Genomic DNA, 57267 nt, shown 5'->3' on the forward strand with positions numbered 1-57267 from the left:
AGCTCCCCGTTAAAACGATACCGGAGCGATTGGCGACAATTTGGTTGTCAACAATCAAAGGAGCCGATTGAGCTTGCAGAGAAATACCGAAACCGGTATTTTGAAAAACATTGCGCCGCAACACGCCTTTAGCACTTCCAGCCATAATTACCCCAGCGGCTGAGTTTTCCACAAATATGTTGTCTAAAATCCCAGGATTAGCAGTACCTGTGGCAAAAACACCTTCGCGCTTACAAAGCGTAAAAGTGCAGTTAGCCACAGTAGGAGAAGTTGACTCCATCCAGACTCCGGTACCGCGAATATCTAGATTGGTGACAGTTACTCCCCGCAATTCCGCATCAGTTGCTAGCAGTAGAGTGATATTTTGACTCGCAGCGGTGGGACTGACAAATTTGCCACTTCCTTGAATTAGAGTACCGCTTCCTTTGTTGGATTCATTACCGATAACTTTGACTCCAGAGGGAATGTCTAAGGGAAATTGTTCGCCGCTGGCTGCGCTGTAAGTTCCCGCTGTTAGCTGAATAACTGTTCCTGATGCAGCGCGACTGATTGCGCGGGCGATCGTTTTGAATGGGGCTGATTGGCTGCCGGCTGCGGAATCGCTGCCTGTTTGGGGGTTAACGTAAAGTGTTGCCATGTTTTTGCTGTATGGATAATTTGCGATCGACTTTTAGGCAATTTTCATTCTGTACGAATTTGACTGCGGATATATATTTAGCTTTGATTGGGAAGACAGCCATAGGGGATGACAACCCCTGGGGGATTGCCCCTACAAAATACTTGATTTCTCGTTACCAGAAATAGCAGGTACCCGACTTCTTGAAGAAGTCGAGTACCTGGGTATTAGGCTTTTTCATTCGGATCGAGTCGAGATTCCCTGCCCAAAAACCTTTACCGCTTCAGCCAAATCAGTTTCGCCCATCAAAATGCAGCGTTTTAGCAAATCAATATCCAGGGTTTCCAATCCTGACAATTCACTCTGAATTACTTCTTCATATCCATCTTCGCGGAGGTGATACAACCGCAAAGTACCATCCTCCCAAAACCAGATTTCTGGCACACCCAAAGCCCGATATTTTGGCAACTTGCTCAATCCACCGCTAGTATAAACTACCTCGATAGACAAATCGGGAATCAACTTAGGTAGCCCCAAACAAAACGATTTATCAGCTTGGGTTGAAACTTCTCCCGTTTTCTCCTGCGTCATTGAACCAGAAGGGTAAAACCTAAGGCCTTGCGCCAGCAAAAAAGTTGTCACCAAGTAACCAATAATTTCCGAAAAATTTTCGTGTTGGAATCCCGGCATTATAATTTCGATCGCACCTGCAAAAAAAGACAATTTTACCCCAGGGGAATCTTCGGAGCCCTTCTGGATTAACTTGAATTGCTCCCAGGTGCCATTGAGCACCACTCGCCCATCGAGAATTTCGCGATCGAGAACTTGTGTCATTGAACCGCACCATTATCTCCATATGGGAATTATAACTGATATCATCTCCGTTCTCAAGAACAGGCTTTCCGGCCTGTTCCACAAATAATTAGTTTTCTTGTGGGGTAGGCCCCTGAGCCCGCCCGCTTCAACTCAAGAGGTTAATTTGGCAATGCAAGATGTTTGCAAAACTACTAAAAGTTGATTCTCAAAAACCGCACAACTCGTCATTGTTTGTGCTAAAATAGGAACTTTCCCTTGTTTGAGAGAAAGTATAGCTTCCGGTGTAGAATCAAAGTCTTCGATCCAGCCGTAATCCTCTACATACTTAAGAGTTAAGGCATTGCGATCGAGCATCCAAAAATCAATCCCATACTTGTTAATGAAGCTTAGCAATACGGGTTTATCAGCCGTATATTGAGCGCGAATTAAATCGCTTGCTCGCTGCTGAAATCCGCTGTAGTAGCCTTTCTGATACGGCACTGCATATTCCTTTCCCACCAAAACCGAACGCTGGCTAAACGTTGGCAGATTATCGGCTTCTGGGGCGATCGAAGCAATCACAATATCTTGAGGTTGTTGCTGAAAAAATTTGTACAAAGCGGGCATTTTACCTTCTACATACCCGACTGTGGGAAATTTTTCCACTAAGCATGGATAAAGCACAACTGCGATCGCAATTATCACCATTGTAATTAGTGCAACTAGATTTTTTAACTTAAATTTTGTTTCGGTTGTTGATGCCCAGTTACCGACGCCATCGATAATTAACGTCAGGGCGATCGCACTTATAAACACAACAATAAACCTCAAGCTATACGCAGTATAGCGTCCAGGCTGATAAAGCTTAAAAATGGTAGCGTGAGCGGCAAAAAACATCGCCAAGGATGCTAAAAATAGCTGAAGCAACAGCCAGATTTTGCTATTAATCCGACTCGCTAACGGAAAAGCCGATCGCCTCCACAGCAACAGCAGCGGCAAAAACAGCCCCACACAGTGAGTTACAGGCGTAAACAGCGACTTGGGAAACATCCCGCTACCCCTACCAGTCAGCCAATAATCTACCGGATTTGGACGAAAAAAAGCATTTCTGCCGTCGGCTGCAAATACGCCCATTTGCTTTGCTTCTGCTGCGGTATAAGTCGGGCCAAATTCCGATTTATCCAAGGCATAGGGCAGCATTACTAGAAAGATTAGTCCCAAACCGGTACTGCAAAATAGGTAATTTGTGCGATCGCCCGACAAGCGCAAACGGCCGTTTTTCCAGGCTACCAGCCGCAAAACTAACACGCCAGCAGCAACCAAGGCGTAGGGAGGGTAGAATAATCCAATTAGGGCGATCGCCCCCAAACAGGGCAGCAACGAACTCCGCGACAAATAATATAAAAAACCGAGAAATATCGGATAGATAAAAGCTCTGGGCGTTGTGGAAGCCAAATCATCCGTCATCCACATATGCTGATTTAACAGCAAAGATGCGATAAATCCAGTCAGCGGCACTGGCAGCATTTCCAAGCAAAGCCCAAAACAGTAATAGGTGGAGATTAAGCCGAGAAATAGCGGCAATATTTTGTGAAAAAATAGCGGGTGAATGCCGATTGTTGCTGCTAATTTGTAGAGGGCGCTGTATCCTGCGGGGGCGACAGATTGAAAATAGTTAGCAATGAAATCGTTGGGGAACAATTGTCGATCGACAAACCGCATCATCCAGAAAACGTGCTGTCTCGCATCGTCTTGCACCATATACTCGGCGCTGAAAGCTTGAGCAATTCCTAAAACACCATAAACTGCGGCAAATGTCAAGCTCAGCATCAACCAGAATATTGTGCGCGATCGGGATTTTTCATCCACAGTCGCCGTCAGAAACTTGTGTAAGCGGGCAATTAATACCATTTGAGATTTGAGATTGGGAAAGAATGTGAAGGACGCACAACACGAACCAGTTTACCTTGCAAAGATTATGCTACTGTAATCGAAATGTGAATTCGGTTAACGAGTGCTTCCCAATCGCGATCGTTTTTACAGTAGCCACGGTTTCAACCGCCGAGTCTTATGGTGGCATATTGCCTCAGTAATGGTGCCCGTTGCGTAAATCCTATTAATTAACCGAATTACTGCGGCTGAATCCCGTTGAGAAACTCCGTTCTTGCCTCAATTATTGAAGGCATCAAAACGCACCGTACCAGCAATTCTAAATCCAACTCCGGCAAAAACTCACTTCTTAAAACTTGCTCGTAATCATCGTCGCGCAGCCGATAGATAGCCAACTGATTATTTGCCCAAAACCAAACTTCTGGGATGCGAAGTCGCAGATATTTAGTTAGTTTATTTGTGCTACCGCTAGAAATCGTTACTTCCACGGCTAAATCGGGATGCTCTTTCCTTGAACCTATATAATAAGACTCATCAGGTTCAAATGATACATCTTTTGCCTGGTTTCTGCGAGTTGCACTCCCTACAGGAATGAAATTAATCCCTTTCTCAAAAAAGTAAAGTCCTATAAATATAGCCAGAACACTTTTTATCTGTTCGTGGTCTTCGCCTAGCGTCATAAACTGCACACACCCATCTAAATAAGTTATTCGCAAGCCTGGGGCATTTTCTATTAAGGTTTGTAGCGCCTCAAATTGCTCCCAAGTATAATAACCGGGTAAGGTAAAGCGTTCTTCTTTAACAATTGTTATTGGTTCTGAAACTTGTACGACCATGGGCGCAATGCTCCGAATAAAAATCAGTAGCCCTGCCTTAGTATAACCTAAATAGGGACTATTCATCAAAGTTAATTTGACGGTCAAATATTACTGCGATGATTCTGGGCGATCGCATATTGCCTCAGTACAGGTGAAATTGTGTAAAAATTTGCTTGTTGTTCAATCAAACAACGCCGGGATAAAGATTGCAGCGCATTTACCAAATCTGATGGGGGAATTCGGCTATTTTCTAGCAATTGGGTGAGGTTTATTGTATCGCTTGCTTTCGCCAACCAGGAGAGGACTTGTTTTTCTAGTTCGGATAGGCGATCGCACTTCTGCTGTAAAACATCTTTCAAATCTTCGGGTAACAATATAGTATCATCTGGTAATAACTCTGTGACGCATCCGCCCAACTCTTGAATCAGAGTCGCGACGCTTTTTAACCAGAGGAGATTGCCTTGGTAGCGCTGAATCAATGCTGAGTAGTTGTCGATGTCTGCTAATCCATAATCTCTGAGGATTTCCCGTGCGGCGTAGAGGTAAGACAATTGAGCTGGGAGGCATTGTTGATATGGGAAAAATTGAAGTAGGAAAGTGTAAAATATATGATGATGGTAATTTCAGATAGCCTGATTGTTGTTGTGCGCTGGGGCTGCGAGCCAGCGCCCTTCTTATTTTTTCAAACCAGAGCGATCGCCCTTTCCGACATATTCCCTTAACCCTCGCGTCACCCCAACCTCTTTTTCCACCGACAATCCGACGATCGATTTCCACCATCTCAAAGGGCACTGATTGCAGACTCTTAGCGTGAAGCGTAGCTATCCCGTAGGGATCTCGCCACAGCGAAAAAGGGATCTCGCCCTATGCGCTACAATAAACGTAAAGCTCATGATTAGTCTTTCAAAAATTAACATGATAAACATAGACTTACCGCCATCTGATCCATTCACAAACCTCAAAGTGACGCTCCTGCTAGAAGCACTGACATCCGGGCAAGTTGTGGCATCTGTCAGAGAGTTTCCAGACTGTCGAGTGAAAGCAGAAACACGAGAAATGGCGATCGCCCAAATTCAAGCTACCTTTTTAGAACGGCTCAAAAATATAGAAGCGATTTCCTGGAACGTGCCAATTCAGGGTTCAGAACCAACCTGGATGAAGTTTGCAGGTGTCTTTAAAGACGATTCCGATTTTGCGGCAATTATGGAATCAATTCGCGCCGAACGAACCTCAGATGATGACTCGGAAGTCGATCCTTCCTATTACTTGTAGAGGCGGCTTAAAGTGTGTCGATATATTCTGGATACCGATTGCGTTTCGCTGATTCTTTACAATCATCCCCAAGTCACCGCTAACGTCGCAAAGCATCAAGTTTCTGTCACGATTGTCACGGTTCAAGAACTCTTTAATGGCTGGATTGGCAGGATTAACGATCCGTCGATGCTGCATAACCTACCTACACTCTATTCAAAACTTTGGACAACTGTAAAATATCTCCAAACTATTGAGGTACTGGATTTTACAGCAGAAGCTGATAGTTGTCTCAAGAAACTGTTAAAAGATCATCCGCCTCTGCGGAAAAATCGCCTGCAAAAAGATATGCGGATTGCAGCCATTGCGTTGTCCGTCGGTGCTACCGTTGTCACCCGCAACCAACGAGACTTTGCTCAAGTTCCCGGATTGTCAATCGAAGATTGGACGCTTTAGTGCGTAGCCGATCGCCCTTTCCGACATTTTCGCTTAACCCTCGTGTCACCCCAACCTCTTTTTCCACCGACAATCCGATCGATTTCCACCATTTCACAGGGCGCTGATTGCACACAGGGGCGTGAAGCGCAGCTATCCCGTAGGGATCTCGCCACAGCAAAAAAGTGCGAGATCCCTGCTAATTTTTTCCCACAAGTGCGATCGTCCTTCTAAATTCTTTTTAAACAAGGGCGATCGCACGCTACCTAATTGAGAGCCAACAAACCGGACATATTCAGCACTTTCTCCGACCAAATTTTTGTTTCTTGGGCCACCATCATTCGTTGCTCCGCATCCTCCCAAATCCTTGCCCAACAATACTGCCAGCAAGCTAACTGAACTTGTAGCTCAACTAACTCAGCGGCTATTTCTACCTCTGCATCGAGAGCCGTCCACTCAATAAATATCTTACTTTCTTGCAGCAAACCTTCAACCAGTTCGCCATTAGCTGAATTTTGACATCGAGATTTAATTCGTGCCAAATTAGATGCTAAATTTCCTAAACGAATCGGTAGTTCGTCTCGTAAATAGCGTTCTTTTAAAGCATTCCAATCTCTCATAATCCTCCTAATAACTGCTGAACGATTTGAGCAACCCGTTCTCGAATAACCGGGTCTTGAATTTCCATTGAGCGATTGTTCTGACGCGGACGAATATTGATTAGAGATTCATAACCTACTTCTTGCGTCAGCGGATACCAGTCAGCTCCCCAAATATCTACCTGCTTGCTCCCGTTTTCCAGCAACAAAGCTTCGCAATCGGCGTGAAGTTCTCCACCACCTGTCAGAATTCGGCGTTCGATATCCACTGCCAGTTTAATATAACTGCCAAGGATTTCTAGCATTTCTTCAATTTGCTCTTGAGTCGCACACTGTTGAATCAGATAAATCATCCCTGAATAAGCTTGAGATTTAATATGATTCTTCAATATTATACAGGTTAGCTAGTGTGTCAATACTTTATCCCATAGCTTGCTCTGACGGGCGTAAGCGAAGCCGACCTTTGGCATCGCCCTTTCCGACATATTCGCTTAACCCTCGCGTCACCCCAACCTCTTTTTCCACCGACAATCCGATCGATTTCCACCATTTCAAAGGGCGCTGATTGCACAGAGGGCGTGAAGCGCAGTTATCCCGTAGGGATCTCGCCACAGCAAAAAAAGGGCGATTATTCTGAGAACGCGAGTTTAGAGGCTAAACTAGATGTATATAATCTTAAATAAACGATATGCCTCTCAGCGAACTTTTACCTACCGTCAACCAACTATCCCATCAAGATAAACTTCGACTTATTCACTTTCTCCTGCTTGCAGTTGCCAAGGAAGAAGGATGCAGCTTAGAACCTAATGAAGATAGTAATTCAAAAAATGTACTCCTGAATCAACTAGCATCAACCAGCGCAGTTGTATGGTCTCCACAGGCAGATAGTGCAGGAGTTAAAGCATTATCAGAACTTCTAGTTGCCACCCAGGAATCAGCCAATGCTTAATCGTCAAAGATTTGCATTTACAGAACGAATTGATAGCCTTGGCCGTTCGAGCATTCTGCCATATTTGCCCATCACACTCTCCAATGGCAGCAACTCTGTAGAAGTGATGGCATTATTGGATACGGGTGCGAGTGTCAACGTCTTGCCCTATGAGATTGGTCTACAACTAGGGGCAATATGGGAACAGCAAACCGTTCCTATTCAGTTGAGCGGGAATTTGGCTAGCAGCGAGGCCAGGGGATTGGTTCTTTCGGGTACAGTTGCTCAATTTTCGCCGATCTTACTTGCATTTGCCTGGAGTCGATCGACAGATGCGCCGGTAATCCTTGGACACCTCAACTTTTTTGCGGAGTTTAATGTCTGCTTTTTTCGTCATGAGTTAGCTTTTGAGGTTTACCCAATACAGAAATGAAGAGAGGCTGCACAGTCATTGCAATGCGATTTTATGCTTGTGCAAACTGGGATGAGGTAAATTAGTGCGTTGGCGAAGCCGACCTTTGGCATCGCCCTTTCCTACATATTCGCTTAACCCTCGCGTCACCCCAACCTCTTTTTCCACCGACAATCCGATCGATTTCCACCATCTCAAAGGGCACTGATTGCAGACTCTTAGCGTGAAGCGTAGCTATCCCGTAGGGCGATCGCCCTTTCTGACATATATTGCTTAATTTGACACTAATGCTCTAGTCCTTAACCCTGACTTAAGAGGACTGAAGTCCTCACTACGAACCAGGTTTGTAGTAAGGACTTCAGTCCTTTCAAATGTTAAGCTGGAAATTACAGAAATAGAACTGCAATACCGATCGCGATCGCACCAATCCCCATCACAAAAGACCAGAAACGGTGATAGCTGCTAACCGTCGTACCGCTATCGCTTTCAAGCTGAATCAAATCCATCCAAGGCGCCACACCCCGGCGGAACCAACCCAAAGCACTAACATCCATACCAATCAAACTTTTAACCCGTTTCATCCCAAACAGAAAATTACCAATCGGCCCAAAACGAGAAGCATAATGTAGATACATCATTCCCGTTCTGTCTTGCAATTTCAAATCAGAACCAAACGCATAACCCGCATCACCGCGACCAATTAATTCGCCTTGTAGTTTCGCAGGTTGACCGCGTAAAGGACTAGCATAAGGGTCAGACATTAAAGTTAAAACATCCAACTCTTCTGCTTGTGCGTAATTCGGGAACATCACCAAAGCTTTGATTAAAATTCCCACGCCCAAACCGATTAAAGCACAAGCAACCATCATCATCGGATTCGCAGCCGAGAGGGAAATGCCGATCGCAAAACCCACCGCCAAGCCCAGAGTTTCCGCACTGTACAGCAGCAAATCAAAAAAGAAATTTCCGTACAATTTCCGCTTGCTCAAATTGTGGCCTTCGCCCACAATCCGACCCATATCAAACTCAATATCCAAGCCTAATTGTTCCGCATAGGTGCTCAACGCGCGAACTCGCTTACCAGTCAGCGGGTGAGTCGAATTCAACTCCATCCACCAACCCCACGGATTGAACATATCCCACAGAAAAACTCGTCCAATTTTTTCCGGTTTCGACGAAATCCGGTAAGCAGTACCGCTAGATACCGCAGCTTTTGCATCGTAAATGCCTAAAGCGCGAGTTCCTTCTAACAAGCGGCTGGGTTCCGTTGCTCTTTCTCCTTCTTCCAAAATACCGTAAGCAATTTTTACCAAAGCGCGCGATAAAGCGTTGGGGTTTCCGGTAGTTTCGGCGGCAAAATGGTCTGCAAAATATTCTCGTGTCCGCGACAGATACAGCAGCAAATAAGTGCCGGCGATGTAAAAAAAATAAGCCACAGCAGCGACGCTACCTGCCGCACTTCTAGCTTTATCGCCAGCGCTTCGACCGAGGCTTTGAGCTGTAGTGTAAATTAAATAAGTAATCTGCACTAAAGTCGAAGCTAAAGTCATTACTGCAAAGTCCCAATGGACGATGTGACCTAGTTCGTGGGCGTAAACAGTAGCAATTTCATCGTCGTCTAAATAGGTGAAAAGACCTTGACTGACGACTAAGCGAGCGCTGTTAGGAAAAGAACCGTAGGTAAAAGCAGTAGGGTTTTGGTCGTCGATAATTCCTAAACGCGGCTGCTTGAGCTTTTTCTGTTTGCAAACCTTCTGAATAACTTTCGCAGTTTCTGGACTCAGGCTGTCAATTTCTGCTAGGGAAACCCAGCGAGTATTGTAAAGCCAATTTTGGGTTAAGTCCATCAAGTAAGGCGATAGGAAAAAAGCTGCGATGTTAAAAATCAGAGTGATCGGAAGTGCGATCGCCAATCCGGTAACTGGATCGGGGCCGTTGAGAATGAAAACTGAGGCCAAGGACAACACGAACACCATACCAAATAGCATGATGATAGTGGCGCCGGAAGCTAAAACGAGGTTTCCGCCAGTTTTCTGGATCAGTTTAATCCCGGCTTTGGGCGATCGCCCAGCCTTGCGTAAAGGAGCTTGAGATGACATAATATTCTCCTAAGGTTATTGACAAAAGGTAATTACCGTGGGAATTTATCTATACTTCACTGTTTTAACCTGTCACTACGGAGCGCGCTAAGGAGTCTCAACAAAAATATATAATTTCCTGTAAATTGTTAAGATGGAAAACCGCCCGCCCAATTTATTTCCCAAAATCTAATTCCCATTTCAAAACTCAACAATCAAAACTATTTATAGCGGTCATCAGAAAGATGAGGTACGTTGTTGGGCTTGGGCCCTTCTTGGTTTAATTGGTTATATAAGCTGTCAGTTATACCTCATCTTTTTGAGAAAGGCTATATTTCAAAGTTACAAAAAAGAATTGGTTTCAAGCCGGAACCCTTGTATCGAGAAATTAAAATCAGACAATTCGAGGTCGCCCTCAAGCTGTCAACTGTCAACTGTCAACTGTCAACTGTCAACTGTCAACTGTCAACTGTCAACTGTCAACTGTCAACTGTCAACTGAATGAACGCCATGTCGATTATTGAAATTGCCCAAAAAACGCGCCAAGCTGCTAGGAAATTGGCAGTTTTGTCCGCTGATGCCAAAAATCAAGCGATTGAAGCTATTGCTAAAGCTTTAGAAGCTGCTGCGCCGGATGTTTTGGCGGCGAATGCTGCTGATTGCAAGGCGGCTGAGGTTGATGGCATTGCGAAACCGCTGTACGATCGCCTGAAGTTGGACGAGAGCAAGTTGCAAAGTGCGATCGCGGGTGTGCGCGACGTTGCCAAGCTCCCAGAGGCGATCGGTGCCGTCCAAATTCACCGCGAATTAGACACAGGATTAATTCTGAAGCGCATCACCTGTCCTTTAGGGGTTTTAGGGATTATTTTTGAAGCGCGTCCAGAAGCTTTAATTCAGATAGTATCCTTGGCAATCAAATCCGGCAACGGCGTAATTCTCAAAGGCGGCAAAGAAGCAGTCCGTTCCTGCGAAATCTTGACAAAAGTAATTCGCCAAGCATTAGCAGAAACCGCAGTCAATCCCGAAGTAGTCCAGTTATTAACCACGCGGGAAGAAACAATCGAACTGCTAAAAATGGATGAATATATAGATTTAATTATTCCCAGAGGTTCCAACTCTTTTGTCCAGTTTGTGCAGGATAATACCCGAATTCCTGTGTTGGGACACGCCGACGGAATTTGTCATTTGTATGCAGACAAAGCTGCGGATATCAACAAAGCAGTAGAGATTGCCGTCGATGCCAAAACGCAATATCCCGCCGCGTGTAATGCCATTGAAACTATGTTAGTTCACAGTGCGATCGCGCCCAAATTCCTGCCCATAGTTGCCGAAGCATTGCAGCAAAAAAAAGTCGAACTGCGGGGAGACGAACCAACTCGCGCCATCTTGGATATTGCCGCAGCTACAGAAACAGATTGGTCAACAGAATACAGCGATTTGATTTTGTCAATCAAAATCGTAGATTCTGTGGAAGAGGCAATTAATCACATCAACACTTACGGTTCGAGACACACAGATGTGATTGTCACCGAAGATAGCGAAGCCGCCGAAACATTTTTAAATGGAGTAGATGCGGCCGGAGTTTATCATAATTGTTCGACTCGATTTGCCGATGGTTTCCGCTACGGTTTCGGTGCAGAAGTGGGGATTAGTACGCAGCAAATGCCACCTCGCGGGCCTGTTGGTTTAGAAGGATTGGTGACGTATAAGTATCGAGTGGTTGGAGATGGTCATATTGCGGCTAGTTATGTGGGGAATGAGGCTAAGGAATTCACTCATCGGGATTTGTAAAAAGTCAATAATCGCGCAGAGTTATCATTAAGAACAGCACAGGATGTGAGAGGGAATTTAGAGTTTGAAATCGCGGCTATATGGTAAAATCACCTGTGCTGTGCTAGGAGTGAAAGTCTAATTGCATTATGGCGAATTTACCAGATGAAACCTTAACAACAATCTCTAACTTGTTGCCTCGCTTGTTTCAAGTGATTAACCTAGCGACGGAAACGGAGTCTAGCTTGTTTGAGCAATATGGCGAGACAGATGAGACGATTGATGAGCTAGAGCAAGTCAGAAATGCAGAGGAAAGGTTAAGAACTTTGTACAATCGCATTTATGGGTTAGTGTTGCAGATAGCTGAGTCTCAACCAGCAGCTAATTCTGCTACACTAAATTTACTGTATCAGTCAATCGAACAGGCAGTCGCTACAGCCTATGCTGTAGAGGCAACAGCTCAAGAAACAAAAAGAAATTGGAACTTATTATGAATAATGAAAAAAAAATTCCTGATGCAGAGACGAGAGCAAAATCAATAGCTCGCTGGCGCGAAGTGAATTTAATGTTGGAAGATTTGAATATGAAGTTGGCGCAGGCTCAGGCTCTAGCAGAAGTCGATTTACAAAATAGCCCGCTTTACGTGCGTCGCCGGGAAAGAGTCAGAAAGCAGTTAGAAGCTTTGAAAGAGCATAAGTTAGCAGAAAAAGCAGGTGAATAAGCGCGATCGCAGTTGGGATGATTTTAAGAGTAGGCTGTTAGACACCCGACTTTAAAAAAAGTCGGGTATCTAGTATTTTTGTGAAGCCGTTTCTTACTTCTTAGTTATACTTTAAGTCAAACTTCTCTGATCGTCTATTCCTATGACTCTCATAGAAGATATAGATGATTTAATTAATTGATTTAATCAAATCACAAACCTCTACACCATCAAAGTGCGATCGCCCTCACAGCCAACCAAACTTAGCTACAATAAGCTATACCGTCCCCCGCGACTCCCCAAATCGAACAATCCGCCCTGGTTTATGTCCAACCCTTCCCCCCTAGCCCCAGGTTCCACCCTCGAAAAACGCTACCGCATCATCCGCGAATTAGGCCGCGGCGGCTTCGGGCGGACTTACCTCGCAGAAGATACCAACCGCTACGGCGAACAATGCGTGCTCAAAGAGTTTTCTCCGGTGGTTCACAGCCCGAAAGCGGCCGAATTGTTCGATCGCGAATCGAGTATCCTTTATAGCCTTCAACACCCCCAAATCCCGCGTTTCCGAGAACTTCTACGAACCGATATCGGTGGGAATCCATCTTTATTTTTAGTGCAAGATTATATCAAAGGTCAAACCTACGAAGAAATACTGATATCGCGCCAGCAACAAGGTAAAAATTTTAGCGAAGCCGAAGTTACTCAAATACTATTTCAGCTTTTACCAGTTTTAGAATACATCCACTCGAAAAATTTAATTCACCGCGATATCTCGCCGGACAATATTATTCAGCATGATGCTGACAAACTACCGTTTTTAATTGATTTTGGTTCTGTCAAACAAATCGCAGCGAGTGCTCTATTTCAGTCTAAGGGACAATCGGATACGGCGATCGGCAAACAGGGATATTCGCCGATCGAACAAATGCGACAGGGTAAAGTGTCTCCGGCTAGCGATTTGTATGCTTTGGCTGTCACCGCTTTAGTCTTGCTGACAGGGAAAAAGCCTCAGAAATTGTACGATGTTAATCAAAAAACTTGGGATTGGCGGGATCGCGTCAGTGTCAGTCAAAACTTAGGGATGGTATTGGATCGGATGTTAGCAGATCGATCGGGCGATCGCTACCAATCTGCAAAAGAAGTCCGTGAAGCACTCAAAGACCCAAAATTATCCCAAATTGGCAGTATAATCTCCCAAATGGTCACAATGAATTTTGTCGGCCGCCCCTTCAAAAACGCCACTCAAACTCCTACCAGCAATCATACTCCTGTCAACCAAAACCCTCAAATTGTTAAAAACACCAATATTTTAAAATTAATTCCTTGGAAAACTGTCGCTAGTTTAAGCGTGGTTTTATTGCCGGGAGTGTTAGCTTTTGGTGCCGTCAAATCTGGTTTTACCCTACCCAAACTGCCTGAATTACCCAAGTTTCCGGAACTTCCACAATTTCCCACAAATACGTCTTTAGATGCAGAAATAGCTAGGCAAGAAAAAATTGGAAAGCGTCGCAAAAATCTCAACATTGACCCAGATATATTCTATCAAAAAGTAGATGAATTATTTTACAATAAATATCCCGAATTACAAGGTCGTACATTGACAGACAAGCCCGAAGATGCAGAAATTAGGCAGAAATGGTGTGAAGTTGCTGAGGATTTTCTGGATAATTTGGAGAAGGGAGGGCAGTTGTAAAATTTAAGATAGAATAAGAGTTATTTAACCACAGAGGGCGCAGAGGGCGCAGAGGGGAGAAAGAAAGAGATACAAGAGAAGGAGAACGGGTGCATCTCATTTTTGCAAATATCTTCGCCCTTTCCAAATTGAAATGCACCCAGGATAACTTTATCTGGTTTAATACAATTTGGTATAGGCAACTTACTTTTAGTTTATTTCACAATGGATTGTATTCAACTTACAGGAATTCGCTGCTACGGCTACACGGGCTACCTACCGGAAGAGCAGGTTTTGGGGCAGTGGTTTGAAGTGGATGTCACTCTCTGGCTAGATTTGTCGAAAGCTGGAAAAAGTGATGATATTGAACATACTCTGGATTACCGCAGTGCCATTACCCTGATTCAAGAGTTAGTCAAAAACTCCAAGTTTTTATTGATCGAACGGTTAGCAGATACGATCGCCCAAGCGCTTTTACAACTACCGTTGGTTGATAAAGTTAAGTTACAACTTTCAAAACCTGCCGCCCCGATTCCTGATTTTGGAGGCAAAATCACTCTAGAAATTACTAGAAGTCATTAGTGATTAGTCATATCATTTCCGGTCAATTACCATAACAAAAACAGTTGGTAGTACCCACGCAAGTCCGCTCCATTTTGCGGACTTTCGTGGCCACGCGCGATCGAATCTAATTGCGGTTAATGGATCGGACACGATATCATTGATTATTGGTTATTGGTATATCTTCTCAAATAACCAATAATCCGACTATTTCCAGCATTCATCGCCCTTTAATTCGAGTATTTATTTTGGCATCGATTCCAGTGTAATTGTGCTACAGTATCTTGTGGATTATGCTGCAAGCATTTTTCAAAACATCGGGAAGCAGCTTCCCATTCTTCTGTTGTGTAAAATACTAACCCTTGCTCAAACTCGGTTTTAGTAGCGAGTTTTTGCTCTTGAATTTCCGGCGGATCTGCATCCAAGACTTCAAAGACGGATACCACTTTAGATTTGCCTTTAACTTGTACAAGATCGACTAAACGAATGCAATATTGATTAGCATCTTTTAACCCTAAAAATGTGCAATCGCTAATCAACAAAGGCACGCCATACAGCTTAGTTAAAGTTTCTAGTCGGGAGGCTATATTGACAGCATCGCCGATTGTTGTCCCGTCCATACGAAATTTTCCGCCGACAGTTCCAAGCATTAACATTCCTGTATTGATACCGATGCCAATTTTAATGGGAGGGCGATCGCGTGCTTTTCGGGTTAGATTGTATTCGGCAAGTTTTTTGAGCATAGAGATTCCCGCCTTGACGGCATAATCCGCATGATAAACACTACCAAATAATGCCATAATCGCATCGCCAATATATTTGTCAATTAACCCATTATTCTCAATAATAGCGGGTTCCATTATAGAAAAATAGCTGTTAATAAATTTAAAAATATCTTCTAAAGGCATGGTTTCTGAAAGACTTGTAAACGATCGAATATCAGAAAACATAACTGACATCTCTTTTTTCACAGAATCACCAAGTTCAATATCGACAAGATTTTCTTTGTTCAACAATTTTAGAAACTCATCCGGTACGAAGCGAGAACAAGCTGTGTTTAAAGAAATTAAATTTTGGTTTATTTTAATTAATTCTATATTTTGTTTAATTATATTTTTTGCTTGCATATAACTTTTTGTAGCCTCTGTTATCGTCAAAAATAAATCTTCAGCTTGCCAGGGCTTAGCTATGTACCGATAGAGTTTTGCCGTATTAATGGCATTGGTGACTCCCTCGATACTCGCTTGCCCCGTCAGCATGATCGTAATTGTTGAAGGAGATTTGTTGTGGATTTCTTTTAAGACTTCATCTCCTTTCATTCTGGGCATCATGTAGTCGGCAATCACGACAGCAATTTGATGACCATCTTCTAATAAATCATCAACCATTTGCAGCGCTTCATGCCCGTCATGCGCTGTTTCTATTTGATATTGATTTTCCAGGGTTTCTGATAGTTCTTTTCTGAGGCTATCAAGAATCATTTGCTCATCATCGACACACAGAATGACTGGTTTTTTCATATTCCTCTAAGGTGGGATTAATTTATAATTTTTCAATTCCCGACTTGATGGAGTTAATCAGTTCTTGCTTTGTCCAAGGTTTGGGAATAAGATGATGAAGATCTGCTTCTTTTTGGGCTCGTTCGATCGCTGCATCATCTGCCTGTCCGGTTAATAAAATTTTCACCGTTCCTGGAAACCTTTTCTGGACTTCAACGAGCAATTCATCGCCTTTCATTCCCGGCATTAACCAATCAGAAACAATAATTACGACTTGAGTTCCTTCTTCATAAAGTTCGTCTAAAACTTCTAGTGCTTCTTCTGCATTTTCGGCAGTTTCATATACATATTGGTCATCAAATTCTTCTTGAATTTGTCGCAGTACGCTGTTTAAAATAACAACTTCATCATCAACACACAGAATTGCAAGCTTAGGCATAATTATTTTTTCTGCTGAAATTACAAACAATTTAACATCAAATTACTCTAAATATCTGCTGGCAATGCCACAATAAAAGTAGTTTTTCCAGGCAGCGATCGAAAATGAATTGTCCCTCCATGTTTTTCAATAATTTTTTTCACGATGTCCAGCCCTAAACCGCTGCCCTCTCCTGGAGGCTTAGTGGTAAAAAATGGCTGAAAGATTTTATCTTGAATCTCTTCTGGTATGCCATTACCGCTATCGGTAATACTGACTTCAATGTTACCATTCAATCGAGCGGCATCAACTCTGAGTATTCCCCGATAATTCATCGCTTGCAAAGCATTGTGAATTAAGTTTGTCCAAACTTGATTGAGTTCATCGAAATAGCATTCGATCTGAGGCAAATCTTCATAGTTTTTGATTAATTCTACTCCATGTTTGATTGGATTTTGATAAAGTGTCAGAACTGCTTCTAATCCTTCGATAATATTGACTTTAATTTTTTGCTCGTTGAGATTTTGTCTGGCATAGGTTTTGAGTGCAAATACAACTTTTGCAGCTCTTTCAGAGGCAGTATTGATATCTCTAGTGCTTTCTTGCAATCGCACAAAAGAGCGGACTGTTTTGAGAAATATTTCGCTGCTGGGCTCTTGAAATAAATTGAACAGAGGTTCTATATTTTCGTAGATTTTAAGATCGAGAAGCAAATTGGCAAGAGTATCAGCATTACTGAGATTTTGGGTTTCTAGTTGGGCGACGATTGCTTTTCTCAGTTGTCGTCTTTCCCTTCCAGAAATCAATGCAGGATTTAGCAGCGATCGCGCTAATAATTCCTTAAATTGTAATTCTTTTTCGGGTGTCAACTGTCGAAACCATGTCGGTAATGCAGCCAAATTTTCCGAGAAGTAATCGCCAATATATTTAACAGAGGATTGAATCGCACCCAAAGGTGTATTGATTTCGTGGGCAACTCCCGCAATCAGTTGACCTAATGCTGCCATTTTTTCAGAATGAATCAATTCCTGCTGAGCTGATTCTAGCTGTTTTAAAGTATTGGCAAGTTCTTCGTTTTTTTGCTGTAGCTGTTGCGTTCTTTCGGAAACTTGAGATTCTAAATTACGATTGTAATTCTCTCTAAGTTTTTCGGCTTGTTTCCTTTCTGTAATATCGGAAAAAGTGGCAATCGCATAACAAATTTTTCCAGTTTCATCGCGAATTGGTGTCGAAGAAATCTCTAAAGGAACGATCCGTTTTTCTTGATGAATTTCTAGATCGTCAGTTCGCACTATTTCTCCTGACAAAGAACGCGCGATCGGCAAGTCTGGCGATCGGCACAAATCTTGGCGCTCGCTTTGATACAAAGCATAAATATGGGGTAAATTTTCGATATTCGAGATTGTCCCTTCTGCGATTTCAAACAATTCCTTAGATTTTTGATTGGCGTAGGTTAGTTGTCCCAGAGCGTTATGAACCGATACACCAATTGGCATAGCTTCTAAAAAATGTCTCAATCGCTGTTCATTTTCTATTAATCGTTTATTCTGTTCGGCTAGCTTTCTTTCCTGCACGTAACTTTTAATTGCTTCTTTAACTGTTAATTTTAAATCGACTTTGTGCCAAGGTTTGGAAATATATCGATAGAGTTTTGCGGAGTTAATCGCATTCACGATTCCTTCAACTGTTGCCTCGCCTGTCAACATAATTTTTAGAGTTTGTGGGAGTTTTTCGTGAACGTATCGTAGGACTTCATCTCCTTTGATATCTGGCATGATATAGTCAGAAATCACCAGTGCAATTTCACTACCATCTTTGATTAACTCATCCACCAACTCTAATGCTTCCGCACCTCCCAGTGCTGTTTCAATATCGCATTCATTGTCTAAAGATTCTGATATTTCTCGGATGAGGCTATCCAGAACAATTTGCTCGTCATCAATACAAATCACAATAGGTTTACTCATTTTTTTTTTAACGCTCTATTGGTAGGATAACTGTAAATGTGGTTTGACCTGGACGAGATTCAAAAGTAATCTGTCCCCGATGTTTTGCAACGATTTTGCGAACGATATCCAGTCCTAATCCGCTTCCTTCGCCTGGAGGTTTAGTGGTAAAGAAAGGTTGGAATATTTTCGAGTGGATTTCTGGGGGAATCCCCGTGCCACTGTCGGCAATGCTAATTTGGATATTTTCGTGATTGTGAATTGCGTTAACGGTGAGAGATCCTTTGTTATTCATCGCTTGTAGGGCGTTATGAATCAAATTCGTCCACACTTGGTTGAGTTCGTCAAAATAACACTGAATGGGTGGGATATGTTCGTAGTTTTTAGTTAATTCTATACCCTGTCTGATCTGACTTTGATAGAGGGTCAAAACTGCATCTATGCCGTCGAGGATGTTGGCTTCGATTGTTTCACCGCTAGAGTCGTGTCGGGCGTAGGTTTTTAGGGCAAACACGGCTTTGGCGGCACGATCGCTGGCGATGTTAATATCTCGGGTGCTGGCCTGCAAGCGCACAAAGGCCCGTACAGTTTTGAGAAATTGGTCGCTGTCGCTTTGTCGTAGAAGTGAGAATAAAGGTTCGAGGCGATCGTGAACTCCTAAGTCGAGGAGGATATTGGCTAATCCTTCAGATTTCTCAATGTTTTGGGCTGCGAGTTGGCTAGTAATTGTTTTTCTGAGTTGTCGGCGTTCGCGACCGGATACGATCGTGGTGTTGGCAATGGATCGTTGCAACAATTCCAAAAATTGTGTTTCTCGTTCTGGGGTAAGTTCGCGAAATAATGTGGGAAATTGGCTGAGGTTTTCGTTGAGAAAGTCGGTAATATAACTAACAGAAGAGCGAATTGCTCCTAACGGGGTGTTAATTTCGTGAGCAACTCCTGCTACGAGTTGACCTAATGCTGCCATTTTTTCCGATTGCACTAATTCATCTTGAGTTAGTTGGAGTTCGGTTAAGGTTTGGGATAGTTCGGCTGTGCGTTCGGCAACTTGTTCCTCTAATGTTCGATTGTAATCTTCGCGCAATTTTTCAGCTTGTTTGCGTTCGGTGATATCCTGGAAAGCTGCGATCGCATAACTTAGGTTTCCATCCGCATCGTAAATCGGCGTTCCTGCGCTTTCAATGGGAATAATTTTGTCTGGATGATGAATTTCCATATCCTCGCGACGCACGCTTTTTCCTTGCAACGCATTTAACAGGGGATCTGATTCTTGAGGATAAATGCGATCGCTACCAGCTTGGTAAATTTTGTATTGAATCTGAATTTGTTCGGCAACGGATGCTACCACACCTTGACCGAGAAGATGCTGTCCAGTTTGATTGGTGTAGTAGGGATTTCCGTGACTGTCGGTGACAAAAACACCAATGGGCATGGCATCGAGGAATTGCGATAGGCGACCTTCGCTTTCAGATAACGCTGAATTCAAGGCTTTCATCTCGGCATTCTTCTGTTTGAGTGTTTCTTCATTTTGGCGCAATGCGGCGGTGGCGCGATCGATCGCCAATTGCAACCGTGCCGGTTCGCTAGCTAAAATGAAGACACCGATGCTTCCCACAAGTGCGATCGTCATACCTCCTCCCCTCAACCAAATAGTAACTGGTGAATGGTCATACCATCCAGTTTTAGGAACGGCGGCCAACTGCCAAGAACCGTTCGGTAACGTGACGGAAAGAAAAACGGGTTTTTCCTGAAAAATTGCCCCATTGCCGAAAAAAACCTCACCTTTTTCCCCCAATCCATCTTTGCCACGCAGTACATATTTTAAGTTAGATGATTCTTGTAACAATCCGGCTTCTTCATAGATAGTTTCGGGATTGACCAAAATACTCGCGAGTCCCCAATATTCAGATTTTCCCTCTATTGATTTGACAAAAATAGGCGATCGGTTAATAAATGCAGTACCGCCTTGTACGAGTTTAACCGGGCCGGCAACAACCGATTTTTTTGAGGCAATAGTTCGATCGACAGCTTCTTTTTGGGTCGGCGTTGCTGCTAAGTTCAACCCGAAAGCTTTTTCGTTGCCTACAACCGGATAAATATGACTAATCGCCGATTTTTTGGCTAGGTTCGTACTCCGAATCCCTCGATACCTCTCCAACAGAGGAGAAGCAATAGCTGTAAATTCATCTTGGGTGAGTTCGGGACGGGTTGAAGCATGAGTGACTAAAGCTTCTACGAGAAGAAGTCTGGTGTTAATTGCCCCTTCCAAACGGGCTCGCACGGTACTCAGTTGATTGAGAGTATCTGCCTGTTGTTGTTCCTGAAATCGCTGAGTTTCGGAGCGATCGAGAATCATGGTAGCCGCCAGAATTGATAAGGCTGCGCTCGCAGCAGTTACAAAGGCTTTACCAGTATGTTTTTGAATTTTTCTCATACTATAGCAACCGCCACATCGGTGAGGGCATAAATAACTTCATGAATAGAGCCGATACCCGTACTGCATCAATGATTTGATTCGGGTTCTGCAACTGTCAACTGTCAACTGTCCACTTTCCACTGCTATAGATTGTCCGATATGACTCAATATAAGTTAAAAAAATGGTACGATAGTCCCAATGAATTCGGTAGGTTACAATCGGGAATTGCTAATTTTTAAGATACCCGAACTTAAGTAACACAAAAACTCCTTACAAGTAGCAAAGTTTCCAAAATTCAGATCGCTACTGCACCCTTTCGGGATCGCGATATTTAAAATAAGCTACAATTATGAGCAATAGTCCGGACAGTTTTTAGTTGTAGTCTGAAACCCTTGATTTTCCGTTGGCAACTCGATTACCGACTCCCCTTGAAACTTTGATGCTCTTCTTGGCGATCGAATACTGTCCGAAGGAGTGCATCTCACTTTTCAAGAGGGCGAAGCATGACCGCATATAAGTTATTAGTTATCATCTCATATTGATTTCGGTCATGCTTCGCCCCTACAAACATATTTGCCTTGCGCCAGATGCACCCGTCCGAAGTATTGGTGAGAAAAATTATCTGTATTGCTGTATTCTACAGCGACTTTATTGAGAATTGGCAGTAATTAGGATTTTTACCAACTGCTCTGGGAGCTTTGGTTTGAAGTTGTTTGAAGTGGTATTACACGATACTTTTCAGACATTTTATAGTTTTGCGACATCTGAAAACATTTCAAGCTTATCTCTATTAGCCGATCGCCCTTGATGGTCTTTTGCTTCTAATTTATTGGGTTGAGGGTTGGGGATATTTGAGCTAAAACACCGAAATTCCCCAATTTGGTCAACCCTCCACCTTAATTCTGACAGCTTAATGACCGCTGATTACCATTTCAGCAGATTAAACTCTTCCATGTCTACGGTATTGCGGTTGCGGTAAATCGCCAAGACGATCGCCAAACCAACAGCAGCCTCAGCAGCCGCAACGGTTACTACAAAAACAGTAAATACTTGACCTTTAATCTGTACGGGGTCAAGATAGTTAGAAAAACCCATCAGATTGAGATTGACTGCATTCAGCATCAACTCGATCGACATTAATACCCGCACGGCGTTTCGGCTGGTAATTAAACCGTAAATGCCAATGCAGAAAAGTGCAGCAGCTAATAACAGGAAATACTGGAGTTGCAGTTGCATAATTTTTGGGAGTTGCTCTCAGTCTAAATTACTACAAAACAGGCAGATACAGAGGCTGCGAACAGAAACCAGGTTTCTCGCCTGACGAACAGATAGGTACGCAGTGCACACCCTACAATTACTTTGTTTCCGGTGAAGAAACATCACCGGCTGAAACTAATTCGCGGGGGCGTTCAGGCAAACTAAAAGCTGGTGTATCTGATTGCTTCACGGACAGTTCATCCGCAAAGAAATCGCGGCGCGCCAACACAATTGCTCCTACCATTGCCATCAACAAAAATACCGATGCTAACTCGAAAGGTAGCAAATAGTCGGTGAAGAAGTGTTTGGCGATCGTCACGATCGAACTTTCGGCGGGTGCTCCCGTCGTTGTCACAATTGCCCAAGGAGTAGACACTACCATCGTGCCCAAAAGTGCAAACAAACCAGCACAAACGACTGCGGTTGCGACTTGACGCACCCAAGCGTTAGGAATTGTGCGGAACTCTTCTCGTTTGTTTACCAACATGATGGCAAACAAAATTAAGACGTTAACAGCGCCAACATAAATTAAGATTTGGGCTGCTGCTACAAAGTCAGCATTCAACAATAGGTACAAGCCGGCAATGCTGGTAAATACGCCACACAGCAGAAATGCTGAGTAAACGATGTTGGAGAACAGGACTACTCCTAATGCTCCTCCAATCATCATTACGGCGAGTATGCCAAATGAAACAATTTGAACCCCTTCGGCTAGATTCACAATATTTAATCCTTTGTTAATTGGGCATTGGCCATCGGTAATTGGGCATTGGTAATTGAGAATTGGTAATTGGCAATTGGTAATTGGCAATTGGTAATTGGTAGTTGGTAGTTGGTAATTTGTTGTTTGTTAGTTCCAATAACTTATTACCGATTCCCCATTCCCCATTCCCCATTCCCAATTACCGATTCCCCATTCCCCATTCCCATTACTTACTTTCCTGAATTTCCTCTGGGCGGAGGCCTGCACGGCGATCGGTGTAGGAAACTTCATGAGGGTCCATCACACCTTTCGGCAAATAAGCGAATTCGCGCAACGGTGTCACCATCGGATCGTCTGAAACCTTGTATGGCAAGCGTCCTAGTGCCACATTGTCATAATTCAATTCATGACGTTCGTAGGCGGCCAACTCGTATTCTTCTGTCATCGACAAGCAATTAGTCGGACAATATTCTACACAGTTACCGCAGAAGATACACACCCCGAAATCGATACTGTAGTGCTTGAGTTGCTTCTTCTTAGTTTCTTTGTTAAATTCCCAATCCACCACAGGTAAGTTGATTGGACATACTCGAACACAGACTTCGCAGGAGATGCACTTGTCAAATTCAAAGTGAATTCTGCCCCGAAAACGTTCGGAAGGAATTAGTTTTTCGTAAGGATACTGCACTGTAACCGGGCGGCGTCTCATGTGATCGAAGGTCACAGCTAGCCCTTGGCCGATATACTTAGCAGCTTGAACAGTCTCTTTGGCGTATGCGCCTACTTGATTGAGGAATTTTAGCATCGTGTTCTCTCTCTGTACTTGAGTTTTTGGTAATTACTAATTGATAATAGGTAATTGGTTAACAGGTATTTTTTCTGTTGCCCTTTACCTATTATGAATTAACCGCCAAAAGCAAAGGGAAAGGCAAGTTTCAAAGCTGCGGTCAATAGCAAGTTAACTAGAGCAACCGGAAGCAAAAACTTCCATCCCAAATCTAGCAATTGGTCAATCCGAACTCGTGGCAGAGTCCAACGGAGCAAAACTGCCAAGAACAGGAAAAAGTAGGCTTTCAGCAAGGTCATTGTAATGCCCAGCGTGCCTGTAATTACCTGTAACCACGGAGTTGTCTCGCTCAATCCCAGGGCATTTGTGATGACTCCGACGGGAATCGGGCATTCCCAACCACCGAGGTACAAAACGGCTACTAGCAGGCAAGAAAGGACGAGGTTAACGTAGGAAGCGATGTAGTACAAGGCAAATTTCATGCCTGTATACTCAGTCTGATATCCTGCTACCAATTCTTCTTCTGCTTCGGGTAAGTCAAAGGGTAAACGTTCGCATTCTGCTAGTGCTGCAATCCAGAAAATCAGGAAACCAGCAGGTTGTCGCCAAACGTTCCAACCGACGATGCCGTAGCCTGCTTGTTGATGTACGATGTCGATCGTACTTAAGCTGTTGGACATCATCACAACTGCCAATACTGCCAAAGCTAGGGGAATTTCGTAGCTGAGGGATTGAGCAGCGGCTCTGAGTCCGCCGAGGAGAGCGTATTTGTTGTTAGAAGCATAGCCCGACATCAGCAAGCCGATCGGCTGAATGCTAGAAAGAGCAATCCAGAGAAATATCGCTGTCCCCATATCGGCGATGAGCATATGCTCTCCGAAGGGTACGATCAAGTAGGACAGAAACACTGGAATCACGACAATTACCGGGCCGAGCGTGAACAGCAGCGCGTCAGCTTTTGCCGGTACAATGTCTTCTTTGAATACCAACTTCATGCCATCGGCAACGGGTGCTAGGACTCCCAGGGGGCCGAGAAATTCCGGGCCAATCCGCTGTTGAGCGGCGGCGGAAATTTTCCGCTCTAGCCAGACGCTAGTCAGTACCCCGAATACAGCACCGACAACCATCAGCACCATTGGCAGTGGTAGCCAAAGCACGTGGGCGATGTCCGCCGGTAAGCCCAAATTCGTCAGGGCTTCTACAAAACTTCCTTGTAAGTCAATTCCTGGGTTCATGTTTCCAGCTTTTGAGCGATCGCCATATAATTTTTCACCCATCCTTAGTAGGAGTAGGCTTGGAGATTTGGGTGTTTGTAAAGATTTTTAATGCTTTACCGCATATCAGTATATCGCCGGACAGGCCCCAAGAACCGATAGATGAGGGGAAGTTATAGTTATCTGATCCCCAAGCTTGACTAATGGGTTGCTAACTTATGGTTGAGGAATGAAGAGGAGACGGCAGTGCCCTGTCCCTACCATGATTAATTGTAGGGACACGGCACTGCCGTTTCGTCCGTTTATATCATTGCGATACTAATGAAATTGATATGATATCAATTCCGGTTACACCAGAATGATATAGAGTCCAGGGCAGTGCCGTCTCCCTACAATATTTGTCGGTAGGGACACGGCACTGCCGTCTCCTGATTTTGGCTACTAATAATTCCGATGCTACCGGATTTGATATCACTCCTTTGAGATATAGCCCAAACAAAAAGGGCAGAGAATTAATTCTCTGCCCTTTTTATGCTTTAAGGTAACTTTCAAATGGCTTAAACCATTGATTTTACGCTACCTTTTTTATGGAACTGGGCAGAATCGAACTGCCGTCCAAAATGGGTATTTACCTTCCGATCGTTCACAGGTTTATCCCCTCTGATCCTTGGGGCGGGAACCATCTTTATCCTAAATGGGAGGATTTTCTAGTGATTGCTTTCCCGGCTAGACGACTAGAAACGTTTAGCTAGGGCATCCGTTGGGGGTTGTTATGCTGCCTTTAACGGAGTTAAGCGGCATACACTCTGAACCAAGCTAGAGAAGTTTTTAGGCTACAGCTACGGCTTTGCGAGCGAAAGGAACGATGTTGTTCGCATTTACTATTTTTTTTGAGCCGATATTAACGAGAGTAGACTCCCTCTCGACCTGCATCACGGAGCAGCTTTCGCCACCCTGTCGAAACCATTACAGCCCCTCGTGTTCTCTAATCATAGCTAATATTTTGTATAACGTCAATCGATTTTGGATTTTAGATTTTAGATTTTGGATTGAAGATTTTGGATTTTGAATTGAGGATTGGGGATTTTGGATTGGGGATTGGGGATTGTTTGGCAAATAGTAGAGGCCGCACTACCAAGAAACCGGGTTTTTTAACCGAGACAGATTCAAAAAGGTACGTAGTTGCGCTTGAGCGCTGAAGCGCAACTACGTACCTAAAAAACCTTTAAGTATTGTGACACTTGCGATCGCCAACTGTGAGAATGAGCATTTTGGGCAAATATTTTCGTTAAAAAACCCGGTTTCTCTACACCGGTGGAAGATTTCTAATGCAAAGTTTTGTCCCAGACGCCGATGTAAATTCGATCGCGATTGTTGCGTTCGATCGTCCCTTTCAACGAACCTTTCTGAAAATTAAACCGATTGGTGCGACGTTGCTGCACGTCCCGGAACCCTTGCAAAATCTCCTTATCTGCGCCGCCCACCATGCCGTTTAACGCGGTTCGGACTACCAAATCGTCCACCGACTGGGCAAAAGAACCCTCTGTTTGCACGAGTTGTTCGGAATTGCGATCGTAAATATAGCCGAGAGTCACCCGGTTCGGCAGCAATTCATAAAGTGCGGTGCGAGTATTCGGCCAATAGCCGCGGGATTGAGAGTCTGTGGGATCTCCCAGTGCACTTACAATCTGACTTTCCGGCGTACCAACGGCAAACCCTGGGATAGTGGGAGTCTTCTGATAACCGGTTCCGGGTTTTTCGCTGGGTGGGGGCGATCGATCGGGCGGCAATTGCTTGTCAACCAGTTTTTCCGCTGGTGTGGGTTTCCCAGCCTCAGGTGTTGGAGTTGTTGTTGGTGCTGGAGTTGGGGCCGGAGTTGGAGTTGGCGCGGGAGTTGGAGTTGGAGTTCGAGTTGGAGTTGGCGCGGGAGTTTCAGCAGCAGGCGACGGAGTTTCTCGGCGAGGGGGAATTGGTGCGGGTGTGGGAGTGGGAATTGGTATGGGGCTGGTGCGTGCGTCTGGATCTGCGGGGGGGGAAGTGCGATCGTCCTTCGCCATCGGTGCCGGTTCCGAAGATTGTCCGTTGAAGAAAATCCTCGCAATCCCGACTAAACCACCGAATATAAGTGCGATCGTCACAAACGCCAAAATCAACCAAACCTTGCGGTTGCTGCCCCCATTCGTCACCACAGCAGGCGCTGTTTTAAGAGTTGCAGGCGACTGAGGGCCGTGTCCCGGCATCACCGCCAGCGTCGGCCCGGTGTCCGACCCTGCACCCTGCCCGTGCAGCAGCGACAGCCACTCATCCACGCTAGCAGGGCGATTTTGAGCCTCTACCGTCATCCCCCGCATCACCGCTTGACTCACAGTCACACTTAAGTCTGGCCGCAAGTCGCGGGGTGAAGGCATCGGCTGACTGGTACGCAAAATGGCAGCCACGGGCACCCTGGCTGTGAGTAAAGTGTAAAGCGTCGCCGCTAGCCCGTAAACATCGGTGGCTGGCGTATATTTTCCTTGGGCGAAATACTGTTCTGGTGGTGCGTAACCGTCGGACACCATATTAGTGTGACTTTGAGTTGCACCTGCTGTAAACTCGCGGGAAATGCCAAAATCGATCAGCACGACTTCCTGAGTACCTTGGCGCAATAAAATGTTTTGGGGTTTGATATCTCGATGCAGCAAACCCTTTTGATGAACTGCTTTCAAAGCAGCCCCAATTTGAGTGATGTAGAGAATTGCCAGATTTTCGGGGAGGGGATTGTTTGTACCGACTACATCGCCCAAATTCTGACCGGCTATGTAGTCCATTACCATGTAAGGCTGTCCGTCTTCGACAAAGAAGTCGCTGACGCGCACTATATTCGGATGGACGCAGGAAGCCAACCGCCTTGCTTCGTCTTGAAACTTGCGATCGAACTCGGCAAAATTTGGTTGTCGCCGCAGGGATTCGTTGAGGGTTTTAATAACGACAGGCTGTCCTAAATAGCGGTGAGTTGCCTTGAAGGTAATTCCAAAGCCACCGCGTCCCAATTCTTGTTCGAGGGTGTACTTTCCACCCTGTAAAGTTTTGCCGATGAGCGCATCCATAGGTTCGGGCGATCGCACTTCAAATAATATGGCTGATTATGGCACATATGGTTTGCTCAGTTACCAGTCTAAATGGCGATCGAGAAGTGCGATCGGCTCTAAGTAGCAGGTTTGCTATCTGACGTTGATACTTTTCTCCTGCCTCACACCAGATGTGAGTGTATCCGATACTCTTCTCCGATCGCTGAAATATCTGGATTTTTTCTGAAATCAGCATTCAAATTCAGCCTTGTTTCAATTTTCAATTAATACTTGTGCTACTTTTTGTAACAATGACGATTGACTGTTATCACCGATTTTTAAAACATTTTGAGTTAGCGTACTAAAATGTAAAGCTGCGATGGGATGCTCGATAAGCTCAGATCTAGGAATTGACTCTCCTGAATCTCTCTTCCCAATCAAATGATAGACTTTAAACCCTTTCTTAATCGAGTCTCCGATATTTTGTGCGGGAGGAACATAATACTGAATAAATGTTTCGTTCTTCAAATCCAAACTTATCATATTTTGGATTCTGTTAATAGGTTTAATCTCGCTGTTGTAATGGGATACCAAAGGTAACAATCTACTACTATTTTCACCTTTGTTTTTGCGGTCTATTGTTAATTCTCCGCTTTCCAAGTCTTCAATAATACCAATCCGTCCAATTAAGGTTGGCGTATACCTATCATCTGTATAACAACTAATATACAGCTTCTCTGATTCATCTACAAAATATTTTTGATCGTTAATTAATTTTTCTGACTGATTTTTTTTCCTTATTAATCGAAATTTCGTTTCTATTTGTTTCATATCTCGCATTACATTTTTTATATATATGCAACCATCTTTGTAGATAAATTCTACCGCAACCGCTTTAGGTTCCTTGTTTTTGGGGCTGCGTACATAAATACTAAAAAATTGTTTTTCAGGAAATGATTGATGAGTAATAGGCAAGCCCAAGTTCGGATTTGCAAGACTCTGCGCGATCCAGTTCTTAATTCCCAACTCAATCAATACTTTCTGAAATTTAGGTGAAATCTTTATCTTGTATTTATCGCAGAAACTTTCCCATTGTTTGCTATCTGCTTGTTCTTTTAGATAACAAAAAATAGAACCCTCTACATCCAAGATTTTCCCTTCTGTAAAAGATTGCGTCTCCTTGTGGAGACTATCTCTATCAATTTTCCAATTTGTATAATTAAAAACCGCAAAATCAGTTTTATCATCTCCCACAGCACGAAATTTTGGTATATCTATCCCCTGCGTGCTAAAAAATAGTCCCGTCTCCAAATAGTTAAATCTTTTCTTTAACTGTGAATAGAAATCTACTGACGATTTATTATCTATTGTTGTTGATGGATACCACAGATCGTTTTTTGCTTGATAAGCCATCGAACCCGCTTCTTCCTCCAAAAGTTTATTGAAAACCAAATAGTTTTTTTTCGGTTCGAGTTGAATATCTGACCATTTAATAGATTCCGTAATTTTCCAGCAAACCCCGTCCTCACCGTCAGGTACTTGTTCGTAGGTACTAACAGTTTTTCCATCATTGTAAAATGCGATCGTAGATATCCCTTGATGTTTCAGAAAGCATTGCAAAAATTGTCGGTCATCTTCTGTTAAATCGACTCCAGTATTGTTAATAATCTCTAAGGATTCTACAGATTCTATGTTTTTGATAAAAGGGTTTTCTAAGTAGTGGTCAGCGTGAAAATCAAGAGATTTAAATTTAATCTGGCACTCACTTAAAAAGTCCTCAAGTTTTGTCATGAGGTTTTGGTAATGATAAAGCTGAGTCTTTTTGAACTGGTCATAATTTTTGGGATCGCTACCAAATTGCATAAAATTTATTTTATTTTTTTTCCTAGCATCTAGGTCGCGATCGAAGTAGTAGTTCTTATCGTTGTAGACCAACAAATCTCCTAAATCATCACCATCTATGGTACTGTAGCTATCTTTTGGTAAGAAGAGTCGGTGTTTTCGAGACAAGGTTAATGTGAGTACGCCATGTTGATTGTATTTGATTAACAAGTTTTGTCCCCACACAAAAAGAGCCTCTTTCGATTTGCTGAGATCCCTGGAATGGAGTAACAGTAATTCTTCAAAACCATTCAGTGTCTCAAAGTATAAGCCTTGAGACAGAATATAAAACTTGAAAATGAGGTTGAAAATTCTTTCTCGAGCGCTAGAATTGTCTGTAAATAACTTTTGCCATCCAGAATGATTTTTATTAGGGGATAAAAAGAACACATATTTTTTGCCCCCAGTATATGAGAGGAAGTATTGAATTTCTGATTTTTCTCGTTTCTCCCCATGTGCAGCAAGTCTTTCTTGGACTTGAGCTTTAATGTATTTATGCCGCTCTTTATAAAAGGTAGGCCGTGAATCCTCATTTTCAGAATCTTTATCTTCAGCAATCGGATATTTAAGCTCAAAATGTTCTATCCCTTGTCCCTCTTTAAATAGATACTTACGCAGTTTTTCGGCAACTTCTTGTGGATTTTCTAAAATTTTTAGTTGATTGGTTCGCGATATATCTGATAATGCTGCTGTTTTATTTTTCATTTTATTTCTCCTTTGTAAACAAAAACTCTTTGAGGATATTGGATTCTACTGGACAATTGCGATCGTCAAAGAAAATTAAATTTCCCGAAAATAGCGTGGGTGAGTATTGTTGATTTTTTTCTTGGGCGGCGTGCAAGTTAAGAAGTAACCCCCTTGCGGTGCTAAATTCTGGATAGTCTGAAACAATTTCCTTCAGCTTGTTTTCGGTTTTATCCAGCGTCTTTTTTGACAGGCGATTTCCCGAAGGTACGCTCCAAGCTTTAACATCAATACAAAATAACGTATTCTCCTTGACATAGTACAAATCAAACCGCTCGTATAGTTTACAATATTTTTTTAAATCTCGCAATGGCTCAAAACGATAGATGGATTTTATGGCTTTCCAGTCTTTACCTTCTTTGAAAACTACATCTTGAATCCAGCGTTCCACAAAATTTTCAGCCAGTGAAGGATACAACACATCGTAAAAGAAATTCGGACGCGGAATATAAGTATTAAAAACTTCAGGTTGTGGCATCAAATTGTTGTAGAGTCTGTAGATTAAATCAGTCGAAGGATCTAGGGAGCCAATTTCATTACCTTCTAAGTCATAGCCTCGCTCGCTAATTTTTAGATATTCAGGATATAACCGCTTCTGGTAAGGATAGATTTTTTCCCCATTGATGCTATCGCTGATAATCTGGAATTTTTTACCGCTTTCTTCCTCGGAAGCTAAATAGGGCGTAAATTCAACTTGTTCTGGGTTGTGATAGAATAATGACTCAATAAAATCAGCAGGAAATAGCCCTGAATCTCGCAACTTTTCCAGATACTTAGCTGGGTCTTTGAAAACAATTGGATCGCGCAACGCATCCCACGATTTTGTGATGTCAAAACTATGTTGATTAAGATGAAAGCGATCGATTTCCTCCAACATTTGTGTTTTAAACGCTTGGAAAGCCATAGTGGCATCAATCTCATCAAGAATATGATCTTCATAATCCTTAATCGAGCGTTTTTTTTCTTCTTCTCGAACGCTTAAGTAAACTTTGTGGTTGTTAACGGAAAATTTACGAATTTCCTCCTTTTCTTTCCCTTCCAGGTATCTGTAAAAATTCACTAAATTTTTTCTGGTTTCTTCATTAACAAATATTTTTACCACTTGGTTAGGAAAATCGCGTCTCTCAGATCTGCCGATCGCTTGCAAAACTTGTTTCCCTAATAAAATCTGGTGTTGCTGCTGTCGAAATTCTCCAGCTTCTGGTCGGCTGAGGTATTGGTTGAAATCTTTGATTTCAATATTAGAGTCTCCCAAGTTTACAATACTTTTCATCAACGCAAAATGGTAAAGCGTCATAGATAATCCAGAATCTTTTGATTTGTTCAGCGATGGGCCCATTACTGTATAGTAACTGTCCATTAACAAAGCTAAAGAGTCGAAATCTTTTTCATCGCCGTTAGGATTTTTAATAATCGGATTCAATCCTTTGGAAGCTGACTGATAAGCCGATATAAAGAAGATTTTCTCCCCTGCTTTTTCAACCAGCTCATTCAAATACGTGTTTTGAGCTTTTTTGTCGCAATAAAGACTGTTGAATGATGCCTCATACAAAATTATTTTAATCTGAATATTACTCTGATATTCCTTATGCTTTACTTGCAGATAATATATATTTGGATGTTCGGTTGATGCTTTAAATTTAAAGTTAGCCTGCTTGAGTAGCTCGCAATGTTGAATTAACTTTTTAATCCAGCGTAGAGTTTGAGTAAAAGCAATTGTTTCTTGAATTGAGTCATCCTCAAACAGGTAAAACAAGAAACGAATAAACTTTTGAATTTCTTGGATTTTGTAAGTTCCCAGCCAATTCCCATCCTGCTTGAGATCGTCGATAAAACTTTTTAAAATAGTTTCTTCAAATTGTTCCACAACTTTTTGAGTTTCGTTATTTGGGAAAGACAATAAATCTTCACCGAAAAACTTTACTGCAATCTGTCGCTGCGCCTCACGACTTTCTCTGATGTTTTCGCAAACCGATACTTCTTCCTCGCTCATTTCCTTAAAGGAAGTTTCACCGGATTCACTAGCATTCCGCAATTTATCTTTGAAATACTGCATATCATAGCTCGTGCTTAAATCTCCTAAAATTCCTCCTGTTGCTGAAATCAGAAAAATCACATTACTATTATTGCATAACATGGAATTGAGCTTGAATTCAGGCGAAGTCAATATAGCCGTACTACCAATAGAAACTTCTCTAAGGGCGCGATCGATCAGATTATTTTTAGGATTTTGATAACGAGAAATTTCTTTGATATTTACGATCGACTTATAACTTTCATAGACATAAGTAGTATTTAAGTATTTTAGCAGTTGATTTTGCGAGGGGCTTTCTTCACTTGCCTTTTGGACTTTAGCTATTTGTTTCGACCAAATTTCTAAAGAACGGGATTGAGAATCTTCAGCATCTAAGACGTTAGCTAGAAAATCTTTGATGGTTTTGATTTGCGATCGCACAGCTAGAATGGCATAAATTAAGTCTGCTACAGAAGTATTATCTGCCACTTTTTCCTCTGTGATTTGGACGTGCCCGCCAGAAGGTTTGGTTAAAAACAATTTTTGCAGAGGTTCGAGGTTGTAGATGTATAGGTTGTTGTATGCAAAAATGTTCATTAAATCATCACATATTTTATTGTAAAGCTTTTGAGGAATCAACAAACTTCTATTATTCTCAAATTTTGAAATAACTCTGGATAACATTTCAAAATCCACTATAATGAGATTTTCTTCATCATTGTCGAAAATCCCAACTATTTCTTCCATTGAATCGTCAAGCCCATTTTGAATTTTTACTATTTTTTCTAAAAAATTGATAGAGTTTCCCTCCTCAAAGGTCAACCGTTGATATATGCGGGCGAATTTTTGCAGTTTTGGTTCTAGGGCTTTGTCTTTTTCAAAATGTTCTTGAAATTCGTAAAAAGCTCCCTTATTCTTATCTATGAAATTTAAAAAATCTCTGTTTTCATTATTTTTAGTTGAAAACAGCATAGAAAATTCTCTATTGATAGATGATAGCGCATTATTGATTGCCAGTTTTTCAGGAGAGATGATATCAATCTTCTCCTCTAGCATAATTTGATAGCCATCTTCCTGCTCGTCCAAGGCAAGTATAAACTTTCGGGAGTTGTCTGTATGCTCAATAACGTATTTATCGAGATGACTGCTTTTCTTTACCCATTTTGTACCGTTGTGGATAAAGTACGAAATAGCCGTTTCAAATTTTTTATAGGTGAGGATCAAAATTCCCGATTTGTTTTGCAGAAGGTGGAGGGGAAAAAATATTTCAATTAACTTTAAACATTCAGCAGGACAATTACTTTTATCTAATTCAGATTTGATAAAAAATTCTAAAAAGCTTTCAATTAAATAATTAAGTTCCCATATTGCTTTATCAGTCTCAGATTTATTAAAATTCTCATCTCCAAAACCTGTATTTTTTACATATTCAAGGCGTTTAATCACATCTTTTACTTTCTCAAGGTTGCGTCGATTTTCCTGAACCTTTTCATCAGGACATACTTTTTTATCGATTTTCCAAATCTTTTTGTTTTTGAGAATTGAAGATATCAACTTTTTGTATAAGTTGATATACTCATCCGTCGTTTTCATTTCTAACGAATTTATTTTATAGACGGGAATATCTGGGTATTGGCTCTCAACTGAAGCTGGCACACATAAGTGTTCTCTCAATGGGGAAACATATATACCGATTATTTGAATATTTGAATGTTCTTCTATGGTTTGATATATTGCTTGAAACAATTGGTGAGTTTTTCCTGACCCTGTACCATAATTGATGAGTTTTAGTTGAGGACGGTTTTCTCGAAAGCTATCTTCAATAGTTGCAAGGTAGGAATCAAGAATTTTGGAACGAGCTGAGTCTAACTGCTGATTAAGATCGTCTGTTTGCTTTTGCATTATGTCTTATCACCTTATCTATAGTAAATACATATCGTGGGATAGTCTTTTCTTTGACTGATACCCATAGTAGCGCCTTAACTCTTGTACTTTGTCTTGTAAATTGCTAGAAGCCAGCTTTTTGGCATCTTTCTGTGCCTGTTTGGTATATACCAAATTCCAATTCACCACTCCAACTCCCTAGCGCAATTCTCGATCGGCGTTGCCAGTCCTTCGCGAATCGATTCCCGCATTCCTGGCACTGATAGAAGATAGAGTGTCTCCTGCACAGATGCCCAGTCAGATTCCGATAATAACACTGCATTGCTAGTCTGTCCTGCGATCGCGATCGGTTGATGTGACTGACTCACCGAATCGATTAACTGCTGCAACTGCTGTTGAGCTTCATTAATTGGGATCATAGTCTTTCATTCCTCTAAAATAGCTCGCTCTTTCTCGAACCGCCTGTCTTGTATAATCACCGATCGACATCTTGAGCCACCATCATTGCATTGATATGGGTAAAGATGCGATCTAATTCCCCAATGGCTTCAAGTTCCGCTATCTCTTCTGCCATTAGTCGATCGTCCTTCTTCTTTTCTAACAATTGTTCCATTCGCTGTTGGAGCGATTCACTAAATTTGAATAACTTCCAGCGATCGACTTTTTCAATGCAAATCTCATGGATTAACGAGGAGGGTTTGTTCAGGATTGAAACCATGATTGGCTCCCAGCTTGATGTTTCAGGTGTTTAGTAGATTGTACCGCAATTTCAACATCATAGCTGGTCTGACGCTCGATCGCCAAAACCGCAGTACAATACACTAATTCAAAAACGCCTTTCTCGGAACCCTTGCCAGTTGGTACGCGCCGCGACTATCCAACAACTGATATTGATTTGGCTGCAATCCGAATTCCACAAACTTGTGTGGATATCCCAGCACTAGAATCGTCGGAGAAGTGTGGTTGTTGGATTCCTCAATGTAGTCTTTTGCGCCTCTGGGAAGTCGGTAGAAAGTCACCGGATCTTGCGTATAAAAAACTAAACTCGGTTTCCAGAAACCAATCATCATCAACTCTTCTCCCGGCAGTTTTTGTTGGACAACAACCTTCGCTAACTCTCTCAGAGGTAACTGGCGGTTGAGATCGACCAAATTGTAGGCGGGAGTCAAACCAAAGATGATAAATGCGACTAATCCGATGAAGTTAGCTACCAAAATCCAGCGTTGTTGCCGCTTCCAGAGTAAAAGTGCGATCGCCCCAGCCGCCGTTATCCAAATCGTACCGCCAACCATCAGCAATCCCGACTGCTGAATTGCTTGCGGAAAATTGGGCATTGCCGGGTCATCTCCCAGCCAGTGGTAGCAGTAAAAAGTTGCTCCGGCTATAATCAGTAAAAATACGATATTGAAAATGTATGTAACTAACAGCCCTCGCGGTAAAGAATTTGGTTTTTTCTCTAACTTTCCCGGTCTGTTTTGTGGTTCCTTTCCTGCAATAATCTCACTCCACAGCAGCGTTACCAAAATCGCAGCGGCGGGCAGTAAAGGCAATACATAACTAGGCAATTTTGTCACGGAGATTGTGAAAAAGCCAAAGATGCAGCCGAACCAAAATAGGGCAAATAAACTTAATTGTGCCGATCGCGCTTGACGGCGCCAGTAACTGCGCTGCCAAAAACGGGTACGCGCGATCGCCACCGGCAAATAAATTGACCAAGGCGCAAAACCGACGAGCACTACAAAAAAGTAAAAATACCAAGGCGCCGAGTGCTTGTTGACTACTCCAGTAAAACGCTGGAAATTGTGATAGCCGAAAAAACTGTCAATATAAGTTTCACCGTTGGCTAAAGTAACGAGAATAAACCAAGGTAGGGCGATCGCCAAAATAATCAAGATTCCCGACAGCGGACGCATTTCGCGCCAAAGTTGCCGAAAATTTCCCAAATACAGCCCGAAGCTACCAATAATCATCGCTGGGATGACAATTCCCACAGGCCCCTTAGCCAGAATTGCTAAGGCAATTAGTACGTAACAAGTCAAATACCATTTATTGGGAAATCGCCCAGCAGAAATGGTGGAAAGTTCTGCTTTTTCTCTCTGTTCTTCTAGCGTGTAACCGAGAAAAAATGCCAAAAGTGACGAACAAATACAGGCAACTAATAGCATATCAGAAACGCCAGTCCGCCCCCAGGCAATAGTTTGGGGATTTAAAGCTATTAATGCCGCACCAATCCAAGGAGTAGAAAGAAAGAGGGGGAGATTGGGAGATTGGGAGAATTTTGCTTCTTCCTCATTCACTCTTCCTTCTTCCTCATTGACTCTTCCTTCTTCCTTCTTCCTTCTTCCTTCTGTTTTCGATAGAGTGTAGAATCCGAGGCAAGTCAGGGCGATCGCACAAAAAGCCGACGGAAGGCGCACAGCCCACTCGTTAACGCCCAGAGTGTGGTAAGCCACCGCCATCAGCCAGTAAATCAACGGCGGCTTGTCAAACCTGGTTTCGCTGTTGAAATAAGGAGTGATCCAATCCCCTGTCACCGTCATTTGACGGGCGGCTTCAGCAAACAGCGGTTCGGTTTCGTCAACTAAGCCGATGTTGCCTAAATTCCACAAGAAAGCTACCCAGGCGATCGCGCACAGCCACAACACCGATAGCAACAAAGGTACCATCGGCCGATGCCTGTAATATTCTGACAAATTTTTAATAACTTCCTTCACCCAAACTTCCTGCGATTTTAGATTTAAAATTTTAACTCGAATACAGAGTCTACCGAAAGATTCGCCCGATCGAAACTGGGAATTCGATCGCACCCCCTTCAACTCACATCTTATACCGTTCTCAACAATAGCCTAGCAACCCGGTTTCTCAACCAAAATATCCGGGCCACCTCAGTAAGATCCACTTAATCAAATGTCACATATCGATCGATCCAGCTTGCCATGTATGTCTTCTTCCCTCTTCCCTCTTCCCTCTTCCCTCTTCCCTCTTCCCTCTTCCCTCTTTCCTTCTTCCCTCTTCCTTCTTCCTTCTTTCTTCTTCCCTCTTCCTTCTTCCTTCTTCCTTCTTCCTTCTTCCTTTACGGCTGCAAAGTTAATTGCCATTCTTCGGCTTTGGGATTCCAAGCGGGCGAGGCTGTCTCCCCGGCGACGTAAGGCCCCCAGTAGCGGCGGGAACCATCCTGAGCAAAAACCACCAGAATGTCTCCCTGTTTGACTTTTAACTTGCCCTCCGGCAGCGATAGCATCAGTCCCTTACCACCACCTTCCCCCGGCGCAAAATCCCAGTGGGCCGGTTTTCCGTAGGATTTCTCGGTTTGCCGTTTCGACAGCAAGGCCACTCGCACTGGGTGTTCGCTGCGGTTGCTGACTCGCAAACTGCCGGCAGCTTTGCCATTGACAGGGATTGAGGAATTGCTTTCTTCCTCTGCTTCTGGGGGTAACTCGGGTTTGGGCTTGCTAGCGGTGTCTGCGGCACCTGTCGCGACTCTCGAAACCGGGGGTGTTGGGGGGAGTGCGGTGGCTGCTGAGGGCAAATCGCTCGATCGATTTGCACCGTTGGAGATGGTGATTTCAAAACGTCCGAGAAACATTCCTGTAAATAGAACGATCGCCATTCCAATTAATATCTGGTAATTTTGAAGTTTCATAAATTTTATGCTTAAAGGATAGACTGCACCCCTGCAATTAGTCCTACCAATCTTGAATGTAGAATCCGGGGCTACTGTGCCACAAGATACAGCTACACTTAATTACTTGACGGTTCGGGGCTATAAAGCTCCAGATCGCTCAATACCATTTTAGATGTTAAATTTGAGACTTGACATTGCCGGATACTGATCCGGTAAGGATTTGGGGTTGTTCGCGATCGGCATTTTTTAACCCCGCTCAAAAACAGCTACAAGCCCCGATACTCTTGAGGATCTAGCCAAAAACTTGAGACTCCTGTTCAATCTCCCAGCAGATTCAATCCTGCAAGTAAATCTAAAATCTAAAATCTAAAATCTAAAATCGACTCACTCATCCGCATAACTTTTAACTTTTATGCAGAATACCCGAATTAACAGATTGATTGATGTTCTGGGCGAGCAATTTGCACGCTGGGCTAGCAATCCTTGGCGGCGGATTTCGCTGCTGGTAATTAGCCTGCTGTTCGGCAATTTTTTGGGAACTGCTCTTTCGACGATCGCCGGACAAGCCGCTAATTGGGATATTATCGTAGCCGGGATGTTGGTGTTGTTCGCCGAGTTGGCGAACCGACTGGTTTACAGCAGCAGGCGGCTGGTGGCTGGTGCTTTGTGGGTGGAAATGCTCAATGCTCTAAAAATTGGCGTGACTTACAATTTATTTGTAGAAGCTTTCAAACTTGGCTCTTAAAAAATGGTAAAATATTTGTCGCTTGCAGATATTATTTGCCTAAAACTAGCCTCCCCTTAGAAAGTTTTGATACAAGTTTAAAAAAATAATTCCAGTCCGCGCAGCCTCCCAACTCATACAGAATTTTTGAATTAGACCTCTTGCACAATAGCTAGGAACGGGCAAGATGCCCGTTCCACAATTTTTTTTTCTGTGGAATGGGCATCTTGCCCGTTCCAAAATGTGATTAAAACGACTTTTGTAAGATATCTATTATTAAATCATATCGTGTCTGATCGATTAATCGCAGTAAAATTAGTTCGTAGTGCGGACTGAAGTCCGCAGCGTGAAAGCGGACTGAAGTCCGCACTACAAACAGTAAAATTAGTTCGTAGTGCGGACTGAAGTCCGCAGCGTTAGAGCGGACTGAAGTCCGCACTACAAACCATTTTTGTTATGGTAATCGACTCGATATAATATCATCCCATTATCCAATCCTAAAATCTACAATGGTTGGCTCGACTTTAACGCCTGTTGAAATTTTACACCGCTGGCGATCGGGCGATCGCCCGATCGCTCCCGATTTCGATCGCCTCGCCTGTTGGGAACTTGCCGACGATCTGCGATCGCGCGCTTTTAACATTACTCCTGACAACGCAGCCGATGTTGTCCGCCACAAAACCGATTTATTCCTGTCTGTACTCGATCGACTGCATACTTTCCCCGTCAAGTCAAGTGTTTTTCTAGAAAGTTTGTGGAATCTGTGGCTGCCACTGGCGATGCAATTATCGACTGAAAAACAAAGTTTAAACCGGACTTTAATTCAAGGAATTTTAGGAGTCCAAGGAACGGGAAAAACTACTTTATGCCAAGTTTTGAGGCTGATGCTGGGAAAATTGGGATATTCCACAGTCAGCCTTTCTTTAGACGATCTTTACAAGACTTATGCCGATCGCCAAAATCTCCAACAAGCTGACCCGCGTTTAATTTGGCGCGGCCCCCCCGGCACTCACGATATTGACTTGGGAATCTCCGTTTTAGACCAGTTGCGCGCTTCTCACACGGGGGAATTAGCAGCATTTGACAGTCAAAAAATAGAAATTCCCCGGTTTGAAAAATCAGCCTGGGGAGGTGCGGGCGATCGAAGTCAATCAGAACTTATTTCCGGTGCGGATATTGTACTGTTTGAAGGTTGGTTTGTCGGCGTAAATCCAGTCGCCGATCGCAAATTGAACGAGTTTTTGGCGGCGGCGCCGTTTCCGATTTCCACAGAGGGCGACTGTCAGTTTGCGCGCGATATGAATGCGAAGCTGCACGACTATTTGCCACTGTGGAACCGATTAGATCGGTTGATGGTTTTGTATCCCCGAGATTATCGCCTTTCTCAAGTGTGGCGCAATCAGGCGGAACGGGAAATGATGGCTGCGGGGAAGTCGGGAATGTCAGAGTCGGAAATTAATCGGTTTGTGGAATATTTCTGGAAAGCACTGCATCCTGAGTTATATATTCAGTCGATGCTTGAGGGCGATGGCGTGGATTTGGTGGTGGAAATTTTGCCCGATCGCGCGATCGGCAAGATTTGTCGTGCGATCGACTTGATACATTAGCAATACCAATTTTAAACAAATTAGGTACGTAGTTGCGCTTCAGCGCTCTTTGCTAATATCAGGAAAGAGCGCTGAAGCGCAACTACGTACCTTAGAGGGCTAAATTTAAGTCTCGATTCTAAATTAACTGCCGGGAGTACCCATTTCGATCGCCTTTTGCACCAAATCGTCCGTAACATTGCCCGGTGCACCTGTGCGGTTAACTTCCTTAGCCATCGCTAAAAAATCATCGGGATTTCCCTGTGCATCCGCCGGCATAGGAATTTCTTGAGGGGCGGGAATCTCAAATTTAGGCGCAGTTGCAGCAGCGGCAGCTTCGGCGCCGGCACTCGTGCGATCGATATCGCTAACGCTGAATTCTTTTGAAGCTTCGTAGTCGGCTGATACATTAACCTCAGGCAACTTTTGTTCTCCAGCTTCTACGCTTTCAGTTATCTGTTGAGCATCAAATGTTTGAGTGTTATCTAATTCTGTATTCACTTGAGGATTAACTTCAGACATAGCCGACTCCTTGTTACTTTTATTTAACAATTCAATATAATTATTGTCGCTAAAATTCCTATTATTTTCATCTTCCCGCAGATGTATTGTTGGCTTCTATCTCAAGGATGATTTATTTTAAGACGTTGGCTCAGCATTACACCAGTTTCCGAAAACAAGACAACTCTCTGCAAGCTCAAAACCCTTATGAAATAAGTCATTTCAAAATCTAAAATCTAAAATCTAAAATCTAAAATCGCATTACCTCTCGGGGATGGTGACTTGTACCTACAAATGTTGATATTTATATATTCTGGAAGCATTTTTAAGGAATTTTAACTTATGAACTCACCCGCCGCGACCAATACTCACGCTCTCTCAGACGATACTCAAAACATGGTTGATAAAATAAACGGTTTGGGTACAGATGAAAAACTGGCACTGCTCTACTTTATTTATGAAAAAATGGGAGACTCAATTACACCAGCCGCTCCCACTGCTGCGGAACCAGAGTTAGCTCCCATGTTGCTAAATGATTTTTACAACCTTTCCCACGACCAACAACTGAATATAATGCGAGGTATTGTCAACGGTGACGACACGCCTTATTCTCGCGCTTACGGAGCTTTAACTGCTAACAATCAGTTGCTGGTTTGGTATGCTTGGGCTATTGATATGGGGGATAAAATTGTCGATATCCCCGAAGGATATGAGGCAACTGAGGCTGTGAATGGCGTGTTAGATCAAATTGAAGGTCTGGAGTTTGAACAGCAAATTTCGGTGCTGCGCGATGTAGCTAATAATATGGGCTACACCGATGTTAAACCAATTGCTACTCAGGCTCAAGTTGGGAAAACTTCTAGTCTTTAGATCGGACTTTGCTAAAGCCCTCACTATAAAATTGATTGCAGGTTCGTAGTGAGGACTTCAGTCCTTTCCATTCCTAAGCGGTAAGGTGCACACCGTACTGATATCAATTCCGGTTACACCGGAATTGCAGAGGAGACGGCAGTGCCGTTTCCCCACAATTAATAGCGGTAGGGAAACGGCACTGCCGTCTCCTCATTTCGGCTACTAATAATTCCGATGCTACCGGATTCGATAATTCGATATTCGATATTCGATATGACCTTCGTTAAATCCGTTACATCCGTTCCAAAATCGGTTGCCGAACTTGCTTCTGCTATCAATATCAAAAATGTTTGCAGTCAGCAATTGACTTTTTGGGGTTAATTTTTCGCGGGATTTCGATCGCAAATCTCGAACCTTTTTCTAGTTGACTTTCGACCGTAATTGTGCTGTTCATTATCTTGACTAACGAGGCACTAATCGCTAGTCCTAAACCAGTGCCTGGATATGGGCGGGTTGTGCTTTGGTCGGCTTGATGGAATTTGTCGAAAATGTGGGGCAGATCTGTTTCGGAAATGCCGATTCCTGTATCCCGAACGGTGATAATTAGCCGATCGCCCTCTAATTCCCCTACCTCAATGCAAATGCAGCCCTGATGAGTGAATTTAACCGCGTTGGAAATCAGATTCACCAAAACTTGCCGCAGCCGCAACTTGTCATTAACGATACACCGATCCTGCAAGCCCACGCAGACGGACATTGCCACATTCTTTTCGGTAGCTTGATTTCCGAATTCCAGAGCCACATCCATTACTAAATGCGCTAAATCAAATTCTTCAATTTCTAATTCGGTGCGACCGCTCTCGATTTTGGAGAGGTCGAGGATATCGTCGAGCAGGACTAGCAGGTTTTTGCCGTTATTTAAAATTCGCCCCACCATATCTATTTGCTGCGCGCTCAGCAGTTGTTTGTGCTGGCGCAGCAGCAATTGGGAAAAGCCGATAATCGCATTCATGGGAGTTAGCAATTCGTGGGACATGGTGGCCAAAAATTGCGATTTTAACTTTGCTGCTTCTAGCAGTTGCAATTTTTGCTGTTGAATGCGCCGCCCCTGATTTTCCAGTTCTTCCTGTTGGCGAATTAGCAGCTCGTTTTGCAAGTCTAAAAGTTGTTCCTGCTTTTTTAATTTTTCGATCGCCCGCGTGCTGTTAATCGCGATCGCAGCTTGTCTTCCCATCACCGCCAGCAGTTGCACAGATCCGCTGTCAATAGCCGTCCTGTCTTGGACGTTACCGATCGCCAAAACCCCCAAACGCCCGGTTTCCCGCGACTCGATCGCCGCAGCACAGGCCGCCGCCGGCACTCCTGGGCCCGACTCAGAGCGCCACAGTTGAGACTCTCCCGTCGCAAACGCTTTCAACAGCAGCTTGTCTTGTATCTGCGGGGTTCTGCCCGCAGAAAAGTTGGCCGCGCCCCCGACAGCGCTGAGTTTGAGGCCGCTGGAATCCCACTCCGGGAGCGCAACCAGGCAAAATTCAGCTCCGGCGATCGCCTCCACAGTCGCGTCTGCGATCGCTTGCAACAACTCGCACAAGTTACCGTTGCGCTGGCTCAACAAATTTGTAAACCGCTCGATCGCCTGCAAATCACTCCCTGCGTCTATTTTGCCCAAATTTTTGCCTGTGAAGTTAACTTCCGGACACGCTTGGCGGCGCCAAATTTCTGCTTCTGCTGCGAGCGAGCCTTGAGTTTGTGCGATCGCCTCCATATCTGTGTAAGTTCCCACCCACTCCAAAACATCATGACTGTCAGGGTTGGCGGGCGATCCTCTGGCCAAGTTCCAGCGGTAAGTGCCCTCTTGCGCCCGGAGACGAAATTGTATTTCGTAACTTTGGGGCGGCCCAGCATCCGGGCGCGATCGCGCCAACAGACGAGCGCAGTCTTCTGGGTGAACCTGCGCCAGATAGCCGAAACCCAATGCTGCTGCTACTGGTACCCCCGTGTACTCCTCCCAGCGCTCGCCTAAATAAGTCGCCCAGCCGCTGGCATTTGCTTTCCAAACTATATGAGGAATTGCCGACCACAGGCGATCGTTCAGAGTTTCGCCGTCGCAAACTAGGTGTTGGGGGGCTGTTATTTCTGATACCTTGTATAGTATTTCCGCGTCGGAAAAGTCCGAGCGAAAAGAGTTATTGGCGTGATAGTGAGTCATAACTGGTTTTATAAATAAGCATTCAACTTGAGCCCTAACACCGGCTCAAGACTCGTGCTGCTAGCTTTATTAATTTTGACGGCCAATGTGCATCAAAAGTTTTTATACTTTAAATCTATCTCGGTAGTGATATCTTTACCTCTATCAAGGGGCGGACAATGGGATAATTCAGTTACACTGTTTAAACATTGAGAGCTTACCTGTCCCGATCGCGCTTTCCCCGCGCCGCAAAATAATTTAAAAATTTACTTGCAATCTTGGCGGCTGCATGAGTATGCTGGAAAAAGATGTGCGGGCTGTCAAACCCTAAATCAGGACACATTCTCAAATTTACTCAGTTTGGCTGAGTCACTTGACGATATTTTAAAAGTTTAGCGGACTATTGGAAGAAAGATGAGTAAAATTCGCGTTGCTTTAATAGAAGACCACGACCTGACAAGAGTCGGCATCCGCACAGCTTTACAACAGCGTGACACCATAGAAGTTGTCGGGGATGCAGCTAACGCTACAGACGGATTGAAACTGCTTCAGTCTACCAAACCTGACGTGGCAATTGTAGACATTGGCTTGCCAGATTTTGACGGCATTGAACTGACACAAAAATTCAAAAAATCGATAGCAGCCGACTCCGATCCCGATACCAAAGTTTTGATTCTGACTTTTCAAGACAACGAAGAAGAAGTTCTGGCAGCTTTTGCCGCCGGAGCTGACTCTTACTGCATGAAAGATATCAGCTTCGACCAGTTGTTGGACGTAGTAAAAGTAACCCATGAAGGTAACTCTTGGATCGATCCGGCGATCGCTCGTATCGTGCTGAAACAAGCTCGCACTAAGGAGTCGGCTCCAGAAGAGCCGAAGCCTGAGGGCAAAAGAGTCACAATTAAGGCTGCCGAACCCGAGTTCAGTCACATCATTGAAACTTACCCTTTAACCGAGCGGGAGTTAGAAGTTTTGGAACTGATCGTGCAGGGTTACAGCAATGCTGCTATCGCCGAAAAGCTGTACATTACTGTCGGTACAGTCAAGACTCATGTCCGCAATATTCTGAACAAGCTGTGCGCTGACGATCGCACTCAGGCGGCCGTTCTCGCCCTGCGTTCTGGCTTGGTTGGATAAAGCCTCACCAGCAGGCAAAAGCAAGTTAAAAGTAGGGTGCGCCCGCGCACCTTACGCATTAATTTTAGGATGCGTACTGCGCGCCGACCGACTAATTGTTGGCGCTTGTATAGGGTATTATTCGGCGCACTTTACTGCCGAAGATATAGGCTTAAATCTCAGAATCGCCAGCCGAATAATCTGATGTTTTAAAAGCTATATTTAAGTCCGCATCTATCCTTGTGCAGATATTGAAGATCATCTTTTTCTGTGTAAATCTACCTTAAGATAGATGCCAAATACTTCTCAGATTATTAATACTTATAGTTGAGCAAGGTAAAGTTATATATAACAACCGCACCGGACGTTTAGAACGTTCTTAATTGCTCAAACCATTGGTTTTCTTCCTTATTTCTTCTTCTTCCTTCTTCCTTCTTCCTTCTGATAAAATTCCGATCGCACTGTCGGTATGGCGCGATGTCACTTCATAAAATGCGTAGGCTCGGCCAGATACTCATACTTTTAGGAATAGTTAAGCACTTACATAAATTATATCCGCAGAGTGATGCCAGAGTTCGCTTCAATTTGCGAGATTAAAACTATCTACTGCTCCTGAAAAATCTTAAAAAGAGGCATTATGAGCGCTCCAATTGAATTCCAGTTATTTGCTCCCTACAACAAAGGAGCTGCCTTGGTGGGGTCTTTTTCTAATTGGGAAGAAATTCCGATGGCAAAGGACGAAGAAGGTTATTTCCGCACGCGAGTTGAGTTGGAGGATGGCGTTTATCAATACAAATTTCGCGTGCAGTCCAAAAGCTGGTTTCTGGAGGCAGATCAGTGGGTAGATGTGGTAGATCCCTGCGCGACTGATATCGACGATCCCACTCAAAACGGCGCGATCAGAATCAAAGATGGCGATCGCATCGTGGATACCTACGTGTGGCAGCACGATGACAAACCGCTACCAGCCGATCGAGAATTAGTAATCTACGAAATGCACGTTGCCGACTTTTCCGGTGGCGAAGCCGATCCCCTCGCCCGCGGCAAGTACGAGCACGTCGTCGAAAAACTCGATTATCTAGTCGAACTCGGCGTTAACGCGATCGAACTCATGCCCCTCAAAGAATACCCAGGCGACTACAGTTGGGGCTACAACCCGCGCTACTTCTTCGCTGCGGAGTCCAGCTACGGCACCACCGAACAACTCAAAAACCTGATAGACGAGTGTCACGGGCGCGGGATTCGCGTCATCATCGACGGGATTTACAACCACTCCGAATCATCCAGCCCCCTCACCCAAATCGATCACGATTATTGGTACCACCACGCCCCCCGCGATCCAGACAACAATTGGGGCCCAGAATTCAACTACGAATTTTACGACGAAAACTTAGGAACTTACCCGGCGCGCAAATTCATCGGCGATACAGTCCGCTATTGGATTCAAGAATACCATCTCGACGGCATTCGTTTCGACGCAGCCCGACAAATTGCCAACTACGATTTCATGCACTGGATAGTTCAAGAAGCCAAAAATGCTGCTGGCCCAAAACCCTTTTACACCGTTGCCGAATACATTCCCGAAACTCCCAGCATCACCAATATAGACGGCCCGATGGACGGCTGCTGGCACGACAGTTTCTATCACTGCATAGTCGAACATATCTGCGGCGATACCTTTGATTTAGAACGGCTCAAAGATGCGATCGACTGCAAGCGGCAAGGCTTCTTGGGTGCTACCAATGTAGTGAATTATCTGAGCAATCACGATCACGATCGCGTATTCTCAGAATTGGGCGATCGCGGGATTTTGGATGAACCAGCATTCAAGCGGGCGAAGTTGGGTTCTGTATTGTTAATGACAGCAGTTGGCGTACCGCTGATTTGGATGGGCGAAGAATTTGGCGAATACAAAGCCAAAACGATCGAGCAAGCAAAAATTGACTGGACGCTGCTGGGAAATGACATGAATAAAGGTTTGTGGGAATACTACAAAGGCTTGATTCACCTCCGCAAAAACAACCAAGCACTTTACACCGAAAACATCGACTTTTTCCACGAAGATCCCGACTCGAAAGTGTTTGCTTACACTCGCTGGAACGATGAAGGTTCGAGAGTTGTAGTAGTTGCGAATCTGTCGGAAAATTATCTAGCGGGTTACAGCGTTCCCCACTTCCCAGCAAACGGAACGTGGCACGAATGGACGGGCAATTATGATGTGGAATCTGGCGATGACAATATTACGATTGACTTGCCGGAATACGAAGCCAAAGTGTTTGTTTGGCAGTAATCTGTTAGGTAGGTTGTTGGGCTTGGGCCCTCTGATTATATATATGAAAGAGCGTTTAGGTACGTTGTTGGGCTTCAGCCCTCTGATTATATATATGAAAGAGCGCCCAAGCGCAACAACGTACCTTTATTTAGGGTTACTTGCGAGGAATTTTATTTTTTACACGCACCATAGCAGTATTTCTCATTGTGAATCTAAACTACATATTTTACTCAGTTGATTTTCTAGATACAATTGGGTTGCGGCCGCCGCCGGTATGGGTTTGCTAAAGAAGTAACCCTGACCCATATCGCATTGAAGCGATTGCAAAAATGCCAACTGTTCTGCTGTTTCCACTCCCTCAGCAATCACCTGTAAATTCAGGCCCTGTCCCAGGGCGATCGCCACTTTCACAATCGTAGCACCGCTGTTGCCGTTGAGCAAATCTGCCACGAAGGATTTATCTATTTTTAAATTATTCAGTGGGAAGTTTTTCAGAGACCACAGCGAAGAATAACCTGTGCCAAAATCGTCCAGAGAAATTTGAATTCCCATTTGCTGCAACTCCTGCAATACCGACACCGTAAAATTTACATCTGTCATGGCAACTGTCTCGGTAATTTCTATTTCTAAATACTCGGGATTTAACTCGGTTTCTGACAAGATTTTAGCAATGGTTTCTACCGTGTTAGCTTGTAGAAACTGACGACCTGATAAATTCACAGCTACCCGTACTGGCGGCAATCCCAATAACTGCCACTCTCGATTTTGCAAGCAAGCTGTCCGCAGTACCCATTCGTCAATTTGGCAGATTAATCCTGTTTCCTCAGCTAAGGGAATAAATCGATCGGGAGGAATCAAACCGCGTTCGGGATGCTCCCAGCGAATCAGAGCTTCCATGCCGACTATTTGGCAAGTATTTAAGTTGATTTGCGGTTGATAGTGCAGCACAAACTCTGATTGTTTCAAAGCTTTGTAAAGCTGATTTTCTAAATTGAGTTCTTCAGAGACTTGATTGCCGATCGCCCGCGTGTAAAAATGATAATTGTTCCGACCTTTCTGTTTAGCTTTGTACATCGCAGCATCAGCATTTTTCAGTAAGGTTTCTGCATCTTCTCCGTCATAAGGAGCCAAAGCAATTCCCAAACTAGCCTTAGTATAAAGTTCCCGACCGTCAAAATCAAAAGGAGTGCTTAAACTCTGGATTATTCGCTGGCAAACCTTAGTTGCGTCCTCGGGGCTGTTGATATTGTACAGCAGCAAAGTAAATTCATCGCCGCCCCAACGGGCGATCGAATCCCCGAGGCGCAAACAGTTAGTCAAACGCCGAGATACACCTTGCAGCAACTGGTCGCCCACTGGGTGGCCGAGAGTATCGTTAACATTTTTAAATCTGTCTAAGTCTAGAAATATCACCGCCAACATTTCTGCATTCTGGTGAGCGTTAGCTAAAGCTAAAGACAGCCTTTCATTAAACAGCAATCTATTCGCTAAACCTGTTAATGGGTCGTGAGAAGCTTGATGTCGCATCATTGCCTCGACGCGCCTCTGCATGGCAGCCATGTACAGGTGAGTTCCTAATGATTTTGCTAGCTTCTGTTCCTCGCTGCTCCATTTTTGAGCTTCGCCGGTTTTGATTTCTTTCCAAGCTGCAAAGGACTGTCGGGGTCGATCGCTCCGGGCGTCGGAACTGCAACGGCCAGCCCACAAAATTTCGGTTTCTACGGCTGCGCGAAAAATGGTGAGACAGCCGATGCACTGTTGGCGGTATTGCAGCGGTACTGCCAAAAATGACCGAATGTCAGCTTCGAGAAAATTTGCAGATAAAGATTTGACTTGAGGTTCTTGAGCAATATCGGAAATCGCGTACAAGTGCGGGACGATTAAATTAGAAATATTTGTATCAATTGAACTGTAATGCTCGGAATATAGATTTTGATAAATGCCTAATTGGCTGGTACTGTCGGCAGTTTTTGGTTGCTCGTCTTGGTTGGCCCACCCCATGATCTGCTGCCAAAACTCGGTGAGTTCGAGATTGGTGTCTGGAGGCTGCTGCCCGCAGGTATAAAGTTTAGCCGGCCGATCGCCAAATTCGGCGGCAATGTACAAGCGTCCTCCCGAACCGTCCAAATGCTTGACACTTTGTTCGAGAACTGCTTGCCGAATTTCGTTTAGTTCCAGAGGAGAGTGCAGCAAACTGCTAATTTGGTTGACAACGGCTTCGTCGCGCGCTTGCTGTCGGGCTTGAGTGAGGAGAAAAGATTGGGCGATCGCAATTGAAAGCTGATCCACAAGCAACTGTACCATGTTCAATTCTCGATCGCTAAACCGTTTGGGTTGACTGTGGTGACAGGCCAGCAGCCCCCAAAGTTGATTTTGATGTACGATCGGCACCGTCAGAGAAGAACGCACCCCCATAGCCTCCAGATATTCTGCGTGACAGGGGTCTACAGGACAATAGCGAATATCTTCAACCGCTAAAGTTTGGCCGGTTTCGGGACAATCTAAGCGATTAATTATTTTATGCTGCAATCCCACATCTACAATCACTCGCTGCCGCGCTTTGACAAACATTTCGCGCGCACTAGGCGGAATGTCCCCCGCAGGAAAGCGCAAACCCAGCAGAGATGGCACATTTTCGCCGTTGATGGCCTCGGCAATCACCTCGCCGCTACCGTCTGCATCAAAGCGATAAACTTTTACCCGATCGCTTCCTAAAAAGCTGCGGATTTCTCGCGCCGTTGTCGTCAAAATCTCTTGCAGTTCTAAAGAGTTGCGGATGCGATTGGTAATTCGATTGAGTAAAATCTCTTGTTTTAAATTCGCTCTTGACGTTTGTCTAACTCTTCTGCGGGCCATCCCTTTTAATCTCCAGGGCAATTGACAGCATTTTTGCGAGCCACCTTGTTAACTCGCCCTGAACTATAGACTACAACACTTTCGCTCAGTCTGTGGGATTTACGCAACCAGAGAGCCAGAAACCCAGTTTTTAGGAATATTTTGGGTTTTTCTACAAATTTTGGGTACTAAGGAATGAAAATTAAATAACTTACAGTTTTTATTGTTCTTGTGGGATGGGCGTCCCGCCCGTCCTTTCTAGACGGGCGGGACGCCCATCCCACAAATATCCTAACTGGGTTTCTCAACAGACTTTGATGCGGACTAAAGTCCGAACGATCAAACCAATCTAGAAACCGGGTCGATCGCACAAGCTTCTGACTGAGAGTGCAGAATGCTGGAAGAGTAAACCGGTTGCTCAGTATTTATACTGGGAAATATCCCGTTAAGCCGACTCCCAAATTTCCCGAATTCTCTCCGGCAAAAAGCTCGCTATTTCCTGAATTCGCTCCTGGGACAACTCATCCTTCGTTGCCGAAAATACACCCGCGATCGCAGTTTCCGATTTTACTCCCGAAGGAAGTGAGCCTTCTAGTTCGACCCTCCGTACAAACAAATTGGAATCGATGCCCAAAGGTGCAGGCCCGCGCAAAGGCTCACGCACCCGGCTTAGCAATCGTACCAGCGGATTCGTATCTTTCCAGAGGTCAGCTATTTCTGTTTGGAGGGTTTTGTCGTCCGTAGGTAAAACTTCTTTGTGCAGTTCGGCTTCCACGCGATCGCTGGCTTCTGTTGTCATCAAATCGCGCGGGCGGGCTTTCAACCAATTCTTTCTGGTAAGTTAAGTCGTCTCTGATTGCAATTGTCATCAACATCTCCTAGGTTAATATCTGGTAAACAGTCAGTAAAAAATGATATTTTTACGGGTTTAATTAGCGATAATTACTACTTAAAAACATTGAAATCTAAACCGGAGAAATAAGTATCTCTCAGCAGGTGGAAGTTGTTAAATTTATGTGCCTCATCTAATCTTTCTTTAGGTAGATACACGGAGGATATCAGTAGTGTAATGTTGAGGGAATTCTCAAAAACTGCGGCCACTCTTCAAAGCAAAAATTAAGCTAGGATAGTTTATTAGCAAGCTTTTTCCTAGTAATCGCCTCTTGTTGTCAAAGCTGACGCAACCTTAGGGCGTAAGTTGGCAATTTGCCCGGGGATCAGTAAAATTATGGAGATACTGTGGAGCGATCAACTGGTGCAGTCTTTGCCAGAACTCGCAGCCATATTGTACAATCTGGTTAGACCGAAGACTGGCCATCTGAGAGCTACAAATACGAGCCAATCTGTTTCAAGTGCCCGAGCGCCACTTGAAGAATGCCTCGGGTACAACTTTTACGATCGTTTTTCGATCTGGATTTATGAACTACCCTACGTGGAATCAGCATTTGGAATCTTCTTTAAATATGGGTCACCTGGCGGTTGACAAGCGTCCTCTCGTATTGGCTGTAGACGACAATCACGATAACTTAGAGCTGCTGACGCAAATACTCGATTTATTCGGCTGCGAGTGCGTAGGAGCCATGGACGGGTACAGTGCTCTTTCGACAGCAGTCTCGCGCTCTCCCGACCTAATCGTACTCGATATTTGTCTGCCCGATATAGACGGTATAGAATTAGTAAAGCGGATCAGAGAAAACCCGGATCTCAGACATATTCCGATCGTGGCCGTCACAGCACTAGCAAAAACAGAAGACCGGGATCGGATTCTCGAAGCAGGCTGCGTTGCATATCTTTCTAAACCTTTCAACATCAAGGATTTAGAACTAATTATCCGCCACCACCTCAACCATCAGCCACTTCTGGTTGAGTTTTAGACTTAGAAGTAGCATCGCGAACTTGAGGTGCAGACTCCAAAATTGCGATCGTTCCGGCGCGACCGGTCTCCAAAGTGGCATCGCTGAGGAGATCGATCACTCCCACACCCAAAACTTCTTTGATTAAGTCTTTCAGTGGCAATTCCAGAACTGACTCTAATTGCGATCGCACCTGGGAAGCCAAATCTTGCTGACCGTTCTGAGCCAGCAGTTTTTCTGGTTGAGTAATCGCATTTTCGATTACAATGATTAATTTGTTATCCAAAAGATTGCAGAGCGCCTGACTCGTTTGGTGTCCGAGTACAGATCGGTACAAAGCTTGAATCCCTTGCCCAAGACTCCGTTCTAATGTGCCGCGAGTAGGTACTAAATTTTCCCCGGTCATATTTTTTATGTACAGCAAGATCGCTCAAAAAAATAATTAATCGTTAACAGTTAACTTGTTAACCGTTAACTGTTCCCAACAACCGTCGCCCTAGCCAACGGGAGCATCTCAGTTTTGCAAAAAGCATTTTTTTTATTATAGTGCTGTCCCCGCTCGCGTATTCTACAACTCGCGAGCGGGGACAGCACTATAAATGCCAAACTGAGATGCTCCCCTAGCCAACAGTAACTTGATTGGTTTCCACCCCAGTTGCACCATTAATGCTTTTAGCAATTGTCACCAACTTGGTTACAATTTCCTGACTGGGAACTGTACCTTTGAGAACCACCGTAGTACCGTGTTGAGCAACATAAACAGTCTCAATGTCCGCCACATCAGGATTTGCATCGAAAGCCTGAGCCACCCGTTTAGCTAAACCGCTTTGATCGTATTCTCCATTCAATCCCATGCGTTCCGGCGGGATTGTTTTAGTCGCAGCCGCAGCAGGTTGAGTTTGAACTTGAGCTTGAGATGGAGCTACAGGTGCTTGGTAAGCAGGAGCTTCCACATTTTCTTGATTTTCCAGTTTTTCTAAACCAAACAGTCTTTTTAGCCAGCCCATAGAAGTTACCCTCTCACAATATTTTTGTTAATTGACATTTGGCACGGCGCCGTACAATTCTTATGCTCAATACCAGGAATTGCGATCGCCATTCAGGACGCATACACCGAGTTGTTATGGCCATCATGCTCGGTATAAAAACCCGGTCGATCGAGTTGTATGTGCCAGTCATAAATACAATTTAATCTTCTACAACTTCACCAAACCTCTGCCTGGGGACATAAATTTTTCTCATCTCAAAGAAATACATGAGCCGACCATTCCGGCAAATCAAACTTAAAGTCTTCTTCCCCAACTCCTACAATTTTGTTGTACATCCACTCGTGCCAATTTCCGGTATCGGGAAAGTTAGGAATACAGTAATCAGATAGATAAGTGTCCGAAAAATTGGCCACCACTACTATTCGCGAACCATCATCGTTCCAGCGATAGTAAGCGAGCACTTTAGCTTCGGCATTTTGGTGGATAAATTCAATGTTTTCGGTGTAAAGTGCCGGAACATTTGTCCGCAATCGAATCAGGTGTTTGTAGTATTCCAACAAATCATGATTCTGCTGATTGTTCAACAAAGACCATTGCAATTTATTCGGCTGGTTGGGGGTTTGGCGAGTGGATTGTCCGAACTCTTCGCCCATCCACAGCATCGGTATTCCTACTGCTGTGACTAGCAAAACTGCTGCCAATTTAGCGCGTTTAAAATATGAGCAGTGCTGTCAATCTCAGTAGCGTAGGGGTCATTAACTTTTACCCATTCGTCGGTTTCAAAACAAGGACTCTGCGACTGCACTCGGAACTTATATTGATAAATACCGCCTGCGAGCTGAATTTTAGTGTGGAAATAACCTCTATCATCTTTTTCTAAGGGAATTTCTTCCCATTTAGAAAAAGAGCCGAGCACTGTAGCTGCTTTGTTGTTGGGAGCGAAGAGTTTGAATTCAATTGCAGCGGCCATGAATACCTTTTACGCAGAACTTATAACTGTGATTAGTATTCATTTTTACAATTTTGCCAATCTGTCGCCATCGTTCTTAAGAGTTAAATCGTAACTCGAATGTTGTCACGAGTTCCGCGCGCACCCTACAGGGTGGTTTTATTGTCATCATAAAAATTAGGTACGTAGTTGGGCTTGGGCCCTCTTTATCTATACGTCTCAAGAGGGCCCAAGCCCAACTACGTACCTTTATCTCTCCGAACCCCTGAATGAAATCAAAATTGTAGCTAAAGTAACTAAAACTTATCGATCGCTGTTTATGAAAATTAATTTAACTTTTGATAACTAGATAAATCGCCTTCAGATATTAATATTTGTAACTAAAGGAACATTTTTTAGCTGACAGAGCTAATACCGTAGAAAGATGTCATTTTAGGCGGAAACAGCGAGGATGAGCTTGTAGTTATCAAGTAAGGGAAACCAGAAAGATAAATACTTTATTCAACTGGATTCTCGGGCGATCGCCTTTAAGTCAAGTTTGAGCGGATCAGAGCAATGATTATTTTTGCTTATACCTTGGTAGCACTTGTTTTTTAGTCAAAGACTGGGAAACTGTGCAGAACCAAAATCAGCTTAAACGACTGCTGCTACCTCAGTAATTGGTAATCGGTGAAAATTTCATCCGTCCCTGTTACCTGTTAGATCTTCCGAGCAGCGGCTAAGATGGCTCTAAAAGTTTAATTTGGGATGTTGACGAATTACCGTTACTGTAAAAACTCTGGAGTGTTAAAAATGCTAAAACAAATGTGTTGGTTGCCCAGATTGGGAGGCAATGGAGAAAAGATATTGCACCTGCGTACCGAAGCTCGTCAAGCGTGGCGGCCTTATACAGCTTTTCCGCAGTTCGCGGTTTCGGACTACATGGAGCCAGGGGGTTCTAAGGGATGGGCAACTTTTCAGAGGCTGATAACTCAAGGGTGGAATTTAGTATCGACTGAAGATGGGCAGCAGTCGTTTTTTGACGAACAAAAAAGTGCTTAAAAAAGCAGAAACGGCAGCAATAAAAGAAGAGGTAAAATCCTCTTCTTTTTATTAGTGTCTTGGACGAAGTATCAGGTTTTTTTAACCCTGAGATCGTGTCCGGTGGATTACCATCACAAAAATGTTCGTAGTGCGGACTTCAGTCCGTAAAAAGCTGCGGACTGAAGTCCGCACTACGAACAAAAAGGTTTGTAGTGCGGACTTCAGTCCGCTCTCATGCAGCTTCTATAACCACTAAACTAAGAGGGCCCAAGCCCAACAACGTACCTCATAGGAGAGCTCGATCCGCTATACTTCGTTCAAGCACTAAGGTGCGATCGATCGCACCCTAGATAATTTTGAGATTTTTGGACAGTTGCAGGTAAGTTGCCCGATCGCCCTTTCTGACTATGCTACCGTTGCTACCCTATCGAGCATCGGCTGGCGAGTTTTCAAATTAAACCGGTATCCGTGGGGGAGGATGTGCAACTTGGCCCCGCAAATCGCCAAAGCCTCATCCTTCAACAGTCCATCCATATTGTCGTGGAGTTTTTCCGACTCGTCGATGACAGTTACAGCCCCTTCGCCAATGACTTCAACCACGTCACCGCTGACTAAAATAGCTGTATTTTCGTCAATCCCAAATCCCAAGACTGCTGGTTGCAACAAGAGTGCAGCAACTAAGCGTCCCAGACGGCCTCGCTGGGCGAAATGCTGGTCGATGACAATTCCCGGCAGGAAACCCATTCCCGGGCCCATTGCTACCACGTCAACGCGAGGATTTGTCTCGGAGTCTCCTTCAATAATCATCATGTCTGGCATCATCGCCGCGCCTGCACTGGTGCCGCCAATAATCGCCCCTTCGGAGTAGCGTTTGTGCATAGCTGCGTCGAGTTTGGTATCTTTCAAGCAGCTAATAATCCGCGCTTGCTCCCCGCCGGTAAAGAATATGCCAGTCGCTTGTTCGATCGCTTCTAAATAATCTGGATTGTCAGCATCTTCGGCTTTCTGGGTGTCAACCACTCGCACATCTTCAGCGCCCAGCCTCTCAAACACTCTGATGTAATTATCTCCGACTTCTCCTGGGAGGCTGGTAGCAGCCGTCATCACTACAATGCGGGCTTTAGTGCCTCCAGCACACCGCAAGAATTCCCGCAGAATTTTGCAATCCCCGTCTTTGTCTTCGGCGCCGCCAATAATTAGCAACTTTCCCTGATTTTCGCTGCCAGCCATACGATCTGCACTCTTAATGGATTATATTTCACTAAAACATAACATTTTTGTTTCCTAACACTGCCAAAAGGTAGAGATTGATACAGAATAAACATCTGATTTTGATAGGTGTTGGAAGCACGCAACTCAAGCATTCCGGTTATTTCGCTCGAATGCGGGGCTGTAACGCGATTTTTTATAAAAAACTAACCCCTCCTCAGGCCATGGAGGAGGGGTCAAAAAATGAGTTTACATTACAGTCTTGGACGCGCGACGGGGTATCAACCCGATTTCTGACTGGAGACTTCACCCATAAACCTCTTATTTTTCGTATCAACCGGGTCGATCGGCGCTTCTAGATTAGTTCGATCGCGAATTAGTGCGATCGCTCGATCAAATTGCTCAATACTGTACGCGCTCGTTCCAAAGGCAGGTGTCGGGGTTTGCCGTTCCAGACAATCTGATATTCGTTGCTATGTTGACCGTCACCGTACCCAGAAATCAGCTTCAAGTGAAATGCTTCCTCAGCTAATTGATGAACTTGATCCCTGAGAGCAGTTTGTGCGATTTTCATAATTCTCTGCCTCTTAAATCCTTTTTCACAGTCATAGCCAATTTTAATTGGCCGTGTACCTCTCAAAAGTTATAGCTTTTTTTCATTAGTGATTAATAATTTAGTCATTAGTAATTTAGTCATTAGTGATTAGTATTCGTAATGGCGAATTGGTAATTGGGAATTGGTAATTGGGCAATTCTCCCCCTCTCCCTCTCTCCCCCTCTCCCCCTCTCCCATTCTCTCCCTCTCTCTGCAATATAGTGGCGATCGCACCCCATGAGGTATGCCAGATTCTGCGAATGTCAGGATTTGTAAACGGTGGCGTCTGTACCTCCAAAAACCCGATCGAGTCTATATGCTCGATCGATTACCGATTACCGATTAGCGGACATACCTCATCTGTCTGAGACTCTACAATATCTATACCCATAGGTAGTACCCAATGCGCCGACAAGAGAGCTAGGGTGACAAGTTAGCTCAAAGGAGGTCAAAAAATGCTTCAAGAAAAAAATACCGAGACAACCCGCGTCAATGCTAGAAAAACCGATGTTTTTGATATTAGGACTTACGCATTGACAAAAAGCATTATCTATGTACTCTCGGCCATAGCATCACTCTGAAGGTTCGCAAAAATATGCTCACGTATAACTAAA

The 57267-nt window shown here is 44.0% G+C and carries 54 protein-coding genes and 1 other RNA gene (1 of these 55 only partly in view); 16 read left to right on the forward strand and 39 right to left on the reverse strand.

The features are described 5' to 3' along the window. The 5 genes from JGK07_RS00500 to JGK07_RS00520 all read right to left on the reverse strand — a co-directional run. Positions 1-637, reverse strand: partial view of a DUF1565 domain-containing protein gene (locus JGK07_RS00500; protein ID WP_293241313.1) — the 5' end (the start) only. The gene continues 866 nt to the left of window position 1, outside the view; 637 of the gene's 1503 nt are visible here — the first part of the coding sequence; its start codon is at positions 635-637; the stop codon falls past the left edge of the window. A 216-nt stretch (positions 638-853) separates the two neighbouring features. Then, complete coding sequence (locus JGK07_RS00505; protein ID WP_293205634.1) at positions 854-1450, reverse strand: Uma2 family endonuclease; 597 nt, start codon at positions 1448-1450, stop codon at positions 854-856. Positions 1451-1582: 132 nt separating this feature from the next. Continuing rightward, positions 1583-3322, reverse strand: a complete 1740-nt coding sequence (locus JGK07_RS00510) for a hypothetical protein (RefSeq protein ID WP_293241311.1) — start codon at positions 3320-3322, stop codon at positions 1583-1585. Positions 3323-3540: 218 nt separating this feature from the next. Next, positions 3541-4137: a Uma2 family endonuclease gene (locus JGK07_RS00515; RefSeq protein ID WP_293176207.1), complete on the reverse strand. Its 597-nt coding sequence runs from the start codon at positions 4135-4137 to the stop codon at positions 3541-3543. A gap of 83 nt (positions 4138-4220) precedes the next feature. Continuing rightward, positions 4221-4670 (reverse strand): hypothetical protein, encoded by a 450-nt coding sequence (locus JGK07_RS00520; protein WP_293176209.1) that lies wholly within the window; start codon positions 4668-4670, stop codon positions 4221-4223. A gap of 364 nt (positions 4671-5034) precedes the next feature. On the opposite strand from JGK07_RS00520, the gene JGK07_RS00525 reads away from it, so the two are divergent. Together JGK07_RS00525 and JGK07_RS00530 are read left to right on the forward strand one after the other, a co-directional pair. Then, positions 5035-5391, forward strand: coding sequence for a hypothetical protein (locus JGK07_RS00525; protein ID WP_293176211.1), 357 nt, complete (start codon positions 5035-5037; stop codon positions 5389-5391). 12 nt (positions 5392-5403) lie between these two features. After that, positions 5404-5826 (forward strand): type II toxin-antitoxin system VapC family toxin, encoded by a 423-nt coding sequence (locus JGK07_RS00530; protein WP_293176213.1) that lies wholly within the window; start codon positions 5404-5406, stop codon positions 5824-5826. 245 nt (positions 5827-6071) lie between these two features. Here JGK07_RS00530 and JGK07_RS00535 read toward each other — a convergent pair whose 3' ends face one another. Genes JGK07_RS00535 through JGK07_RS00545 form a run of 3 tightly spaced genes read right to left on the reverse strand, consistent with a single transcriptional unit; the run spans position 6072 to position 6959 of the window. Continuing rightward, a complete protein-coding gene (locus JGK07_RS00535) occupies positions 6072-6425 on the reverse strand; it encodes a hypothetical protein (protein ID WP_293176215.1) in 354 nt (117 codons plus the stop codon). Beyond that, positions 6422-6793 carry a DUF5674 family protein gene (locus JGK07_RS00540; protein WP_293270146.1) on the reverse strand — a complete coding sequence of 124 codons (372 nt, stop codon included), beginning with the start codon at positions 6791-6793 and terminating at the stop codon, positions 6422-6424. Before JGK07_RS00540 ends, JGK07_RS00535 begins: the two co-directional genes overlap by 4 nt. A gap of 31 nt (positions 6794-6824) precedes the next feature. Next, positions 6825-6959, reverse strand: coding sequence for a hypothetical protein (locus JGK07_RS00545; RefSeq protein WP_293176219.1), 135 nt, complete (start codon positions 6957-6959; stop codon positions 6825-6827). A gap of 133 nt (positions 6960-7092) precedes the next feature. Between JGK07_RS00545 and JGK07_RS00550 the strand changes: the two genes are divergently transcribed. Beyond that, on the forward strand, positions 7093-7353 hold the full coding sequence (locus JGK07_RS00550) for a hypothetical protein (protein WP_293176221.1): 261 nt from the start codon (positions 7093-7095) through the stop codon (positions 7351-7353). After that, entirely contained in the window at positions 7346-7765 is a 420-nt protein-coding gene (locus JGK07_RS00555) for a hypothetical protein (protein WP_293176223.1), read from the forward strand. The genes JGK07_RS00550 and JGK07_RS00555 overlap by 8 nt, the downstream gene beginning before the upstream one ends. Before the next feature lie 15 nt (positions 7766-7780). Here JGK07_RS00555 and JGK07_RS00560 read toward each other — a convergent pair whose 3' ends face one another. Both JGK07_RS00560 and JGK07_RS00565 read right to left on the reverse strand, forming a co-directional pair. Continuing rightward, entirely contained in the window at positions 7781-7942 is a 162-nt protein-coding gene (locus JGK07_RS00560; protein ID WP_293176225.1) for a hypothetical protein, read from the reverse strand. Between the two features lie 188 nt (positions 7943-8130). Beyond that, a complete protein-coding gene (locus tag JGK07_RS00565) occupies positions 8131-9843 on the reverse strand; it encodes a M48 family metalloprotease (RefSeq protein ID WP_293191126.1) in 1713 nt (570 codons plus the stop codon). A 489-nt stretch (positions 9844-10332) separates the two neighbouring features. On the opposite strand from JGK07_RS00565, the gene JGK07_RS00570 reads away from it, so the two are divergent. The 5 genes from JGK07_RS00570 (at position 10333) to folB (ending at position 14546) form a co-directional block, all read left to right on the forward strand. After that, on the forward strand, positions 10333-11613 hold the full coding sequence (locus JGK07_RS00570; protein WP_363319637.1) for a glutamate-5-semialdehyde dehydrogenase: 1281 nt from the start codon (positions 10333-10335) through the stop codon (positions 11611-11613). A gap of 128 nt (positions 11614-11741) precedes the next feature. Beyond that, entirely contained in the window at positions 11742-12086 is a 345-nt protein-coding gene (locus tag JGK07_RS00575) for a hypothetical protein (protein WP_293176231.1), read from the forward strand. After that, positions 12083-12313, forward strand: coding sequence for a hypothetical protein (locus tag JGK07_RS00580; protein WP_293176233.1), 231 nt, complete (start codon positions 12083-12085; stop codon positions 12311-12313). Before JGK07_RS00575 ends, JGK07_RS00580 begins: the two co-directional genes overlap by 4 nt. A 304-nt stretch (positions 12314-12617) precedes the next feature. Then, positions 12618-13985, forward strand: a complete 1368-nt coding sequence (locus JGK07_RS00585; protein ID WP_293241309.1) for a serine/threonine-protein kinase — start codon at positions 12618-12620, stop codon at positions 13983-13985. A gap of 204 nt (positions 13986-14189) precedes the next feature. Next, on the forward strand, positions 14190-14546 hold the full coding sequence (gene folB / locus JGK07_RS00590; protein WP_293176237.1) for a dihydroneopterin aldolase: 357 nt from the start codon (positions 14190-14192) through the stop codon (positions 14544-14546). A gap of 209 nt (positions 14547-14755) precedes the next feature. Here folB and JGK07_RS00595 read toward each other — a convergent pair whose 3' ends face one another. The 18 genes from JGK07_RS00595 to JGK07_RS00680 form a co-directional block, all read right to left on the reverse strand. Next, complete coding sequence (locus JGK07_RS00595) at positions 14756-16045, reverse strand: adenylate/guanylate cyclase domain-containing protein (RefSeq protein WP_293176239.1); 1290 nt, start codon at positions 16043-16045, stop codon at positions 14756-14758. 22 nt (positions 16046-16067) lie between these two features. Then, entirely contained in the window at positions 16068-16463 is a 396-nt protein-coding gene (locus JGK07_RS00600) for a response regulator (protein ID WP_293176241.1), read from the reverse strand. Positions 16464-16510: 47 nt separating this feature from the next. Further along, positions 16511-18409, reverse strand: coding sequence for an ATP-binding protein (locus tag JGK07_RS00605; protein WP_293205644.1), 1899 nt, complete (start codon positions 18407-18409; stop codon positions 16511-16513). 7 nt (positions 18410-18416) lie between these two features. Further along, on the reverse strand, positions 18417-20822 hold the full coding sequence (locus JGK07_RS00610) for an ATP-binding protein (protein WP_293241307.1): 2406 nt from the start codon (positions 20820-20822) through the stop codon (positions 18417-18419). 907 nt (positions 20823-21729) lie between these two features. Next, positions 21730-22035 carry an NADH-quinone oxidoreductase subunit NuoK gene (nuoK, locus tag JGK07_RS00615; protein WP_228042566.1) on the reverse strand — a complete coding sequence of 102 codons (306 nt, stop codon included), beginning with the start codon at positions 22033-22035 and terminating at the stop codon, positions 21730-21732. Between the two features lie 124 nt (positions 22036-22159). Next, the gene (locus tag JGK07_RS00620; RefSeq protein WP_293176247.1) at positions 22160-22783 is read right to left on the reverse strand and encodes an NADH-quinone oxidoreductase subunit J; all 624 of its coding nucleotides are present in this window, start codon (positions 22781-22783) and stop codon (positions 22160-22162) included. Between the two features lie 16 nt (positions 22784-22799). Further along, positions 22800-22958, reverse strand: a complete 159-nt coding sequence (locus JGK07_RS00625; protein ID WP_293176249.1) for a hypothetical protein — start codon at positions 22956-22958, stop codon at positions 22800-22802. Between the two features lie 33 nt (positions 22959-22991). Beyond that, positions 22992-23570, reverse strand: coding sequence for an NAD(P)H-quinone oxidoreductase subunit I (gene ndhI, locus JGK07_RS00630; RefSeq protein ID WP_293176251.1), 579 nt, complete (start codon positions 23568-23570; stop codon positions 22992-22994). A 98-nt stretch (positions 23571-23668) separates the two neighbouring features. Next, complete coding sequence (gene nuoH / locus JGK07_RS00635) at positions 23669-24787, reverse strand: NADH-quinone oxidoreductase subunit NuoH (RefSeq protein ID WP_293205648.1); 1119 nt, start codon at positions 24785-24787, stop codon at positions 23669-23671. A 564-nt stretch (positions 24788-25351) separates the two neighbouring features. Further along, positions 25352-25742, reverse strand: a transfer-messenger RNA (tmRNA) gene (gene ssrA, locus JGK07_RS00640). A gap of 349 nt (positions 25743-26091) precedes the next feature. Beyond that, positions 26092-27852, reverse strand: coding sequence for a serine/threonine-protein kinase (locus tag JGK07_RS00645; protein ID WP_293241306.1), 1761 nt, complete (start codon positions 27850-27852; stop codon positions 26092-26094). A 234-nt stretch (positions 27853-28086) separates the two neighbouring features. Beyond that, positions 28087-30399, reverse strand: coding sequence for a hypothetical protein (locus JGK07_RS00650; RefSeq protein WP_293176255.1), 2313 nt, complete (start codon positions 30397-30399; stop codon positions 28087-28089). 1 nt (position 30400) lies between these two features. Beyond that, positions 30401-34354, reverse strand: a complete 3954-nt coding sequence (locus JGK07_RS00655; protein ID WP_293176257.1) for a hypothetical protein — start codon at positions 34352-34354, stop codon at positions 30401-30403. Positions 34355-34518: 164 nt separating this feature from the next. Beyond that, a complete protein-coding gene (locus JGK07_RS00660; protein ID WP_293176259.1) occupies positions 34519-34755 on the reverse strand; it encodes a type II toxin-antitoxin system Phd/YefM family antitoxin in 237 nt (78 codons plus the stop codon). Positions 34756-34811: 56 nt separating this feature from the next. Further along, positions 34812-35054 (reverse strand): hypothetical protein, encoded by a 243-nt coding sequence (locus tag JGK07_RS00665; RefSeq protein WP_293176261.1) that lies wholly within the window; start codon positions 35052-35054, stop codon positions 34812-34814. A 103-nt stretch (positions 35055-35157) separates the two neighbouring features. Next, positions 35158-37143: a glycosyltransferase family 39 protein gene (locus tag JGK07_RS00670; RefSeq protein ID WP_366516613.1), complete on the reverse strand. Its 1986-nt coding sequence runs from the start codon at positions 37141-37143 to the stop codon at positions 35158-35160. A 96-nt stretch (positions 37144-37239) separates the two neighbouring features. After that, positions 37240-37434, reverse strand: a complete 195-nt coding sequence (locus JGK07_RS00675; protein ID WP_293198735.1) for a hypothetical protein — start codon at positions 37432-37434, stop codon at positions 37240-37242. Beyond that, positions 37410-37979, reverse strand: coding sequence for a hypothetical protein (locus JGK07_RS00680; RefSeq protein ID WP_293191761.1), 570 nt, complete (start codon positions 37977-37979; stop codon positions 37410-37412). The genes JGK07_RS00675 and JGK07_RS00680 overlap by 25 nt, the downstream gene beginning before the upstream one ends. A 394-nt stretch (positions 37980-38373) precedes the next feature. Here JGK07_RS00680 and JGK07_RS00685 point away from each other — a divergent pair, with 394 nt between their 5' ends. Next, entirely contained in the window at positions 38374-38706 is a 333-nt protein-coding gene (locus tag JGK07_RS00685; RefSeq protein WP_293176267.1) for a DUF565 domain-containing protein, read from the forward strand. Between the two features lie 488 nt (positions 38707-39194). Then, the gene (locus tag JGK07_RS00690; protein ID WP_293176269.1) at positions 39195-40292 is read left to right on the forward strand and encodes a glycerate kinase; all 1098 of its coding nucleotides are present in this window, start codon (positions 39195-39197) and stop codon (positions 40290-40292) included. Between the two features lie 123 nt (positions 40293-40415). On the opposite strand, the gene JGK07_RS00695 is transcribed toward JGK07_RS00690, so the two are convergent. Further along, positions 40416-40793 (reverse strand): hypothetical protein, encoded by a 378-nt coding sequence (locus JGK07_RS00695; protein WP_293191759.1) that lies wholly within the window; start codon positions 40791-40793, stop codon positions 40416-40418. Between the two features lie 321 nt (positions 40794-41114). Between JGK07_RS00695 and JGK07_RS00700 the strand changes: the two genes are divergently transcribed. Next, entirely contained in the window at positions 41115-41642 is a 528-nt protein-coding gene (locus tag JGK07_RS00700; RefSeq protein WP_293191757.1) for an orange carotenoid protein N-terminal domain-containing protein, read from the forward strand. Positions 41643-41800: 158 nt separating this feature from the next. On the opposite strand, the gene JGK07_RS00705 is transcribed toward JGK07_RS00700, so the two are convergent. Beyond that, positions 41801-41968, reverse strand: coding sequence for a hypothetical protein (locus JGK07_RS00705; protein ID WP_293176276.1), 168 nt, complete (start codon positions 41966-41968; stop codon positions 41801-41803). Further along, complete coding sequence (locus JGK07_RS00710) at positions 41965-43833, reverse strand: PAS domain-containing hybrid sensor histidine kinase/response regulator (RefSeq protein ID WP_293223764.1); 1869 nt, start codon at positions 43831-43833, stop codon at positions 41965-41967. The genes JGK07_RS00705 and JGK07_RS00710 overlap by 4 nt, the downstream gene beginning before the upstream one ends. Positions 43834-44226: 393 nt before the next feature. Here JGK07_RS00710 and JGK07_RS00715 point away from each other — a divergent pair, with 393 nt between their 5' ends. Then, entirely contained in the window at positions 44227-44949 is a 723-nt protein-coding gene (locus JGK07_RS00715) for a response regulator transcription factor (RefSeq protein ID WP_293149645.1), read from the forward strand. A 616-nt stretch (positions 44950-45565) separates the two neighbouring features. Then, a complete protein-coding gene (locus JGK07_RS00720; RefSeq protein ID WP_293223762.1) occupies positions 45566-47218 on the forward strand; it encodes an alpha-amylase family glycosyl hydrolase in 1653 nt (550 codons plus the stop codon). Between the two features lie 183 nt (positions 47219-47401). Here JGK07_RS00720 and JGK07_RS00725 read toward each other — a convergent pair whose 3' ends face one another. Then, the gene (locus tag JGK07_RS00725) at positions 47402-50056 is read right to left on the reverse strand and encodes an EAL domain-containing protein (protein WP_293230268.1); all 2655 of its coding nucleotides are present in this window, start codon (positions 50054-50056) and stop codon (positions 47402-47404) included. A gap of 424 nt (positions 50057-50480) precedes the next feature. Then, positions 50481-50834: a DUF2267 domain-containing protein gene (locus JGK07_RS00730; protein ID WP_293196313.1), complete on the reverse strand. Its 354-nt coding sequence runs from the start codon at positions 50832-50834 to the stop codon at positions 50481-50483. 619 nt (positions 50835-51453) lie between these two features. On the opposite strand from JGK07_RS00730, the gene JGK07_RS00735 reads away from it, so the two are divergent. Next, on the forward strand, positions 51454-51909 hold the full coding sequence (locus tag JGK07_RS00735; RefSeq protein WP_293176288.1) for a response regulator: 456 nt from the start codon (positions 51454-51456) through the stop codon (positions 51907-51909). Here the strand turns inward: JGK07_RS00735 and JGK07_RS00740 are convergent. The 4 genes from JGK07_RS00740 to JGK07_RS00755 all read right to left on the reverse strand — a co-directional run bounded on the left by JGK07_RS00740 (position 51878) and on the right by JGK07_RS00755 (position 53847). Further along, the gene (locus JGK07_RS00740) at positions 51878-52294 is read right to left on the reverse strand and encodes a DUF2294 domain-containing protein (RefSeq protein ID WP_293176290.1); all 417 of its coding nucleotides are present in this window, start codon (positions 52292-52294) and stop codon (positions 51878-51880) included. The genes JGK07_RS00735 and JGK07_RS00740 overlap by 32 nt on opposite strands. A gap of 214 nt (positions 52295-52508) precedes the next feature. Next, the gene (locus JGK07_RS00745) at positions 52509-52895 is read right to left on the reverse strand and encodes a BON domain-containing protein (RefSeq protein WP_293176292.1); all 387 of its coding nucleotides are present in this window, start codon (positions 52893-52895) and stop codon (positions 52509-52511) included. A 236-nt stretch (positions 52896-53131) separates the two neighbouring features. Next, the gene (locus JGK07_RS00750) at positions 53132-53566 is read right to left on the reverse strand and encodes an alpha amylase C-terminal domain-containing protein (protein WP_293193863.1); all 435 of its coding nucleotides are present in this window, start codon (positions 53564-53566) and stop codon (positions 53132-53134) included. After that, positions 53560-53847: a glycogen-binding domain-containing protein gene (locus JGK07_RS00755; protein ID WP_293176296.1), complete on the reverse strand. Its 288-nt coding sequence runs from the start codon at positions 53845-53847 to the stop codon at positions 53560-53562. Before JGK07_RS00755 ends, JGK07_RS00750 begins: the two co-directional genes overlap by 7 nt. 771 nt (positions 53848-54618) lie before the next feature. Here JGK07_RS00755 and JGK07_RS00760 point away from each other — a divergent pair. Further along, positions 54619-54867: a hypothetical protein gene (locus JGK07_RS00760; RefSeq protein WP_293176298.1), complete on the forward strand. Its 249-nt coding sequence runs from the start codon at positions 54619-54621 to the stop codon at positions 54865-54867. A 387-nt stretch (positions 54868-55254) separates the two neighbouring features. Here the strand turns inward: JGK07_RS00760 and JGK07_RS00765 are convergent, their stop codons facing one another. Both JGK07_RS00765 and JGK07_RS00770 read right to left on the reverse strand, forming a co-directional pair. Beyond that, a complete protein-coding gene (locus tag JGK07_RS00765) occupies positions 55255-56079 on the reverse strand; it encodes a cyanophycinase (RefSeq protein WP_293176300.1) in 825 nt (274 codons plus the stop codon). Positions 56080-56434: 355 nt separating this feature from the next. After that, the gene (locus JGK07_RS00770) at positions 56435-56632 is read right to left on the reverse strand and encodes a hypothetical protein (protein WP_293149664.1); all 198 of its coding nucleotides are present in this window, start codon (positions 56630-56632) and stop codon (positions 56435-56437) included. Positions 56633-57267 lie beyond the last annotated feature (635 nt).

Origin of the sequence: Microcoleus sp. PH2017_24_DOB_U_A (assembly GCF_020738205.1) — a bacterium.
Taxonomy (GTDB): Bacteria; Cyanobacteriota; Cyanobacteriia; order Cyanobacteriales; family Microcoleaceae; genus Microcoleus.

What these genes read in the sequence shown, in the direction of transcription:
- JGK07_RS00505 (WP_293205634.1), bottom strand. Translation starts at nt 1,450, where the DNA reads ATGACACAAGTTCTCGATCGCGAAATTCTCGATGGGCGAGTGGTGCTC.
- JGK07_RS00510 (WP_293241311.1), bottom strand. Translation starts at nt 3,322, where the DNA reads ATGGTATTAATTGCCCGCTTACACAAGTTTCTGACGGCGACTGTGGAT.
- JGK07_RS00515 (WP_293176207.1), bottom strand. Translation starts at nt 4,137, where the DNA reads ATGGTCGTACAAGTTTCAGAACCAATAACAATTGTTAAAGAAGAACGC.
- JGK07_RS00525 (WP_293176211.1), top strand. Translation starts at nt 5,035, where the DNA reads ATGATAAACATAGACTTACCGCCATCTGATCCATTCACAAACCTCAAA.
- JGK07_RS00535 (WP_293176215.1), bottom strand. Translation starts at nt 6,425, where the DNA reads ATGAGAGATTGGAATGCTTTAAAAGAACGCTATTTACGAGACGAACTA.
- JGK07_RS00550 (WP_293176221.1), top strand. Translation starts at nt 7,093, where the DNA reads ATGCCTCTCAGCGAACTTTTACCTACCGTCAACCAACTATCCCATCAA.
- JGK07_RS00555 (WP_293176223.1), top strand. Translation starts at nt 7,346, where the DNA reads ATGCTTAATCGTCAAAGATTTGCATTTACAGAACGAATTGATAGCCTT.
- JGK07_RS00565 (WP_293191126.1), bottom strand. Translation starts at nt 9,843, where the DNA reads ATGTCATCTCAAGCTCCTTTACGCAAGGCTGGGCGATCGCCCAAAGCC.
- JGK07_RS00570 (WP_363319637.1), top strand. Translation starts at nt 10,333, where the DNA reads ATGTCGATTATTGAAATTGCCCAAAAAACGCGCCAAGCTGCTAGGAAA.
- JGK07_RS00575 (WP_293176231.1), top strand. Translation starts at nt 11,742, where the DNA reads ATGGCGAATTTACCAGATGAAACCTTAACAACAATCTCTAACTTGTTG.
- JGK07_RS00580 (WP_293176233.1), top strand. Translation starts at nt 12,083, where the DNA reads ATGAATAATGAAAAAAAAATTCCTGATGCAGAGACGAGAGCAAAATCA.
- JGK07_RS00585 (WP_293241309.1), top strand. Translation starts at nt 12,618, where the DNA reads ATGTCCAACCCTTCCCCCCTAGCCCCAGGTTCCACCCTCGAAAAACGC.
- folB (WP_293176237.1), top strand. Translation starts at nt 14,190, where the DNA reads ATGGATTGTATTCAACTTACAGGAATTCGCTGCTACGGCTACACGGGC.
- JGK07_RS00595 (WP_293176239.1), bottom strand. Translation starts at nt 16,045, where the DNA reads ATGAAAAAACCAGTCATTCTGTGTGTCGATGATGAGCAAATGATTCTT.
- JGK07_RS00600 (WP_293176241.1), bottom strand. Translation starts at nt 16,463, where the DNA reads ATGCCTAAGCTTGCAATTCTGTGTGTTGATGATGAAGTTGTTATTTTA.
- JGK07_RS00605 (WP_293205644.1), bottom strand. Translation starts at nt 18,409, where the DNA reads ATGAGTAAACCTATTGTGATTTGTATTGATGACGAGCAAATTGTTCTG.
- JGK07_RS00610 (WP_293241307.1), bottom strand. Translation starts at nt 20,822, where the DNA reads ATGAGAAAAATTCAAAAACATACTGGTAAAGCCTTTGTAACTGCTGCG.
- JGK07_RS00625 (WP_293176249.1), bottom strand. Translation starts at nt 22,958, where the DNA reads ATGGGGAATGGGGAATGGGGAATCGGTAATAAGTTATTGGAACTAACA.
- ndhI (WP_293176251.1), bottom strand. Translation starts at nt 23,570, where the DNA reads ATGCTAAAATTCCTCAATCAAGTAGGCGCATACGCCAAAGAGACTGTT.
- nuoH (WP_293205648.1), bottom strand. Translation starts at nt 24,787, where the DNA reads ATGAACCCAGGAATTGACTTACAAGGAAGTTTTGTAGAAGCCCTGACG.
- JGK07_RS00645 (WP_293241306.1), bottom strand. Translation starts at nt 27,852, where the DNA reads ATGGATGCGCTCATCGGCAAAACTTTACAGGGTGGAAAGTACACCCTC.
- JGK07_RS00650 (WP_293176255.1), bottom strand. Translation starts at nt 30,399, where the DNA reads ATGAAAAATAAAACAGCAGCATTATCAGATATATCGCGAACCAATCAA.
- JGK07_RS00655 (WP_293176257.1), bottom strand. Translation starts at nt 34,354, where the DNA reads ATGCAAAAGCAAACAGACGATCTTAATCAGCAGTTAGACTCAGCTCGT.
- JGK07_RS00660 (WP_293176259.1), bottom strand. Translation starts at nt 34,755, where the DNA reads ATGATCCCAATTAATGAAGCTCAACAGCAGTTGCAGCAGTTAATCGAT.
- JGK07_RS00665 (WP_293176261.1), bottom strand. Translation starts at nt 35,054, where the DNA reads ATGGTTTCAATCCTGAACAAACCCTCCTCGTTAATCCATGAGATTTGC.
- JGK07_RS00675 (WP_293198735.1), bottom strand. Translation starts at nt 37,434, where the DNA reads ATGGCAATTAACTTTGCAGCCGTAAAGGAAGAAGGAAGAAGGAAGAAG.
- JGK07_RS00680 (WP_293191761.1), bottom strand. Translation starts at nt 37,979, where the DNA reads ATGAAACTTCAAAATTACCAGATATTAATTGGAATGGCGATCGTTCTA.
- JGK07_RS00685 (WP_293176267.1), top strand. Translation starts at nt 38,374, where the DNA reads ATGCAGAATACCCGAATTAACAGATTGATTGATGTTCTGGGCGAGCAA.
- JGK07_RS00690 (WP_293176269.1), top strand. Translation starts at nt 39,195, where the DNA reads ATGGTTGGCTCGACTTTAACGCCTGTTGAAATTTTACACCGCTGGCGA.
- JGK07_RS00695 (WP_293191759.1), bottom strand. Translation starts at nt 40,793, where the DNA reads ATGTCTGAAGTTAATCCTCAAGTGAATACAGAATTAGATAACACTCAA.
- JGK07_RS00700 (WP_293191757.1), top strand. Translation starts at nt 41,115, where the DNA reads ATGAACTCACCCGCCGCGACCAATACTCACGCTCTCTCAGACGATACT.
- JGK07_RS00710 (WP_293223764.1), bottom strand. Translation starts at nt 43,833, where the DNA reads ATGACTCACTATCACGCCAATAACTCTTTTCGCTCGGACTTTTCCGAC.
- JGK07_RS00715 (WP_293149645.1), top strand. Translation starts at nt 44,227, where the DNA reads ATGAGTAAAATTCGCGTTGCTTTAATAGAAGACCACGACCTGACAAGA.
- JGK07_RS00720 (WP_293223762.1), top strand. Translation starts at nt 45,566, where the DNA reads ATGAGCGCTCCAATTGAATTCCAGTTATTTGCTCCCTACAACAAAGGA.
- JGK07_RS00725 (WP_293230268.1), bottom strand. Translation starts at nt 50,056, where the DNA reads ATGGCCCGCAGAAGAGTTAGACAAACGTCAAGAGCGAATTTAAAACAA.
- JGK07_RS00730 (WP_293196313.1), bottom strand. Translation starts at nt 50,834, where the DNA reads ATGACAACAGAAGCCAGCGATCGCGTGGAAGCCGAACTGCACAAAGAA.
- JGK07_RS00735 (WP_293176288.1), top strand. Translation starts at nt 51,454, where the DNA reads ATGAACTACCCTACGTGGAATCAGCATTTGGAATCTTCTTTAAATATG.
- JGK07_RS00740 (WP_293176290.1), bottom strand. Translation starts at nt 52,294, where the DNA reads ATGACCGGGGAAAATTTAGTACCTACTCGCGGCACATTAGAACGGAGT.
- JGK07_RS00745 (WP_293176292.1), bottom strand. Translation starts at nt 52,895, where the DNA reads ATGGGCTGGCTAAAAAGACTGTTTGGTTTAGAAAAACTGGAAAATCAA.
- JGK07_RS00755 (WP_293176296.1), bottom strand. Translation starts at nt 53,847, where the DNA reads ATGGCCGCTGCAATTGAATTCAAACTCTTCGCTCCCAACAACAAAGCA.
- JGK07_RS00760 (WP_293176298.1), top strand. Translation starts at nt 54,619, where the DNA reads ATGCTAAAACAAATGTGTTGGTTGCCCAGATTGGGAGGCAATGGAGAA.
- JGK07_RS00765 (WP_293176300.1), bottom strand. Translation starts at nt 56,079, where the DNA reads ATGGCTGGCAGCGAAAATCAGGGAAAGTTGCTAATTATTGGCGGCGCC.
- JGK07_RS00770 (WP_293149664.1), bottom strand. Translation starts at nt 56,632, where the DNA reads ATGAAAATCGCACAAACTGCTCTCAGGGATCAAGTTCATCAATTAGCT.